Source organism: Hyphomicrobium sp. 99, from assembly GCF_000384335.2.
Taxonomy (GTDB): domain Bacteria; phylum Pseudomonadota; class Alphaproteobacteria; order Rhizobiales; family Hyphomicrobiaceae; genus Hyphomicrobium_B.
On the sequence record NZ_KQ031382.1, the window covers coordinates 1 to 57,671 of the forward strand.

The window sequence follows — 57,671 nt, forward strand, 5'->3', positions numbered from 1 at the left end:
TTCAAGATTTAATGCCCTGCGAGGGCGGCGAGGCCGTGTGGCCCGCCAACGAGGCTGTTTAAACAATATCCCGACTTCGGTGTCAACACCGGTTCCAAAATTTCTTAGAAGAAATTCATCCAGCCCGAAAAACGAGGGTTTTTCAGGAACTTAGAGTCAATGGCCTTTCTCACACCCGTGTGGAAAGCGTCTCGAACGCCTCCCTCCCGGCCTGACTCAACTGACTCACGGCGCGAATTTTCGACCGGGTCCGGTCGCCGGCGCCTCTAAGCACCGTCTCCCAGGCCCTGCCTTGACCATGCCCCGATTGTCTCACAAACGTATGTCGGGTGTACGTCGCCGCGCCATAATGGGTTTTTCGCCCGTTTCAGGGTCCGGCGGCTGGTCGTCTCAACGGGCGTTAACGGCGTGTTTGGCTACCTTCCGAGGGCACTCGCCCCGGAAACGGCGCGCTTCTCCGCTAAAAAGCTTGTAAGAGAGACCTCGCGGGGCTGTGGGGGACCTGCCGAGAGTGCTTCAGAGTCGAAAGAAGGTTTCGGCCGCGACCGAGGGGGCTTTTGCCCCCGACGACGACACGCGCCTTTTGCCCACCAATGCCTATGCGGGACGCGGCGGCAGTTTTTTCCAGCACATCTACGAAGCCGAAAGTCACGCCGAGCCGGCAGCCGGAGGCAGGTTTCGCTGGATTTTGAGCACCTGCCTGGCCGCCACCATCGGCGCCATGGCAATCCTCATCGTCGTCTATGGCTCCTCCGACGATGGCGATCGCTCGAACGACGGCCTGCTTCCGGCGCTGAAAAGCCTCGGCGAGGGGGTGATGGTCCCCCAAATCGCTCTGACGCCGAAAAATGCCGGCGGTCTCAAGTGGGTCACGCCCAAGTCCGATCGCTTGCAGCTTACGACTGGCGCCCTCTCGACCCGCTACATCATCCACGAATCCTCAAAGAGCCGCCGCGACAGTCGCGAGTATGTTCGCCAGAAGCCTTACGCCCGCATCGTCGCGCGCCTCGCCCCGGTCCCGGCCGACAAAAAGTCGGACATCCCGACATTCAACCCGTTCAAGCTCTACGGCAGCGGCCAGCCCTCCGAACTCGGAGAGGACGCAGACGACAACGCCGGAAGCGGGCTGTCTCGGTCGGACGTCTCGACGAAGGTCGTCGAGCTTCTGGGCGGCATCTTGCCTGAAGAGGACGGCCAGGAGCTCGACGCTCAGGAAGTCCAGGACATCGTCGAACGCGGCGCCGACCCCGGCCACTCTGGCGAAAACGTAGGCGACGGCTCCGGTCTTCCGCTCGATGGCGTCGCCGGATCAGGCCCGGCGCTACCGACGCAAGGCACCGACTCCTGGCAGCCGAAAGCGGCAACTGCCGACAATCTGAATACAACCGATATCTTCAAGTCGACCGAGGCGCCCGACGAACCATCCGACGACCTCGAAGGCGGCCAGGTCATCGTCGTCAAGGTCGGCCCGCAAGACACGCTCGCGAAAATCCTCGCAAAAGCTGGCGCCCCCGAGTGGGACGTCCACAGCATGATCGAGGCCGGCCACAGTATCTTCTCGGAAAACGCGCTCGTACCGGGTCAGGAAGTTCGCATAACGCTCATTCCATCTCTGTCCGATCCGCGGAAGATGGAGCCAGCGCGCTACTCTATTTTCTCCGACGGCCACGATCATCTCGTCACCGTCAGCCGCAGCGCCGCTGGCGAATTCGTGGGATCATCGCAACCGCCCTTCGACGCCGAGCTGCAGCAAATTGCCAATAGCGACGGCGACGATCCGCAGAATGTCAGCCTCTATGCGAGCGTCTATCTCGCTGGCCTGACGCAGAGCCTGCCGGCCGATACCATCTCGAAGGTTCTGAGCATCAACGCCTTCGATACCGACTTCCGACGCCGCGTACGCCCGGGCGATACGCTCGAGATGTTCTTCGACATGAAGGATGATCAATCGACCGACGGGAACCCCGGAGAACTTCTCTACACAGCGATCTCGAGCGGCGGCGCCGTCTATAAATTCTATCGCTTCCGCTCGGCCGACGGCGTCGTCGACTACTACGACGAAGACGGCAACAACTCGAAAAAGTTTCTCGTCCGCAAGCCCGTGCGCGGCGAGGATGTGCGCCTCACTTCAGGCTTCGGCGTGCGCTTCCATCCACTACTGAACACGCGAAAGATGCACACCGGCGTCGACTGGGCATGCGCACCGGGCACACCGATCATTGCCGCCGGCAACGGCACGATCGAGGAAGTCGGACACAAAGGCTATTACGGCAATTATATCCGTATCCGTCACGCCAACGGCTATCAGACCGCTTACGGCCACATGAGCCGCTTCGGGAACGTCACGCCGGGCATGAAAGTCCGTCAAGGCCAAGTCATCGGTTTCGTCGGATCGACCGGGTTGTCATCAGGCCCGCACGTGCACTTCGAAGTGCTCGTCAACAATCGCTTCGTCGATCCGATGTCGATTCAGGTGCCGCGCGAAAGAAAGCTCGACGGCAAGGACCTCGCCGAGTTCCAGAAGGAACGCGCCCGCATTGAAGATTTAATGCGCCGCGCACCCGTCATGACGGCGAACAAATAGCACCGCCTATTTGAACTTGATTTTTCTCAGCTCGATCGTCCGGCCGCCCATATGTGCCACGCGACGCGGTGAAGCTGACGTTTGTGCAGTTTCGAGAATAATCGCACGCGTAAAATCCTCGGAAACCATTTGTGAATGCTCTGATGGAAAGCTCGGGTCGCCATCAAATTTCGAATCGCGGAAGATGTTGGCAGGGTCTCAACACGCGTCCGCGGGGGACGAAATCACCGAGGGAACAGGAGCTATGAAAACCTTTGCAGGATGTGTGGTCGTCGCCGCAGGACTTATCCTCGCGCCGGCCGCAGCAAACGCATACGAGCGCGTCACCGACGCAGCATTGGGCGGATTGGCCGGAGCCGTCGTGTTCGGCCCCGTTGGTCTCGTTGCAGGCGGCGTGATCGGCTACACCGCCGGGCCGAACATCGCTTGCAAGATCGGAGCGAAACGCTGCTACCGACGCGCCCACTATCGCCGCGCCCGCAACTAATTAAACTCCTTAATCTCCGCGATCGGCGGCCGGCTCCACGGAGTGGAGTCGCCGATCGCAAACAAAAATTTCCTCACATCTTTTCGCCCTTCTTCGTGTCCTGCTTGAGGAAGGCAATAATCTTCGCGCGCTCGCCAGCGTCCGACAGCCCACTGAAAATCGCGCCCATGTTGTTGCCCGGCACGACGGCGTTCGGATTTGCGATCCACTGGTCAAGATTCTTCTCATTCCATGTGATGCCCGCACCCTTGAGCGAGTCGGAATAGGGGAAGCCAGGAACTGTTCCGGCTTTCCGGCCGACGACACCGTAAAGCGTCGGGCCCAATCGATTGTCGCCCTTATCGAACGAATGGCACTCGCGGCAATGGCCGTTGAAAGCGAGTTCGAGATCGTCGTTCGAGTTGCTTTGAGCGAGAAGGGTAGCGGTCGTGCCGAGACCGTAGAGAGTCGCTGCCGCAGCGACGAGCGCGATGCCGGCCTGAAGGGAGATTTTTTTCATGGGCCCCTGGGTGAGGATTGGAGAGTAAGTATCGAAAATTGATACGCAGCGAATGCTTTAAAAACTTCACAACGTTCGCCCCCGTTGCTCTCCGTCGCCTTACAAATGCGACAAGCTCCGCACGCGCGCGATCCCCACAATCGCCGGGAATAAGCAGACCGGCCGCCGAGTCTACCCTTTCGATCCGCCAATTTGCGGACCTCGCAGAAAGGGATACTCATGGACGATAATGAACACGACGACGGATTGAATCGCCGGCACGCGCTGGAATGCATGATCTGGGCGGGAACGGGCGTGCTTTGGACAGTCGCTGGCGGCGTTCCAAAATCTTTATCTTTGCTCGACCGCGCCGAAGCGGCAGAAGCCGCGCAGTCGGGCTTCACCTTCCTCCAGATTTCCGACAGTCACGTCGGCTTCAACAAAGCAGCAAACCCTCACGCGCTCGATACGCTCAAAGAAGCAGTGGGCCGGATCAACGTCTTGCCCGCCAAGCCGACATTCATGCTCCATACCGGCGACATCACGCACAGCGCCAAGCCGGCGGAATTCGACAATGCCGATCAGATCATCGGCAGCACGCGTCTCGATGTGCACTACGTTCCCGGCGAACACGACATCACCGACCCGATAACGCAGAAAGCCTATCTTGAACGCTACGGCAAAGGCACTCACGGCGGAGGCTGGTACAGCTTCAATCAAAACGGCGTGCACTTCATCGGCCTGAACAACGTCGTCAACCTCAAGCAATTCGGCCTGGGCTATCTCGGCCCCGAGCAACTCGAATGGTTGGAAGACGATCTGCGCCCGCTTTCATCCTCAACGCCGATTGTCGTTTTCGCGCATATTCCGCTCTGGTCGGTCTATCCGAATTGGGGATGGGGAACCGACGACGCCGCGGTAGCTCTCGGTTATCTGAAGCGCTTTGGATCGGTGACCGTTCTCAACGGCCACATCCATCAACTCATGCAAAAGATTGAAGGCAACATCACGTTCCACACCGCGCGCTCGACCGCCTTTCCGCAACCGGCGCCGGGCGCCGCGCCGTCTCCCGGACCCATGGTCGTACCGGCCGATAAACTTCGGAGCGTGTTGGGCATCACGAACGTCGCGTTCAAACGAAACGAGTCCCCGCTCGCCATCACCGACACCTCACTCGCGGACTGATCCGATGAAAATTGCATGCGCGTTAACTGCAGCCGCCGTCGTGCTTACTGCAATAGTCCTCGGACACGCACCAGCATTGGGAGCCGGAGACGCGTCGCACGGCGAAGAGCTTTATCAGGGCTGCCAAGATTGCCATTCGCTCGACACCAACGACATCGGCCCCAAACATCGCGGCGTCTTCGGCAGGAAGGCGGGCTCGGTTCCGGACTACAGCTATTCGCCGGCCGTCAAGAATTCGGGTATTACGTGGACGGACGATACGCTCGACCGGTGGCTCACCGATCCGCAAAAGTTCCTACCGGGCTCGCGAATGTTTTATCATCTCGACAGCGCCAAGGATCGCGCCGACGTCATCGAATATCTCAAGCAGCGTGCAAAATAGAAATTCAGAAGCGTAAAGGCTGACGTGCAGGCACACGAATGGACGAGCGGCAGCAATTTCGTGACGTGGTCTTGCCCCATCTCGACGATGCGCTGTCGCTCGCGCGCTGGCTGACCGGCAACGTGTCAGACGCTGAAGATGTCGTGCAGGATGCTTGCCTGCGAGCCTACCGCGCCATTGCCACGGCGAAAGGCATCAATGGCAGGGCGTGGCTTCTCGCCATCGTCCGCAACACGGCTTTCACGTGGCTCGCCAAGAACCGGCCGAAAACGTCCGTGACGACAAACGACGAAGCACTCTTCGAGCGGGCTGGTCTTGAAATGGTCGATCAACAGGCATCACCCGAGGCCATGCTGATCGACAAGATCGACGCCGAACAGCTGCATAGTGCGATTGCAGCGCTGCCCCGTCCCTATCGCGAAACGCTGATACTCCGAGAGATCGAAGAACTCAGCTATCAGGAAATCTCCAAAATTTTGTCGATCCCCATAGGAACCGTCATGTCCAGGCTTGCGCGCGCGCGAAACCTGCTCATTCAGCGCCTCGCCATAGCCGGCAAGGGAAAGGCAGGCGCAGCATGAACAAGCCATCGTCATGGTCCTCCCGCGAAGAATCCCTTCTTCTGCTGAACGCTTATCTGGACAACGAGCTGGATGCCGCGTCCATGTTGGATATCGAGCGCCGCATCTCCACCGACGCGACACTCAAGCTGGAACATGATCGCCTCGTTCAATTGCGTGCGGCGCTTGCATCTCAGTTGAAGACGCAAAAGACTTCGGAGGAATTTCGCCGACGCATCGAAGCGATGGCCGAACAAACGCCGCCGCCAGTAACGCAACGCGTCTCCTCGCCACCTCTCACGCGCAGCTACCCCTGGCGAGAAATGGCGGCCGCCGCGGTCCTCGCAGCGGCGATAGCGGCAGGAGGCACCTACGCAATCCTGCGTCCGAACTCCGCGTCGAACGAGATCGCGGCGATCGTCGCCGATCATCAGCGTGCGTTGCTGGCGGCGACGCCTTTCGACGTTGCCTCGAGTGACCGCCACACCGTCAAACCGTGGTTCGACAGCAAGCTCGCGCTTTCCCCCCAGGTCGTCGATCTGTCGAGCGCAGGATTTCCCCTCGCAGGCGGCCGCGTTGAAGTGATCGACGGAAAGCCTGTCCCAGTGCTCGTCTACAAACGTCGCGCGCATGTCATCAGCGTCGTAGCCGTGCCTCGCCTCGGACAGAAGGCAAGCACCGAACTTCCCACCCGAACGACGCGCGACGGATATTTCGTCATCCGGTGGCAAGGGCGAGACTTCGAATACTCGGTCGTCTCCGATCTCGCCGAAAACGAACTCGACGAATTCGTGAACCTCTGGCGCCAAGCCGCACGCATCGACTGAACTCCGCGCAACGCAATCGGCGGTCGGCTCCGCGCCAGCGGAGTCGCCGATTGCAAACAACACAACTCCCCACCGTCATCCCGGCGAAGGCCGGGATCCAGCCAAACCTAAACGTGCGAGATGAACAGTTTTCTGTATGCCAACATCTCCGTCGGCATGACGAAGATGTCGGCGCTTGATGTAGGAGATTGTGCTGCACCCGGATAAACCGGGAATAGTTTCTTTAATTCCGCTCAAGAAGCCCAATTCTTCGTTAGTTGCCTTGCGCAATATGTGACCTGACGCGATCGGCGAAAAACAGTAATCTGCATTCCGGGCGTGGGGTATCGAGAGGGCAGGAGCCTGCACGATGCCAGCAAGTTCAGTACGAAGACGAAACGTACTTCTTAACGCGCTCTTTGCCGCTTTGTCCTTTGCCGTAGCGGTTGGGCACGCAACGGCGGTCAAAGCCCAGGCCATCAGCCCGCAGGAAGCGCACGACATTGCCGTCAATGCCTACCTTTATTTTTATTCCCCCGTGACTATGGATTTGACCCGGAAGCAGCTCATTAACACAGCGCCGGGCAAAGGATCGATCGGTGGTCCGATGAATACCTTCGCTAATATAGACGCCTATCCGAGCGCCGACATGCGGACCGTCGTCCGCCCGAATTTCGATACGCTCTATTCGAGCGCCTGGCTCGATCTTACGAAAGAGCCTGTGGTTGTCTCGGTGCCCGATACGCACGGACGATACTACCTCTTACCGATGCTCGACATGTGGACGGATGTCTTTGCCTCACCCGGTTGGCGAACCACCGGAACGCAAGCCGGTAACTTCGTTATCGTGCCTCCGGGTTGGAGGCCCGATTTGAAAGAGAAACTTATCGACGAGTTCAAGCTGCCCAAAGACACCCAGCGTATCGACGCTCCGACGCCCTACGTCTGGATTATCGGCCGCACGAAGACTGATGGCCCGGCTGACTATGATGCGGTTCACGAGATCCAGTCTGGCTACAAGATCACGCCGCTGTCCGAGTGGGGAAAAACACCGGCGCCCATCGAAGCCAAGATTGATCCGAGCGTTGACGTGCAGACGCCGCCAAAAACCCTCGTCGATACGATGTCTGCGGGGAAATTCTTTGCTTACGCGGCTGAACTCTTGAAGCTGCATCCTCCGCACATAACAGATCAACCCATCATCGCGCAGATGCGTCGGATCGGCATCGAACCCGGCAAAAGCTTCGATGTCACCCAATTGGATCCCGCCGTTCAAAAGGCTCTTGAAACGGTTCCACAGGACGCTCAGCAGCTCCTCAAGTGGAAGCTCCCGACACTAGCGCGTGTGGCCAATGGCTGGTCGATGAACACCGATACGATGGGCGTCTACGGCAACTACTATCTGAAGCGAGCCCTGATTACCCAATATGGGCTCGGTGCTAACCTGCCCGAGGATGCGATTTATCCAGCAAACCTCGCAGACGACACGGGAAAGCCTCTCGACGGCGCCAGCAAATACACAATCCACTTTGACAAGGCCGCAATGCCACCGGTGGATGCCTTCTGGTCAATCACGCTCTATGACGAAGAGGGGTTCCAGGTTGCCAACCGTCTAAATCGTTTCGCCGTGAGTAGCTGGATGCCCTTCAAATTCAACGCGGATGGCTCACTCGATCTCTATTTTCAGAACCAGAGTCCCGGCGCCGATAACGAAGCGAACTGGCTGCCAGCACCAAAAGGGCCATTCAATCTAACCATGCGCCTCTATGCTCCGAAATCCGATGCGCTGACCGGCAAATGGAACCCGCCGCCGGTGACGCGTCGTGTAGGTATCACAGCACAGTGAGATCATAAGAACGCCCGGCCCTCACTCGCCGGGCGTTCCGCTTTTCAAAGGAAGGTCGGCTTCGGTCAGAATCGGACGCGACGCTCATCGCATCGCGTCCGAAACTGAATCAAGCCGCTGCCTTCGCGGGCCAGCCATTGATCGTCAAAGCACCATCGCGCACGGAGATATTCACCGTGTCGCCGTCCTTGACACCGCCCGCGAGGATCTGCTCGGCGAGCGGGTCCTGCACGTTCCGCTGAATGACGCGCTTTAACGGCCGCGCGCCGTACGCGGGATCGTAGCCGCGATTGGCGAGCCACTGCCGCGCCTGATCGTCGAGTTCGATCTTGATCTTGCGATCCGCGACGAGCTTCCGCAGACGGTCGATCTGAATGTCGACGATCTTCGCCATCTCGCTCCGCTGCAAACGGTGGAACAAAATGATGTCGTCGAGACGGTTCAAGAACTCGGGCCTGAACCGCGATCTGACCTCAGTCATCACCTCTTCGCGCACCGTCTCGGTATCCTCGCCTTCCTTCAGGTTGACGAGATATTCCGCGCCGATGTTCGACGTCAGCACGATCAGCGTGTTCTTGAAATCGACCGTGCGGCCCTGGCCATCCGTCAGGCGCCCGTCATCGAGAACCTGCAGCAGCACGTTGAACACATCCGGATGCGCCTTCTCGATCTCGTCGAAGAGAATGATCTGATACGGCCGCCGTCGCACGGCTTCCGTCAGCGCTCCACCTTCCTCGTAACCGACGTAGCCCGGAGGCGCGCCGATCAAACGGGCAACCGAATGCTTTTCCATGTACTCCGACATATCGATGCGGATGAGCGCCGTGTCGTCGTCGAAGAGATACCCGGCGAGCGCCTTCGTCAGCTCAGTCTTGCCGACGCCGGTGGGTCCGAGGAACATGAACGAGCCGATCGGCCGGTTCGGATCCTGCAGCCCGGCGCGCGCACGGCGAACCGCCGTCGAAACGGCGATAACCGCTTCCCGCTGACCGATGACGCGCTTCGAGAGAGCGTCCTCCATCTTGAGAAGCTTGTCGCGCTCGCCTTCGAGCATCTTGTCGACCGGCACGCCTGTCCAGCGCGACACGACCGCCGCGATCTGATCCGGCGTCACGGCCTCTTCGACGAGAGCGCCCTTGCCTTCCTGCTGTTCGACGTCCTGCAGCTTCTTCTCGAGTTCCGGAATCCGCCCATAGCGAAGCTCGCCCGCACGCGCGAGATCGCCCTTGCGCTGCGCCTGTTCGAGCGCGTTGCGCAGGTTGTCGAGCTCTTCCTTGATCTTCTGGGCCGACCCGAGCTTCTTCTTCTCGGCTTCCCAGCGCGCCGTCATCGCTTTCGATTGTTCTTCGAGATCCGCGATCTGCTTTTCGATGCGGCCAAGACGATCCTTCGAAGCGGCGTCGGTTTCCTTCTTCAAGGCCTCCCGCTCGATCATCAACTGCATGAGATCGCGATCGATCGCATCGAGTTCTTCGGGCTTGGAATCGACCTGCATCCGAAGACGCGACGACGCCTCGTCGACAAGGTCGATCGCCTTGTCGGGCAGGAAGCGATCGGTGATGTAGCGGTTCGACAGCGTTGCAGCCGCGACAAGCGCGCTATCGGTGATGCGCACGCCGTGATGCAGCTCGTACTTCTCCTTCAAGCCGCGCAGGATCGAAATCGTATCCTCGACGGTCGGCTCGGAGACGAAGATCGGCTGGAAGCGCCGTGCCAGCGCCGCATCCTTCTCGATGTGCTTGCGGTATTCTTCAAGCGTCGTCGCGCCGACGCAGTGCAACTCACCGCGCGCGAGCGCAGGCTTCAACAGGTTGCCCGCATCCATCGAGCCTTCCGTCTTGCCGGCGCCGACGATGGTGTGAAGCTCGTCGATGAAAAGAATGATGTTGCCACCCTCGGCCTCGACCTCGGAGAGCACGGCTTTCAGCCGCTCCTCGAACTCGCCGCGATATTTGGCGCCCGCGATCAGCGCGCCCATGTCGAGCGAGAGAAGCCGCTTGTTCTTCAAGCTCTCAGGCACGTCGCCCTTGACGATGCGCAGCGCCAAGCCTTCCGCGATCGCCGTCTTGCCGACGCCGGGTTCGCCAATGAGAACAGGATTGTTCTTCGTGCGCCGCGACAGCACCTGAATGGTGCGGCGGATCTCTTCGTCGCGGCCGATGACGGGATCGAGCTTGCCGGTCGCCGCCGCTTCGGTGAGGTCGCGCGAATAGCGCTTCAGCGCGTCATAGGCCTGTTCGGCCGACGCGGTATCGGCCGTGCGTCCCTTGCGGATGTCGTTGATGGCCCCGTTGATCTTGTCCGGGGTGACGCCCGCGTTGCGCAGGATCTTTCCGGCATCCGTCGACGTATCGAGCGCAAGTGCGAGCAGCAGCCGCTCGGCCGTCACGAACTTATCGCTGGCCTTATCGGCAAGCTTCTCAGCGGAATCGAATAGCCGCGCCGTCTCGGGCGCGACGTAGACCTGACCCGAACCGCCGGTCACCTTCGGCTTTTTGGCAAGATCCGCTTCGACCTCACGCAGGGCCTGGCGCGAGTCGCCACCCGCGCGCTGGATGAGCCCGCTCGCCAGACCCTCAGGGTCGTCGAGAAGAACTTTCAGAAGATGGGCGGGAGTAACCTGTTGATTGTTTTCGCGCAGTGCCAACGACTGGGCTGCTTGAACGAAGCCCTTGGCGCGGTCCGTGTACCGTTCAAAATTCATGTCGCGTCCTCCAGCACATTCCACCCGCCCCATGAGGCCCGGAAAGAATGCCATGCGATTTGATATTTATCATCCCGGCGCGGAAAAAGACCCAATGTAAGCATCCCCACCGCCCCGTATGCTGATTGCGATATAGGCGCGGGCGGCGCCCGAAAAAGGGGCTCTCGAAGCAAAAATCAGGGAAAATTCTCGGCATGACAAAGGTTGGTCCCGCAAGGATTGAAGCTCTTTATCGCTACCCGGTTAAAGGTTTGATGCCGGAACCACTCGAAAACGTTGTTTTGACGCCCTTGCAAACTTTGCCCTTCGATCGCGCATACGCCATCGAGAACGGACCCGGCCCCTTCGATCCCGCGAAGCCTCGCCACGTCTCGAAGATCCACTTCGTCATGCTGATGAAGAACGAGGAATTGGCAACGCTTCACGCCGAGTTCGACGACAAGACATCGACCCTCGTGATCGCCAAGGCCGGCGTCGAGATCGCCCGCGGTGATCTTCGCACCGAAGCGGGCCGCAACCGGATGGAAGACGCCATCGCCAAGGTCGTGACCTCGGGCCTTCGCGGCAGACCTCGGATTGTTTCGAGCCCCGGCCACAGCTTTTCCGACGTCGCAGCCAAATGCGTGCACGTCATCAATCGCCAAAGCATCGAGTCGCTGAGCACAATGCTGGGCGCCAATATCGACGCGCGCCGCTTTCGGCCCAATCTCGTGATCGACGGGCTCGAGCCATGGAGCGAACTCGGCCTGATCGGCAAAAGATTGCGCAGCAACGGCGGCACGGTGCTTGAAGTCTTCAAGCGCACCCAGCGCTGCGCCGCGACCAACGTCGATCCCGAAACCGGCGTACGCGATTTGAAAATCCCGTCATTTCTTTTGAAGACGCTCGGCCACTCCGATTTCGGCGTCTACGCCCGCGTCATCGATGGCGGCAGCATTGGAATCGGTGACACCTTCGAGATTACTGGCTGATCGACCATTGTCATACCGGCCGGAGCGCTAGCGCAGAGCTGGGACCCACAATGCGCCGGCGGCCGGCTCGCGGAACGCGAGTCGCCGGCGCCAAAGAAAAACTTGCGGGATCCAGCCAACGGGCAGCACGTGTTCTGCCAGCAGTCCGCTCCGAACGAACCGCATCCACCTGACCTGCTGAAACTTGTCTGGGTGCCGGCCTTCGCCGGCATGACGGGAAGTTGTAACACCCACCCCCGCCCAAAAAATTCGCCGGCCACGGAGACCGTAGCCGGCGAAAAAATGCGTACGCGATGATCGCGCTTATTCCTGGTCTTCGTTCGCAGCGGTCGGCGGAGCGACCGGAGCCTCAGCGGGCTCCTCACGGCGCGGACGGCGAACCGGACGGCGAAGGAATGCCGGTTGTTCCTGCTCGATGGAGGCCGGAGCAGCTACTGGCTGCGGCGCCGGACGCTCCGCCCGTTCGGGACGTTCTGCCCGTTCCGGACGTTCTGCTCGTTCGGGACGCTCTGCCCGCTCGGGACGTTCTGCGCGTTCCGGACGCTCGGCTCGCTCCGGGCGCTCTGCGCGTTCCGGACGTTCTGTACGCTCAGCAACAGGCGACGGCGCGCCGATGTTCGGTTGCGGGTAGCTGCTGCCGTTCGGCGCTTCGCGATCGCCGCCATGGGCATTGCCGTTGGGAGCCTGATAACGCTCGCGCCGACGGAAACCGCCTTCGCCCTGATTGCCATCGCCGCCATAAGGCCGCCGGTCGTCGCGGTAGCGGTTTTCGCCGCCACCCGGCCCGTTGCGCTCGTAACGATCACCGCGATCGCCACGGAAATCCTGACGGTCACCACCCCGATCGCCACGATCGAACCGCTGCTGGTCGCCCCGGTCGTTGCGATCATTACGGTCGTTGCGATTGTTATTGAAACGATCGTGCCGCGGCTGGCGGTTCTCGTACCGGTTCTGATTGTCGAAGTTGCGCGGCTGTTGCTGCTGCTGCGGGAAAGGCGGCTGCCCATCCGGCTGCGCGCCACCCTGGCCAAGCTGCGGCTGACCGCCGAACTCGTCGCCTTCCTCGTCGCCGAACTCATCACCGTCCGAACCTTCAGGCCCGGCAAGCGAATGCGTGCGCGCGGCACCGTTGCCCATCGGGTCAACGCCGCCCTGCTGCGCCATCTGCTCGCGATAGCTGAGGATGATGCGGTTATAATGCTCAGCATGCTGGAGATAATTCTCAGCCAGCACCGGATCGCCCGACGACAGCGCGTCACGCGCCAAGGTTATGTACTTCTCGGCGATATGCGAGGGCGTGCCGCGAATTTTCACGTCCGGCCCCGAGCTCTCGAAACTGCGCATCAGGGGATTTTGCGATTTGCGGTTATTATTATTGTTATTGTTGTTTCGACCGCGACCGCGACGGTTCTGTTGACCTTGCCTCATGGGCTCCCGTTCATGCCTGTTGATACGTTGCCACCGGCGCACGCTGATCGGTATGCGGCGCCATGGATCCTCCGATCCAATTCAATAAGTCGATTCTAAAGTCACCACTGCCCCACGGACCGCAGTCCCGGCTCTTGCCCCACTGCCTTGGGCAAAATCGCAGTAATCCCGTTCATCAACCCTGCAAATGATTCTAGAGCCGTCCTCAAAGGAGCTTTGTCAGCACACGCGCCGAGGAAAGAAGCCCGACACTCGCCACTCAACGGACTAACGGGTCCGACAAAGTTTGCGCTGATGATCTGAGATGGGAAGGCCGGGTTAATCGCCGCTTAAGCGGCACGTCTGCTCCGGGCGCATCCGATCAAACTCTTCAATGGCGATACTACTCCGGAAACGAGTTTCCGCAAATAGAAATGATCGGTTAGGTCAGAGATGTATCTCCATTGCAACAGCCCGGGCATGGCCACCGAGATCGAGACGCCGCGCCAAAGGCCGCGCGCCAACCGCCGCAAACAGCTCTTCTACGGCGTCCGCCTGGGTCGATCCCACCTCGACGACGAGCCTCAGAGGCCGCTGCAATTCCAATGTGTTACGGGCGATCTCGCGGTAAACGTCCAACCCGTCCGCCCCGCCAACCAAAGCCAGAAGCGGATCGAAATCCTTCACTTCCCGCTCGAGGCCGACAATCTCTTCCTCGCTTATATAGGGAGGGTTTGAGACGATAAGGTCGAACGGACCAGCGCATCCGGAGAGACCAGATGTCGCAACGAACTCAATTCTGTCGGCAACACCCAGTTTATCGGCATTGCCCCTGGCAACTTCAAGTGCGGCCAAACTGACATCGGTCGCGACCCCAGTCGCATCCGGAAGTTCGGAGAGCAGCGTTGAAATGAGAATGCCCGAACCCGTACCGATATCGGCAATTCTAAGCAGCCTCCCCGAAAGCCCGCTCGACTTTATCACGTCGAGCGCGAGATCGATGACGGCCTCGGTATCGGGTCTCGGATCGAGAACGTCCGGCGTAACGGTGAACATCCGCCCATAGAATTCGCGTCGCCCTAGAATTCGCGAAACAGGCTCATGCGCAAGCCGGCGATTGACGCCGTCGCTGACGATATCCGCCGCCGTTCCCAACGGCCGCGATGATCCCGAGAGCAGTTGCGCGCCATCCATCCCGAGTAAACCCTGCAGCAGAAAACGCGCGTCGCGCTGCGGGCTATCCAGGCCTTGCTCGGTGAACGCCCGCGTCATCGCCGCCAAAGCCTCGGCGACGGTCTGCTCTGGCCGAAGATGCACGTGAGGCAAATCGTTAACGCGCAATACCGGCATGTTACGCCGCGCTCAGTTCCGCGAGCATTGTCGCCTGATGATCGGTGATGAGCGCGTCGATCAATGGATCGAGACCGGCGCCCGTCATGACTTCGTCGAGATTGTAGAGCGTCAGGTTGATCCGGTGATCGGTCACCCGGCCCTGCGGAAAATTATAAGTCCTGATGCGCTGCGAGCGATCACCCGAGCCGACCTGCGATTTACGCGCGTCGGATCGTTCGTTCGCGGCCTTCTCGCGCTCCAGTTCATAGACACGCGCCTTGAGAACGTTCATCGCTAAGCGGCGATTCTGATGCTGCGATTTCTCCGCCGATACGACGACGATGCCTGTCGGCAAATGCGTGATGCGAACGGCGCTTTCCGTCTTGTTGACGTGCTGACCGCCGGCTCCGCCTGCCCGCATCGTATCGATGCGGATATCTTCGGGTTTGATATCGATGTCGATATCTTCTGCTTCCGGCATGATCGCGACCGTCGCGGCCGACGTATGAATGCGCCCACTCGCTTCGGTCGCCGGAACGCGCTGTACCCGGTGCACGCCGGATTCGAACTTGAGCCGCGCGAACACTCCCTGTCCCGTGATTGAAGCGATGATTTCCTTGTAGCCGCCGAGATCGTTTTCGGACGCCGAAATGACCTCCGTCTTCCAGCCCCTGAGATCGGCGTAGCGCGTGTACATGCGGAAGAGATCAGCCGCAAAGAGCGCGGCTTCGTCGCCGCCCGTCCCGGCACGCACTTCGAGGATCGCGCTTTTCTCGTCCGCCGCATCTTTCGGCAAAAGCGCAATGCGAAGCTGCTGCTCGAGCCCCGCGATGCGGTCGGCCAATTCCGCGCGTTCCGCATAGGCGAGATCGACCATGTCCTTGTCGGCGCCCGAATCGCGGATCAACTGCTCAAGATCTTTGTTCTCGGCCTCGGCTTTGCGCAGCGCGTCGATCTGCGCCACGACCGGGCTCAGCTCCGAATATTCTTTCGTGAGCCTCACGTAGTCGGCTTGCGACACGCCATGGTTGAGCTGATCCTGAATAGCGACCCAGCGCTCGGAAAGACGGTCAAGTTTATCGCGCGGCAGTGCTGACATGTGTCCGATGATTTTCGCCGGTGGGAGTAACCGGTGGTTTTGCCGAATGGATTGATTGCAGGCCGCGCAAGAACCGCGGAGCGCTCCGAGCGCGAACGTCGCGCAGCAGATGGCGCGTATCTAATACGAACCGCCGCTGATCTGCAATTTATCCCCCCGCCGCGACCGGGGGTCATCGACTTCGATATACCGCAGGCCGTCGCGAACGGGGCCGTAATGCTCTTGGAAATAGCTGCTGACCCAGCGCACCGCCGACCCGAACGGCCGGGCGACGGTGTCGAAAATCGATGAATGCATCAGGAGCAAGAGGAAGCCGAGCGGCAGCGACAGGGCGTAAAGTGCGCGCTGCGGCCGCTGCCGGACCTGATTGAGCGCCTCCTGCGGCAACCGCCTGGCTCCGTTCGCGAATGCGGACCCCGCGCGCATGAAGTTTCCGGCCGCCTGAATTCTCGCCGGCCGGGCGGGTTGCGATCGTGCCGGCAAGCTAGCCTGCGCAACGGCCTGTGAGGCGACGTGTGAGCCAACCTGAACGCCAGGCTCCGGGCGCGGCTGAAAAGGTTGCGCATACGCAGACGGCTGCGGCTGATACGAAACTAGCGGCTGCTGCTGTTGCAGGCGCTCCGTAATCGTCGGCTGCCGCGGTGCGGGCGTGAGGCTCGAAAAATACGAGATCAGGCTGCCGATGGCATTGAGCGCGGGCCGGCCGTTGACGCCAGCCATCGACGTATAGGTCATGACGATCGCGGACGTGTCGTGCCAATCCGGCAGATATTCGACCTGGCCCGTTTCCAGCGCTTCGATGACTTCGGGGCGAACCTGCAAATATTCCGCCGCCTGCGGCAGGGTCAGGTGCAGCGCGCGCCGCAGATCGATGAAGAATTGCCCGATGAGGGCCCCGCTTTCGGCGATTTGCTGATGTTGAGGAGAATCCACGCGCGCCGCAACCGGTCGCGCATACTCATAACCCCCGACCGGAACGGTCTCGACAAAGCCCCGACGCATACAACACCCGGCAACACACGCCGGCCCCCAAATGTTAAGTATACTCTTGGCTAAAAATCCTTGTTTGTCAAAGGCCGCGCGTAAAAATCCGTCGCCAATCCTTAACCGTCGATCGCGACCCGCTCCCTTTCAGCGAATTGCTGCAAGGACATGCGCACGTCTTTCGCACCCTCTTTCAAAAGTCCGTTGATAAAGGCAGTCGCCTTGCCGGCATCGAGCGACAACACCATCGACTTGATCGGACCGATCGAAGCCGGCGCCATCGACAGCGATTTGAAGCCCAGCGCGATGAGCGTCATCGCCTCGAGCGGGCTGCCCGCCATCTCGCCGCAGAGGGTCACCGGAACGCTGTATCGTTCCGCCGCCGTAACGAGCGTCCGCAGCGCCCTGAGCGGCGCCGGGGCCAGCACGTCGAAGCGGCTCGCCACGCGTGCGTTCGTACGGTCGGACGCAAACAGGAACTGCATGAGATCGTTCGATCCGACCGACACGAAATCGACCCGCGACAGAAACGCGTCGAGTTCGAACAGCAGCGCCGGAACCTCGAACATGGCGCCGACGAGCACGGCCTCTGGCAGCTGATGCCCATGCTCCGTCAGGAACGCCTTCTCCCGTTCGATGAGCGCCCGAATGGCTCCAAGCTCGTAGCTCGCGGACACCATGGGGATCATGACGCGTAGCTCTCGGCCCGCCGCCGCCTTGAGCAGCGCGCGGATCTGAAGCCGGAAAAGCTCGGGCCGGTCGAGCGCCATGCGGATCGCGCGCCAGCCCATTGCCGGATTCTCTTCCTTCGGCTGGCGAAGGTACGGAAGGACTTTGTCGCCGCCGACGTCGAGCGTGCGGAAAACGACGGGCTTGCCATTCGCTTCGTCGATCACGGAACGGTAAAGCTGCGTCTGCCGGTCGAGACGGGGAAACGCCTCCGACAGCATGAACTGCAGCTCGGTCCGATAGAGCCCGATGCCGTCGGCACCCGATTCATCGAGATGGGGCAGGTCGACCAGAAGACCGGCATTCATCATCAAGGCGATCGGAACGCCATCCTTGGTGATGGCCGGACGATCGCGCAGCGACTGATAACGCTTCTGCCGGCGCGCGCGGAACCGCACCTTGTCGGAATAGGCCGAGATCAGCTCGCCCGTGGGGCGGAGATGAACCTCGCCCGTGACCGCGTCGACAATCGCCGCGTCTCCAGCGGAAACTCTATCGACGATGCCCGTCGCCTGCCCGATCGCCGCGATTCCGAGCGCCTTGGCGACGACCGCGACATGGCTCTGGCTCGACCCGTCCTCGACGACGAGACCGCGCAGCCGGCTCCGGTCATAATCGAGAAGCTCGGCAGGCCCCATCGTGCGCGCGACGAGGATCGTATCGGGCGGAAGCCCGCCATCGTCCTCCGAACTCTTGAGGCGTCCCGCGAGGACGCGCAGCAGCCGGTCGGAGAGATCGTCGAGGTCGCGCTGCCGCTCGCGCCAATACGTGTCGTGCTGGCGCAGCATGCGCGTACGCATGGCATTTTGCACACGCTCGACGGCCGCCTCCGCCGTCAGTCCGCCTTCGACCGCTTCGCGCAAACGCCGATGCCAGCCCTTGTCATGAGCGAACATGCGGTAGGCTTCGAGCACGTCGCGATGCTCGCCGACATTCGACAGATGCTCGTGCTCGAACATCTCGTCGATGTTCTTTTGCAGCTTATCGAGAGCGAGTTCGAGACGCTCGAGTTCGATCGCGGGGTTTTCCGCCATCAGCTGCGTGACGACGATGCGCGGCTCGTGCAGCACCACGTGGCCGAGCGCGATACCCTCCGAAATCGGTTCGCCCTCGATCACACCCGGCTGCGAGCGCGACGCTTCGATGGCGGCGACCGTACCCGCCACCGCACCTGAAACGAGATTTTCCGCGATCACCATCGCGGTCGCCTGCAGAACCTCCACGTCCTCGTCGGAATATTCGCGAGGCGTCCGGTTTTGAATGACAAGCACGCCGAGAACCTGCCCCGAACGCGAAATCGGCACTGCGAGCAGCGAGTGGTAAATTTCTTCGCCCGTCTCCGGCCGGTAGGAGAACGCCGGATGGTTCGAAGCCTCCGGCTCGTTCACCGTCGTGCCGAGTTCCGACGCTCGCCCGACGAGACCCTCGCCGCGCTTCAACCGGGTTGTATGGACGGCATCGGGATTGAGGCCTTCCGACGCGAAAAGCTCGAGCGAGCCGTCCTGGCGCTTGAGATAGATCGAGCAGACCTCGGCAACCATGACGCCCGCGATCTGGCGCACGATGCGATCGAGTTTTTCCTGCCCCTCGCCCCCATCGGCCATGATCTCGCGCAAATGGCGCATGATCACCCTGAGCGAGGTTTCGCTCGGTAGGGGCCTCGGATCGTCGCGCCGCGCTATCATGACCTTGCCAACCGTCCCGCCGGCAGACCTGCCGCAGATTCATTCATATCCGCAAAGAGACGGGGCTTGGAAGGGCGCCCCGCCTAATCGTTGTCGAGCCCGTAGGCTGAATGCAACGCGCGAACCGCAAGCTCCGCATACGCCGCTTCGATCAATACACTGACTTTGATCTCGGACGTCGAGATCGCGTGAATATTGATGCCCTTTTCCGCGAGCGTCTTGAACATCTGCGATGCGACGCCGGCATGGCTGCGCATTCCGACGCCGATAACGGAAATCTTCACGACGTCAGCCGAGCTCTTGATGTCGAAATGCCCGATGTCCGCCTTGGCCTTCTTCAAGACGTCGAGTGCGCGCGGTAATTCGGCCGCCTGGACCGTAAACGTCATGTCCGTGTGCTTGCCGTCCGCACCGACGTTCTGGACGATCATGTCGACGTTGATGTTCGCATCCGCGAGCGGCCCGAAAATCCGCGCCGCGATGCCCGGCTTATCGTCCACCTTGAGCAGGGTAACCTTGGCCTCGTCCTTGGCGTAGGCGATGCCGCTCACGACTTGCTGTTCCACGATCTCATCCTCGTCGCATACGATAGTTCCGATGTCCTCGATATTGTCCGGGCTGAAAGCCTTCATGCCGTCAGGCGCAACAAAGCTCGAAAGAACACGCGTTTTGACCTTGTAGACCATTGCAAGCTCGACGGAGCGGGTTTGCAAAACCTTCGATCCGAGCGACGCCATCTCGAGCATTTCTTCATACGAGATCTTGGCGAGCCGCTTCGCTTTCGAAACGATGCGCGGGTCCGTCGTATAGACGCCGTCCACATCGGTATAAATGTCGCACACGTCCGCTTCGAGCGCGACGGCAATCGCAACGGCGCTGGTATCGGAGCCGCCACGGCCGAGCGTCGAGATGCGATTCTCGAGCGGCTCTATTCCCTGAAATCCGGTGACGACGGCGATTTCGCCGCCCTCGATCGATTTTTTGATGTGGTCGCCCGGAATGTCGGTGATGCGGGCCGAGCCGTGAGCCGCATTCGTTTTGACGGGAACCTGCCAGCCGCTCCAGGAGCGCGCCCTGAGCCCCATCGACTGGAGCGTGATCGCGAGAAGGCCCGCAGTCACCTGCTCACCCGTTGCAACGACGGCATCGTATTCCCTCGCATCGTAAAGGGGCGAGGCTTCCTTGACCCAGGCGACGAGCTGGTTCGTCACCCCAGCCATCGCCGATACGACGACGGCCACTTTATTGCCGGCGTCGACCTCACGCTTGACGTGCCGGGCAACGTTCTGAATGCGCTCGATATTGGCGACAGAGGTCCCGCCAAATTTCATGACTACCGTCGCCATCGGCGAAGTGCTTTCCCTGAGCAAACCCGCTCGGACCCTAACGGGGGCCAAACGCGTATTAAGATTTGGATTGAGTCCGGCGCTTCTTAGCGGCTCGCGCGCCCCCCTGCAACTGCCCACAACCGGCCGGCAACGGACAATCGCTTGACAAGTAGGCGGGCCGGCTGACGAGTAACGCCCAAGGACCGGAGAAGAGAATGATCGCACCGCAACAATCGGAACCACAATCTGGAGCTGGAGATCGGACGCTCGACAGCGAAGAAGTCGAGCGATTTTCCCGGCTCGCATCCGAATGGTGGAACCCTCAGGGCAAATTCCGCCCCCTTCACCAGATCGGTCCTCCGCGCCTCTCGTTCATCCGCGATTCGGCCGTAAAACAGTTCGGCCGCGACCCCAAAGCCCTGCGGCCCCTTTCGGGTCTGACCGCCATCGATATCGGCTGCGGCGGGGGACTTGTCGCTGAGCCGCTGGCGCGCATGGGCGCGACGGTGACGGCCATCGATCCCTCGGAACGCAATATCGCAATCGCAAAATCACACGCCGAGCCGCAGGACCTCGCGATCGATTATCGCGTTGCGCGCGTCGAAGACCTTGTCGCCGAAGGCCGCTCGTTCGACATCGTCGCATGCCTCGAGGTCGTCGAGCACGTCCCCGATCCCGCGAAGTTCGTTGCCGAATGCGCGTCCCTCGTTGCGCCCGGCGGCCTTGCCGTGTTCTCGACGCTAAACCGAACGCTCAAGGCCTGGGCGCTCGCCATTGTCGGCGCCGAGTACGTTCTCGGCTGGCTGCCGCGCGGCACCCATCAGTGGGACCGCTTCATTACGCCGGAAGAGCTTCGCCGTTACGCCGAGGCTGCCGGTTTGTCCGGCGCACACTTGGAAGGCATCACCTATAATCCGTTGCAGGACGTGTGGTCGCGAAATCCCGATACCGGCGTCAATTACCTGATGTCGGCACAAAGGGCGCGAACGGCCTGAACGGATGACGCACGGATCGAACGAGCAAAGGTACTGAGCACGACGGAGCTTTGAGGGGGACGACGGCCATGTTTCCGATCGGCGACGATGATTCCGAGGTAACAGATGTTCCGGTCGTGACGTACGGCCTGATAGCTGCCAACGTCCTTTTCTTTTTGGTCGAGCTCAACGGCGGCGACGCATTCGTCGAGAAGTGGGCATTTATCCCGAGCCACTTCAGTCAAAGCCCGGCAACGGAATGGCCGACGCTCTTCACCGCCATGTTCATGCACGGCGGCTGGATGCACCTCTTCGGCAATATGCTGTATCTTTATATCTTCGGCGATAATGTCGAAGATAATTTCGGCCACTTAAAATATCTCGTCTTCTATTTTATCGCAGGCATCGCCGCGACGTTCGCGCAGTATGTGTTCAATGAGGGCTCGAGCATCCCGAACGTCGGCGCGTCCGGTGCGATCGCAGGTGTGCTCGGCGCCTACATTTTGATGTTCCCAAGATCGCGCGTGGACGTCCTCGTCATTCGCCAAGTCATATCAATGCCGGCGCTGGTCGTCATCGGCTTCTGGATCGTCCTTCAGCTTTTCAGCGGTGTCGGCTCCATCTCCAACACCGGCGAGACGGCTGATGCCGGAGGCGTCGCGTACATGGCCCACGTCGGCGGCTTTGCAGCAGGTTTCGTCATCGCCTTGCTTTTCGGAAAGCGCGCCGGCCCATCGCAGACGGCGTGACGGCCGAGCTTGAATTCGACCTCAGAGATCGACCTGCAAGTCCTTCCACAACACCATGCGCTTGCGGAGATCGAGCTTGCGACCATCGACGGTAAATGCGCCATCGCCGTTGTGATGCAGCGTTCGCTGCTCCTTGCGCTTGCGGTCGATTGAGATCGCGAGGGCCTCAAGAATCCATAGATTGTATTTTTTTACGAAGCCCGTATCCGCCACGCGGCACTCGATGTTGGCGAGGCACTCTTTGATCAGCGACGGCGCGTGCTGCACCACCATGTGAAAGCCCATCGTCATGACATTCGCGCGGCCCTTTGCTCGACGTCGTGACGAGCACGATGGGACCCGCCTCCAAAAGCCGGTACGCCTTCGATGGGTCGGCTGCTCTCATCCCATGTCCTCAAGCACTTGCCTGCGCCCAAAACAGAACGAGCCGGAACATGGTTCCGGCTCGTTTGCAAAACCCTGAGAGACTTGGCCGTACTTGCCGGCGTGTCACTGGTTCTTCAGCATGGCCCGCCGCCGCAACGGCTTCAACACGAGGATCGCGAGAACGGCTGCGAGAATGTTCATCGCCGCTGCCGTATAGAAGACCGCGTGCCAGCTTCCCGTCGTCTTCGTCAGGATGCTGGAGAATGGAACGAGAAGAGCTGCCGTTCCCTTGGCCGTGTAGAGAAGTCCGGCATTCGTCGTCGCGAATTTCGAGCCGAACGTATCTCCGCAAGTCGCCGGGAAGAGGCTGTAGATTTCGCCCCACGCGAAGAACACGAGACCGGTCAAAAGCACGAACATGAATGGATCTTGCCCGTAGTGTCCGAGGGCAAGAATGCCGACGCCCTCGATACCGAAGGCGATGAACATCGTCGTCTCACGTCCGATCTTGTCGGAAACCCAGCCGAAGAACGGCCGCGTCAGACCATTCAGAATGCGATCGAGCGAGAGCGCAAACGTCAGCGCCGGCAGCGTGATGCCAATGAGCGAAACAGGAACGTCCGCGACCTTGAAATCCTTCGCGATGGGCGCGAGCTGCGCCGTGGCCATCAGGCCGCCGGCCGCCATCATCACGAACATCAGATACATGATCCAGAAGATCGGAGACTTGAGCATCTCGACCGGCGTGAACGAACGCCGCGATGTGACGAGCGAAGTCGGCTGGACGCTGTGCGCTTCTTTCGGCGGCGAGCGAAGCAGGAACGATGCAATGATGATGACCACCGACTGCAAGACGCCGAAATAGAGGAACGCCGCTTCGTATCCATCTGCGGCAATAACTTTTGAAATGGGAATGATCGTGAGGGCCGATCCCATTCCGAAGCCTGCCGCCGTAACGCCTGCGGCAAAGCCGCGCCGGTCAGGGAACCACTTGAGCGCGTTGCCGACGCACGTGCCGTAAACCGCGCCTGCGCCAACGCCGCCGATCGCCTGTGCGACATAGAGCATCGTGAGCGAGTCCGCGTATGAGTTCATCACCCATGCGATGCCGACCAGAATGCCGCCGAACAGCACGAGCGGCCGCGGCCCGAACTTGTCTTCGAGATAGCCTTCGAACGGAATTAGCCACGTTTCAGTCAGCACGAAAATGGTAAATGCCCATTGGATGGCGGCCATTTCCCAGCCGAATTTCGTGGCGATAGGATTGACGAATAGCGTCCAACCATATTGCAGGTTGGCGATCATCGTCATGCACAACACGCCAAGAATTAGCTGTAGCCAGCGCTTCGTATTCTGCGCGGCATAAATAGAAGCCGGAGCATTCGGCTCCGCTTGAACAGTCATCCTGCGACTTCCCCTCGGGCTTGTAATTTTTTTTCATTTCGCACTAAAAGCGCTCCACACATAAATCGTGAAAAATCACGCTCGACAAGTGGAGCGTTGACGCGATTTGCCAACAAAGTTTTTGCTGCACTGCCAAAAGACTGAGGGACGAAGCTCTATGAAAATTTGTGTCGTCGGGGCTGGCGGAATCGGCGGCCTGCTCGCCGCTCGCTTGGCGCAATCCGGCGAAGAGATCACCGTTATTGCCCGCGGTCCGCATCTCGCGGCGATCCGCGCAAACGGTCTGAAACTGATTGAAGAAGATGGCAGCGAGAATGTCTCGCGCATCGCCGCCACCGACAAGATCTCCGAGGTTTCGGAGCAGGACCTCATCATCCTGGGCATGAAGGCCCAACAGGTCGCAGCCGTCGTGCGCGATCTTCCCGCGATGTATGGTCGCGACACAGCCGTGCTCACGGCCCAAAACGGCATTCCCTGGTGGTACTTCCTGGGCGTCAGCGGCCCGCATGAAGGGCGGCGCCTCGAGACCGTCGATCCGGGTGGGATCATTGCCGACAATCTGCCCGCGGAGCGCGTCCTCGGCAGCGTCGTCTATCCGGCGGCCGAAATAACTGAGCCCGGCGTCATCAAGCATATCGAGGGCAATCGCTTCTCGATCGCCGAAATCGACAATTCCAAAACCGAACGCATCGTCCGCATTTCCGAAACGTTGCAGAAGGCCGGATTCAAGGCCCCGGTCGCCGGAGATATCCGCGCCGAGATCTGGACGAAGCTTTGGGGCAATCTGAGCTTCAACCCGATCAGCGCGCTGACGCATGCCACTCTTGAGGATATCTGCAGGTTTCAGCCGACCCGCGACGCCGCAGCGCGCCTCATGCGCGAAGCCCAATCCGTTGGCGAGGCTCTCGGAATCCGTTTCCGCATCCCGTTGGAGAAGCGCATCGCCGGCGCCGAAGCCGTCGGACCGCACAAAACGTCGATGCTTCAGGATATCGAAGCCGGGCGCGGCATCGAAGCCGATGCCCTGATCGGCTCGGTAATCGAACTTGGCCGCATCGCCAACGTACCCACCCCACAGATCGAGACGGTTTACGCCTGCGTGAAGCTGCTCGCGGCAACGCTGGCACGCGACGGCGGCCGCCTGAGAATTGAAAAAGCCTGACGACGCCTTCAAATGGCGAGGCACCGGAGACAGAATCAAAATGGCAACGAGTACGACCCTTCACGACCTTCTCAAAGCGGGCGAAGACCAGGCTCCCGCGATCAGAGCTTCGGGCGCCCAACCCCTCACCTATGCGGGCTTCCGCACGCTCGTCTTGCGGACGATCGCTCGCCTGAACGAATTCGGCATCGGCCGCGGCGACCGCGTCGCCATCGTTCTTCCGAACGGACCTGAAATGGCGACGGCGTTCATCGCCACGGCTTCGGCCGCGACCGCCGCGCCGCTCAATCCCGCATATCGCGCCGATGAGTTCGACTTCTACATGTCGGACATCAATACGAAGGCGCTCATTGTCGAAGAGGGCAGCACCTCGCCCGCAATCGCCGTCGCCGAAAAGCGCGGCATTACGATCATCACGCTGAAGTCCGATCCGGACCATGGCGCAGGCGCCTTCACGCTTTCGGCCGCTGCCCGGCACGAGCAGCCTGCTCTTTCCGGTCCCGCGACCCCCGACGATACGGCGTTGATCCTTCACACGTCCGGCACGACCTCGCGTCCGAAGATCGTTCCCCTGACGCACCGCAACGTCGCCGCCTCCGCGCGCAACATCGCAACGGCGCTGAACCTTTCGAGCGATGACCGCGCGTTGAACGTCGTTCCCCTCTTCCACATTCACGGATTGATCGCGGGCGTGCTCGCGCCGTTGTCCCGCGGTGGTTCGATCTTCTGCACGTCGGGCTTCAACGCGCTTAAGTTCTTCTCCGCGATGGAAGAGGCAGCTCCGACCTGGTACACGGCGGTGCCGACCATGCATCAGGCAATCGTCAGCCGCGCCCATCACAACCGCGAAATCATTGCGCGTCACAAGCTGCGCTTCATTCGCTCTTCGTCTTCGTCGCTGCCGCCGCAGGTCATCGCGGAACTCGAAGCAGCCTTTGGCGCACCTGTCGTCGAAGCGTACGGCATGACCGAAGCGGCCCATCAGATGGCGTCGAACCCGATCGGCGGCACGAGGAAGCCCGGCACGGTCGGCATCGCCGCCGGACCCGAGGTTGCGATCATGGACCAGGACGGCAATCTGCTGCCTCGGGGCGCGACGGGCGAGATTGTCATTCGCGGCGAGAACGTTACCGCCGGCTATGAGAATAATGAAAAGGCCAACAGCGAAGCCTTCACCAACGGCTGGTTCCGCACGGGCGACCAGGGCACGATCGATGCCGACGGCTACATCACGATCACCGGACGCCTGAAAGAGATCATCAATCGCGGTGGCGAAAAGGTATCTCCGCGCGAGGTCGACGAAGTCCTGATGGATCATCCCGCCGTGTTGCAGGTCGTGACCTTCGCGATGCCGCATGACAAGCTCGGCGAGGACGTCGCCGCCGCTGTTGTCTTGCGCGAAGGCAAGCAGGCGACGGAAAGAGAACTCCGCGACTTCGCGAGCGAGCATCTCGCGAACTTCAAGGTGCCGCGCAAGATCCTGCTCCTCGCGGAAATTCCGAAGGGCGCAACCGGCAAGCTGCAACGCATCGGCCTCGCGCAGAAGCTCGGTCTCGTCTGAAGATCAGAGCCAACTCCATAACAAAAAACGCCCGGCTAAAAGCCGGGCGTTTTTTTTGAACTTGGTCGCTGACAGAAAGTTTTAGCGTGACTCGAGCTGACGGCTCATCGCCAGCGCCAACAGCGTAACCACAGCACCAGAGAGCAGATATCCGCCGGCCGCCATAAGACCGAACTGGCTCGACAGATAAAGCGCGACGAACGGTGCAAACCCAGCGCCAACGAGCCACGCGAGGTCCGTCGTCAATGCCGATCCGGTGTAGCGATAGGCCTTCGAAAAATTCGACGCGACCGCGCCCGACGACTGCCCGAACGACAAGCCGAGCAAGATGAAGCCGGAGATCATGAAGATGGCTTCGCCGACGTCACCGCCGTTGAGAAGCTGAGGCGCGAAGCCGCTGAATGCAGCGATGGCAGCCGCCGTCGCCGAGAGCAGATTTCGACGGCCAACCCGATCGGCCACGTAGCCCGAAAGCACGATCGTCACGAGACCGACCACCGCGCCAATGAGCTCGATGACGAGGAAGCGCGACGGGCTCTGGTCGGTATAGAGGAACACCCAGGAAAGCGGGAACACGGTGACCATGTGAAAGAGCGCGAAGCTTGCGAGCGGCGCGAATGCACCGATGACGATATGCGCGCCCTCCGCCCGGATCGTCTCTCCGATGGGCTTCGGCTCGAGTTCGCGCTGCTCGAAGTGCTTGGTGTATTCCGGCGTCACGACCATGCGAAGACGGGCAAAGAGCGCAACGACGTTGATCGCGAAAGCGACGAAGAACGGATAGCGCCAGCCCCAGTCGAGGAAATCTTCCGACGAGAGGTTGGACGCAAAATAGGCGAACAGAGCAGCTGCGACCATCAAACCGAGCGGCGCGCCGAGCTGCGGAATCATGGCGTACCAGCCACGCCGGTTTTCAGGCGCATTCATCGCCAGCAATGCAGGAAGGCCGTCCCACTCGCCGCCGAGCGCCAAGCCCTGGCCGATGCGGAAGACAGCGAGAAGAAGAGCTGACGCCCAGCCGATCTGCTCGTAGCCGGGAAGAAAGGCGATCGCGACAGTCGAACTGCCAAGAAGGAAAAGGGTGATCGTGAGCTTCACGCCTTTACCCAGCGCGCGATCGATGCCCATGAACAGGACGGTGCCGATAGGCCGGGCGACGAAAGCGAGCGCAAAGATCGCGAACGAATAGAGCGTGCCGGTCAGCGCATCGAGATGCGGAAAGACGAGCTTCGGAAAGACGAGCACCGAAGCGATGGCGTAAACGAAGAAGTCGAAAAACTCCGAGGTCCGCCCGATGATGACCCCAATGGCGATCTCGCCGGGGTTAATTTCACCGTGCCGGGCATTTACGATTCTCGCGTCCCGTTCGAACGTGGCTGAGGCTCCACTCATCGGCCGATTTTGCTCCTTGAACCATGCCCGGCTTCGCGCGCAAAGCGTCCGCTAGCCTCTTCTGTAGCTTTTTGTCCCGGTCCTAACGGCGAGGGCATTGGGCAAATTGTCCAATGTCCCGGATGCCGCAGCATAAAAGCGCGATCTTCTTTCTTTGAACCGGTCGCCTCGTAAATGCAAAGCTGCGGCGTAAGAACACTCTATCGAAACTCACGCCAGCTTGCAGAGACACTCGCGAGTCGTCAGGCCGACATCAGCTTAGTGATCAGACGCACGCTTGCCCGCTCCGGGCAGTGTCGATCCCGGGATAGGCGAAGGACCAAGCTGATTGCCGGCAGGTCCGTCTTTCAAATAATCACGATGATGAGAGTTCGGCCGATCGATGGGGACGACTGGAGCGGTCCGGTAAGACTTCTCGGCTTCCTTCTGAATGCGAATGCTTTCGGGTTCCCAATCGGCGTAAGCGGGCGAGCCGAACTGAGCAATTCCGAGAACCACGATCGAGACCCCTATGAGGCCCCGCTTTTGGATCAATCCTGGCATCCTAAAGCTCCTCAGCTCTAGTTCTCGGAACAACCTCCCCGCCGCGGAAAATAACTTGAACGCCGTGCAATTAAAAAAGTCCGGCGATCAGCCGCGCGTTCTTCAAATTAACAAATGCCACAATAGAAGTGGCAGACGCGAACGTGGCTTAAAGATCAGAAATCTATTCACGAATGGTCAACCACTTTTTTACATTTTGCGCGCAAGACTCTGAAAAATAGCTCAAAGTTTCTCTCATACTCCGTTCAAGCAATTTGTATTATGATGCTCATGTCAAAAATCACAGATCCTTCGGACGGCAGGGATAGACCGCCTGCGCATAATCCGCTGATGCTGATGCTGTTGTGCGCCGTTCTTGTCGGCCTCGCAACGTGGACGATGTTACTCGTTCGCTGACGCCACCTCTGGAAAATGATCTCTTTGATCGAGCTGCGCGCGCTGCGCCTGCCCCCAAGCCATGGCGCGCGTCTGCCATGCTCGCCTTGCAGCATCATTCGAATTCCCCATGTAAATAACGGGATAGAAGCGAGCTGCATTCTCAGCGAAGAGGAGTTCGACAAATGAAAAAGGTCATCATTGCCGCGGCGGTGATCCTGGGATCGGTGGGATCGGCCTCCGCTCAGTCGAACACCGCGCCACCGGCTTCGGGAAATCCGGACTCGATGGTCCGCATGCCGCCGAGTTCGTCGAACGGCAGCGGGTCGGGCGCATCGGGAAATGTCGGGTCGCCAACGCCGAATTATCCCGGCCGCCTGCGTGACTACAATAGTCCCTCGACTGACTTCAGCCCGACGAACAGAACGTTTGGACTGCCGCGCCGCTAGCTGCCTCCCTTTGAACGGCCGATTTAAATTTTAGTTTGCTCATTCGCTCCACTTGAGCAAAATTGATCAGCTTGAGAACGGTGATGGCCCCGAGAAGAACCGTCTACCGCTTAGCCGTTCGTTAAGTCCGAGTACGCGACGCTCTTTCGCAATGGCGGCGACAGGTTCAAGATAGCCGCGACTTTTCCGAGGCGAAGGTACCGAGGCTAAAGCATGGATACCAGCGCGGCATCAACGACCGCTCTCGAGCTAGCGCGCTTTCAGTTCGCCTTCACGGTCTCTTTTCACATCATCTTTCCGGCGCTGACCATCGGGATCGCGAGCTATCTCGTCACGCTCGAAGGCCTGTGGTTGTGGAAACAGGAACCCAGATATCGCGATCTCTATTTTTTCTGGGCGAAGATATTTGCGATCAATTTCGCCATGGGCGTCGTCTCTGGCATCGTCATGGCCTACCAGTTCGGCACCAACTGGAGCTTCTTCTCGACATTCGCCGGCGGCGTTACCGGCCCGCTTCTGGCCTACGAGGTTCTGACCGCCTTCTTCCTCGAAGCAGGCTTCCTCGGCGTCATGCTGTTCGGCTGGAAAAAAGTCGGCCCTGGCCTCCATTTTTTCGCGACGATCATGGTCGCCGCAGGAACGCTGATCTCGGCGACCTGGATTCTCGCGTCCAACAGCTGGATGCAAACGCCCGCCGGCTTCACCGTGACGGACGGCCGGGTCGTGCCCACCGATTGGTTGCAGGTCATCTTCAACCCATCCTTCCCCTATCGGCTCCTGCACATGACGGTGGCCGCCTATCTGGCGACCGGTCTTTTCGTCGGCGCCGCAGCTGCCTGGCACATGCTCAGGGGTCGCTCGACACCAGCAATTCGCACGATGTTCGCGATGGCGATGGGGCTGATCGTGGTGTTGACGCCCATCCAAATTTTCATTGGCGATCAGCACGGACTGAACACGCTCGAACATCAACCAGCCAAGGTCGCGGCGCTCGAGGGCCATTGGGAGAACATCCCCGGCGAAAGCGTACCTCTCATTCTTTTCGGCTGGCCGGACATGGCGGCGGAGAAAACGCTCTACGCCGTCGAAATCCCCTATCTCGGCAGTCTTATCCTGACGCACCAGCTTCACGGCGTGATCCCGGGGCTGAAGGAATATTCACCCAATGACCGTCCGAATTCGACAATCATATTCTGGACGTTTCGGATCATGGTAGGCCTCGCCATCTTGATGCTCATCCTTGGCCTGTGGGGCCTATGGCTGCGATGGAAAGCCGACCTCTATTCTTCGAAGCCCTTCCTACTCTTCGCATTATGGATGGGACCGACGGGTCTGATCGCCATTTTGGCGGGCTGGATAACGACCGAGGTCGGACGCCAGCCCTGGGTCGTCTACAATGTTATGCGCACCGCGGAAGGCGTCTCGAACCATTCCGTGCTTGCACTGTCGATATCGCTTTGCCTGTTTGTCGTTTTGTATTTCGTCGTCTTCGGCGTGGGCCTTGCCTACATGCTCAAAATCGTCGCGAAGGGTCCCGACGAAGAAGGCGGCGCTCCCCACGACGGTGACAATCTTTACCACCGTCCCGCGCGCCCGATCTCCGCCGCGAGCGACGACATCGACGCTCCACCCGTGCCGACTGCGATAGGGAATTGACCGCCATGGGCATCGATCTCCCACTCATCTGGGCTCTGATCATCGGCTTCGGCCTGATGATGTACGTCATCATGGATGGCTTCGATCTGGGAGTGGGAATCCTATTCCCGTTCATTCCCGCTCGCGACGATCGAGATTTGATGGTGAATACCGTGGCCCCCATCTGGGACGGCAACGAGACGTGGCTCGTTCTCGGCGGAGCAGCCCTCCTCGCGGCGTTCCCGCTCGCCTATTCGGTTATTCTGAGCGCTCTCTACCTGCCGATCATCGTCATGCTCGCCGGACTGATCCTGCGCGGCGTTGCGTTCGAATTTCGTTTGAACGCCGAAGGTGCTCCGAGGCACACCTGGGACACGGCATTTGCCGTAGGCTCCTACATCGCAACATTTTGCCAGGGCCTTATCCTCGGGGCCTTCATCCAGGGTTTCGTCGTCACCAAAAACGCCTTTGCCGGAGGCGCGCTCGATTGGTTGACCCCCTTCAGCATATTCACGGGCTTTGCATTGCTCGTCGGCTACGCGCTTCTCGGCGCGACATGGCTCATCATCAAAACCGAAGGGCCCTTGCAGGAGCGCATGCGCGCGCTCGCGCACCCGATCACGCTCATCCTGTTCGTCGCCATCATCATCGTGAGCATCTGGACGCCCATCCAACATCCGGAGATCGCGGCGCGCTGGTTCTCGTTCCCGAACATCATCATCTTTTCGCCGGTCCCGATACTCGTTGCTGTGGCGACGCTCGCGCTTCTCTGGTCCGTGAACCGCGATTCGCACGCGCTGCCATTCTTACTGGCGCTGGCACTCGTATTTTTGGGTTATAGCGGTTTGGTCATCAGCCTGTGGCCGAACATCATCCCGCCGTCGATTTCCATCTGGGACGCGGCCTCACCGCCGCAGAGCATGGGCTTCGCGCTCGTCGGCGCGCTCTTCATCATTCCCTTCATCCTCATGTACACGGCATGGGCATACAGCGTGTTCCGCGGCAAGGTGAGAGCTGGAGAAGGCTATCATTGATGTCCGCCGATATCAGAAATGAGAGACCGTCGTGGGTACGGCGTATCGGCTGGCTCATGGTGCTGTGGGCTGGCGGAGTCGCGACGGTCGGCGTGGTCGCGATCGTGATCCGGATCCTCATGACCGCTGCGGGACTCAAGACCTGAGGATGCGCGACCGTTAGACTTGGCGGTCCGTGAGTGGCTGCGCCAGATGTGCGAAATCGCCCGCCACGCGTTGATAGATCTCGCGCTTGAACGACACGATCAGGTCCGGCACGGCCTCGAGCGGAACCCACTTCCAAGTGTCGAACTCGGCTTTCGCACCTTCCTTCGGCGAAATATCGATCTCGCAATCTTCTCCGAGGAAGCGCATCGCGAACCATTTCTGCCGCTGCCCGCGAAACCGGCCTTTGAGCGCGATGCCGAGCAAACTTTCGGGAAGCTCGTAGCTCAGCCACTGCGGATGCTCGCCGATAACCCGGACGCTCGTAACGCCGGTTTCTTCGCGAAGCTCACGGAGAGCGGCGATGCGAGGCGCTTCAAACTTCTCGATGCCGCCCTGCGGCATCTGCCAGATGTAATCCTGATGTTCGCCCGCCCATTTCGGACGACGACGCCCGACCCATACCAAGCCTTCGCGATTGAGCAGCATGATGCCGACGCACGTCCGCCACGGAAGCGCGTCATGGGTAAGCCGGGGAAGATCAGGCAACATCGTCATTCAGCCGGACCTGTGGATAACATTGGCGCTCAATCTGCGCCTTGATTCGCCTATCGTACAGAATTTCGTAGCAGTCTTATGACATTAGGCTGTCATATTGAGGACCAAACGCAACAAATCACATTTTTTGTGCAGTGAAGTTGCGCACATCACGGACGGTTTGGGTGTGCGAGCGGAGCGAACTCGGCAAGCACATCCCGATAGACCTCTCGCTTGAAGGGCACGATGAGGTCGAGAAGGTCATCGACCGGAGCCCAACGCCACTCCACGAACTCGGGTTCCCCTATTGCGGGCAGGATGTTGATTTCGCTGTTGGTGCCCGTGAATCGAAAAGCGAACCATTTCTGTTTCTGGCCGCGATATTTGCCGCCCCACGCCTGCCCGATGAGATTGTCGGGAAGGTCGTAGGTCAGCCATTTCGATAGCTCGCCGATCTGATCGGCAGAGACGATCGACGTTTCTTCGAAGAGTTCGCGCCGCGCAGCCTTCGCCGGCTCCTCGCCCGGATCGATACCGCCCTGCGGCATCTGCCACCACGTCCCGCGGCCCTCGGCATCACCCGGAATATCGGCGCGTCGGCCGACCCATACAAGACCTTCGCGATTGATGACCATCAGACCCACACACGGACGATACGGCAACGCATCCGCAACGGCTTTCTTCGACTGATCCGCCATAGCTCACCCCTTTATTGAACGATGCCCAATAACATGAAGGGCGCCAAATGGCGCCCTTCAAAAAACCAGGCTTGGGAAAGCCGCTTTTAGTTCGGCGTGACCTTCTTGTCGTCATCGGACGGAACCGGCGCCTTATTGTCCGAACCGGACTGAGGCGCGGGCGTTGCCGCCGGTGTCGAAGGCGTCGCGCTCGACGTCTCCGGACCCTTCGCGGTGCCGTGCAGGAAGTTGATTGCGTACTGCAACTGCGTGTCCTTATCGGCATCCTTGGCAACGTAGGACGGTGAGCCCGACGGTTCGCCGAGATCGTCTTCCTTCTCGGTGCCGTCAGGGTTCTTCAGATGGCCCCGAAGGCTCGCTTCGCCGCGCGGCTTCTCGGCTGCGATCTTGTCCTTCATGTCATCCGGCACGGCTTCGTCGACGTTGATATCCGGCTCGATGCCCTTGGCCTGGATCGACCGGTTCGACGGCGTGTAGTAACGGGCCGTCGTCAAGCGGATCGCGCCGTTCGCTCCGAGCGGAATGATCGTCTGAACGGAACCCTTGCCGAACGAGCGCGTGCCGATGATCGTCGCGCGCTTGTGGTCCTGCAGAGCTCCCGCCACGATTTCCGACGCCGATGCCGAACCGCCGTTGATCAAAACAACGACCTTCTTGCCGTCGGTGATATCGCCCGGACGAGCGTTCGCCCGCTGCGTTTCCTCATTGTTGCGACCCTTGGTGAGCACGATCGCGCCCTGCTCCAGGAAGTCATCCGACACCGCGATCGCCTGATCCAGGAGACCACCCGGATTGTTGCGCAGGTCGATGATGTAACCCTTGATGTTGGGCCCGATCTGCTTGTCGAGCGTTTCGACGGCCTTCACCAGGTTGGCGTGCGTCTGCTCGTTGAATGTCGTGACCTTCACGTAGCCGATATCGCCTTCCACATGCGACTTGACGGCGTTGATGCGGATCACGTCGCGCGTGACCTTCACGTCGAACGGTTCGTCCTTGCCCTTGCGAACGACAGTCAGCGTGATCGGCGTATTGACCGGACCGCGCATCTTTTCGACCGCCTGTTCGAGCGTCAGGCCGGAAATCGCTTCATTGTCGAGATGGGTGATGAGGTCGTTTGCCATCAGGCCGGCCTTGGCGGCGGGCGTGTCGTCGATGGGCGAGACGACCTTGATGACGCCGTTCTCCATCGTGACTTCGATGCCGAGACCGCCGAACTCGCCGCGCGTCTGAACCTGCATGTCCCGGAAGTTCTTCGGGCTCATATAGGACGAGTGCGGATCGAGAGATGCGAGCATGCCGTTGATGGCGGCTTCGATCAGCGCAGTATCGTCGGGCTTTTCGACGTAGTCGGAGCGAACGCGCTCGAGCACGTCGCCGAAGAGATCCAGTTGTTTATAGAGTTCGGAATTCTGCGACGCCGTCGCCGAGTACGTCTGCGTGACGTTCAGCAGCGTGGTCGCGCCGGCCAAACCTGTCATCAGCAGGAATGTCCAGAATGCATAGTCTGTCTTGCGCATTAGCCTTGTACCTTCTGCTGACCTGATGCCCACCAGGGATCGGGATCTATAGGACGCCCATCTTTACGAAGTTCAACATATAAAACAGGTCCGCTTACCGGAGCGGACGCGGAATTCTTTTGCCCACCACTCATTGTACCGACGGGCTCCGCGGTCAGCACGAACTGTCCCGGCTGGACGTCGATCTGAGACAAACCCGCGAGCAGAACATGATAGCCATCGCCAGCATTAATGATCAAGAGTTGCCCGTAGCTGCGGAATTCTCCGGCGTAGACAACCCAGCCATCACACGGTGACGTCACCTGGGCCGACGACCGCGTTTCTATGACCATACCCTTCGATTGACCACCGAATTGGGTCTTTTCCCCGAACGTCAGTGCGCGCCGCCCTTGGGCGGGTAACGGCAGTTTGCCACGAGCATCCGAAAACGGGATCGCGGGCTTGATTCGTCCCGGACTGCCGGGGATGAGCGATGCGCCGCCCGGCTCCAGCTCGACCATAGCGACCTTGCTGTTGCCCGCGCCGGCGTTCGGCGCGCCTTGCGCCGCTGGCGGCGGCGTGGCGGGGGCTTTCGCAGACAGCGTCGCCGGTATCACCCCCGCAGCGGGTGCTGGGTTGCTCGCGACTGCTGCAACGACACCCGTCGCTTTCGCCGTTTCCGCATCCTGCTCTGGCGGCGGAGGCGTAATGATCTGCGGTCCGCTCGGCTGAGCCCGGCCCTGAGCCGCATCCGCCTGACGCCGCGCCTTGATCTCGTCGTTGTAGGCCCCAAGCCCGGTCTGCTGCGTCACAGTCGTATCGAGGCGGCTAATCAGTTCCGATAGGTTGGTGACGCTCTTCGTTATGTCAGCGGTCGCGACGCGCACGGATTGAAGCTCCGACTGGCGATCGGCGAGCGTCGATTTCTTCACTTCCATGAGGCTCGCGAGACGCGTACGCGCTTCATTGAGGCGTTCCGTCTCGGCCTGGAGCCGCGCGCCTTCCGTGCGGATATTCCCCATCACTCGCTGTAAGTCCGAGAGCTGCGTTCCGAGAGTAACCGCCTTGTCGCGAAGGTCCGGAAAGGCCGACGACAGCAGCATCGCGCTGCGGACCATCTTCAAGGCATCCTCGCGCCGCGTCACGAGAACCGGCGGGGGATTGCGCCCCATACGCTGCAAAGCGGTCAGCAATCCCGAAATCTGGCCATGCCGTTGCGCAAGCGAACCCTTGACGACGCGCTCCTGCTCTTCGAGCTCCGATAAGCGGCCCTCGATCGACGTCATCTGCGCTTCGCTGCGCTGGATGAGCGCCGCTGTTTCGACGAGCCGACCGTTCAACCGCTCGCGCTCGGCGCTGAGCTGCGAAACGTCCGATTGGATCGTTAGTTCTTTGGCGGCGTTGGCATTAAGCTCGCGCTTTTTCTCTTCGAGTGCCTTCCGGGCCGCGTTCGGATCCGAAGGCAGCGCTTCCTGTGCAGCTAGATGAAAAGGAGCGAGGGTCACCGAGAGCATCAGAACGCCGGCCAGCCCACGGCAGGCCACGCTATTCGAGCGAGGCCGTCTAGTCCGCGACGACGGTAGGTTTTTTGACACGGTGCCTCAGCTCAAAGGGCGCATTTCGCAAATGTCTGCGGAGGCGGGATCGCCCGAACCGGACCAGCGGATGATGCGGTGGAAAAATTAAGGGATTTGCAGCGGAGCGCAAATTTCAAATGCGTAATGCTAACGGGGGCGACCGTCTTTCGGCGTGAGAGCGAAGCCGGTTTAACCACTTGAACATTGCCGGCCAGGGGTGGAAGGCGTAAGCAAAAACCAAGTTCTTGCTTCGGAAACAAGTAATGCAAACTTTTCTCTATCATGCCACTACAGTTGCTGTTTTTGCCGTTCTCATCGTGCTTCTTCTGGGTTTCTGGAACATGATGAGGGGTGGGAACCCCAACCGAAGCCAGAAGCTGATGCGTTGGCGCGTAGGCCTCCAGTTTCTCGCGATCCTCATTATTCTTGCCTACGTCTTTGTGACCCACTAAAGGCGGGCCGCCGCGACGGACCCGGCGCATTTACCCTGAACGAGCCAAACCAGGTTTCAAACCAATGGTCGTACTCAACCGCATTTATACAAAGACCGGCGACGCCGGGACGACCGCGTTAGGAACCGGCGAGCGCGTCCCAAAGACGTCTCCCCGGATCGCGGCATACGGCACGGTCGACGAAACCAATGCCGCCATCGGCGTGGCGCGTACCCAATTGGCAGGCGCACAGCCGGACGTGGATGCTATGCTTCTTCGCGTCCAGAACGATCTCTTTGATCTCGGCGCTGATCTCTGCGTGCCCGACAAAGGCCAGAAGCTGCCGTATGAGCCGCTTCGCATCGCCGATACGCAGGTTGCGCGGCTGGAAAACGAGATCGACCAGATGAATTCCGAACTCGAGCCTTTAAGGTCTTTTATCCTACCAGGAGGCAGCCCCGCGGGAGCCGCGCTTCACGTCGCACGGACGGTTTCGCGCAGGGCCGAACGGAAAATGGTCGAACTGGCAGCCCTTCCCGACGAACCGGTAAGCGCCCCCGCCCTCAAGTACATCAACCGGCTTTCGGACTTCCTTTTCGTCGCTAGCCGCTACGTCAACGATCGGGGCACAGGCGACGTCCTGTGGGTGCCCGGAAAGAACCGGTGACGGAAGGGGCAATAGCAATAACGCGAGAGACCGGCTAAGCCCCCGCCAGTAGACTGCAGCGGCCTCAAAACATCGGTCGCCGCGACGCACGCGCCGATTGACTTGCGAAAAACCCACCCGTAGCTTCGCCCTTCGCAGCTGCGAGAACTCTTCTCTGCCACCAGGCAGGCCGGTCCACTCGGTTTGCAAGGTCAGGCGGTTGGCGCGCTGCACGAACCTGCGTTCGTCCGAAGCGCGGGAAACAACAACAAGGGAGCGCCGGTCATTCTGGCGGATGAGATGAAGATCGTTGTCCCGGTCAAACGCGTCGTCGACTACAACGTCAAAATTCGCGTCAAACCGGACGGATCCGGCATCGACTTGGCAAACGTCAAGATGTCGATGAATCCCTTCGATGAAATCGCTATCGAAGAAGCCGTTCGCCTGAAGGAAAAGAGCGGCGCCAAGGAAGTCGTCGCCGTCTCGATCGGCTCGGCCAAAGCGCAGGAAACGCTCCGCACCGCGCTCGCTATCGGCGCCGATCGCGCCATCCTCATCGAGGTCGCGGAAGGCACGGTCGTCGAGCCGCTCGCCGTCGCAAAGCTTCTCAAAGCGCTCGTCGACGCCGAAAAACCCGATCTCGTCATTCTCGGCAAGCAAGCCATCGACGATGATAGCAACCAGACGGGCCAGATGCTCGCGAGCTTGCTCGACTGGCCGCAAGCCACGTTCGCTTCGAAGATCGTTCCGGAAACGGGTTCGCTCTCCGTCACCCGCGAGGTCGACGGCGGACTTGAAACGATCAAGATCAATCTGCCCGCAGTCGTCACGACCGACTTGCGCCTGAACGAACCGCGCTATCCCTCCCTGCCGAACATCATGAAGGCCAAGAAAAAGCCCCTCGATGTCAAGAAGCCGGAAGACTTCGGGATCGATATCGCGCCTCGTCTCAAAGTTCTGAAGACGAGCGAACCGGCAACACGTAAAGCCGGTGTGAAGGTTGGCAGCGTTGCCGAACTTGTTGAGAAACTGAAAAGCGAAGCGGGAGTTATCTAATGTCGACACTTCTCCTCGCGGAACTTTCAGATAAGACACTCTCTCCCGCAACGGCCAAAGCACTTTCCGCGGCGAAGGATCTTGGCGGAGACGTTCACATTCTGGTTGTTGGCTCCGACGTTGGTAGCGCCGCCGAGACCGCATCCAAGCTTGCTGGCGTTTCGAAGGTTCTCGTCGCGGATGCACCTCACCTAGCCAAGGGCCTCGCCGAGGAAGTCACGGCCGTAATCCTCTCGATTGCCAAGGATTATTCGGCGATCGTTGCGCCGGCGACGGCATCCGGTAAGAACATCCTGCCACGCGTCGCAGCCAAGCTCGACGTCATGCAGGTATCCGACATCACCAAGGTCGTTTCGCCCGACACGTTCGAGCGTCCGATCTATGCCGGCAACGCCATCCAGACCGTTCAATCGACGGATTCGACGAAGGTCATTACGGTTCGTACATCGGCATTTCCCGCCGCTGGCGAAGGCGGCTCGGCTGCGGTCGAAAAGGTCGCCGTGCCGGCAGCTGTTGGCATTTCGACGTTCGAGAAAGCCGAGCTTTCGAAGTCCGATCGCCCCGAGCTTACGTCCGCGAAGATCATCATCTCCGGTGGCCGCGGCATGGGCAACGGCGAGAACTTCACGAAGTACATCGCGCCCGTCGCTGACCGTCTGAGCGCTGCCATGGGCGCCTCGCGCGCGGCTGTCGACGCGGGCTTCGTTCCAAACGACTGGCAGGTCGGACAGACCGGCAAGGTCGTCGCCCCCGATCTCTACATCGCCGTCGGCATTTCAGGCGCTATTCAGCATCTCGCCGGCATGAAGGATTCCAAGGTTATCGTCGCGATCAACAAGGACGGCGAAGCGCCGATCTTCCAGGTCGCGGACTACGGGCTCGTCGCGGACTTGTTCCAAGCCCTGCCCGAACTTGACGCAGAACTGCAAAAAGCCGGACGCTGATCCGGCTTTTCACCCCGAAGGACACCTGTTCATGCCGCAAACTCAGAAGCTGATGGAAAAAGGCAAGGTCAGTGTGAAACCTGCCCGGACGATCAGCAAAGTCGGCATCATCGGCGCCGGCCAGATGGGCAGCGGCATCGCGCATGTCGTCGCGCTATCGGGCTACACCGTCGCGATCAACGACTTGAAACGGGAGTCCTTCGACAAAGGCATTGAAGCGGTCAACAAGAACATGGCCCGCCAGATCGCCAAGGGCCTGATCAAGGAAGAAGATCGCGATACGGCCCTTGAGCGCATCAGCTTCGCACCGTCGCTCGAAGACTTCGGCGACTGCGATCTCGTCATCGAGGCGGCAACCGAAGACGAAGCGCTGAAGCACAAAATCTTCGCCGCGCTCTGTCCGCACCTGAAGCCGACGGCGTTGCTGGCTTCCAATACCTCATCGATTTCGATTACCCGTCTCGCATCGACGACCGACCGGCCCGAAGACTTCATCGGCATGCACTTCATGAACCCCGTGCCGGTCATGGAGCTCGTCGAACTCATTCGCGGCATCGCTACGGGTGACGAGACATTCGCGACCGCCCGCGTCTTCGTCGAAAGCCTCGGCAAGACGACGGCCGTCTCGGAAGATTTTCCGGCCTTCATCGTCAATCGCATTCTGCTGCCGATGATCAACGAAGCCGTCTACACGCTCTATGAGGGCGTCGGCACGGTCGATGCGATCGATAAGGCGATGCGGCTCGGCGCTCATCATCCGATGGGGCCGTTGGAACTCGCCGACTTCATCGGTCTCGATACCTGCCTCAGCGTCATGCAGGTTCTCTACGAAGGCCTGTCGGACTCGAAATATCGCCCCTGTCCGCTGCTCGTGAAATACGTCGAAGCCGGTTGGCTCGGCCGCAAGACGAAGCGCGGTTTCTACGATTATCGCGGCGAGAAGCCGGTCCCCACGCGATAAGGCCGGCGCGGCAAACGTCCGCCAGACCATCTCGCCAATCTCCCCTACCCCAAAATGTTACTCAACGTACCCGCAATGTCGGCCCGCTCGGCGAGCGCCGTCAACGCCGGATAGACGACGAGCCAAGACATCGCGCCGACGAAGAGCGTGACGCCGATCGCGACCGGCCAGGACATTCCCCAAAACCGTTTATGGCTCGCCGAAACGAAGGCCAAAATCGCTGCGTAACTGGCGAGCATCAATCCTTGCGCGACGGCGGCCAAGCTAACGTTCGCCTGGGTCTTCATGACAACAAACGCGGAAGAGAACGCAATCACCGAGACAACGATCGCCAGAATAGACCCATAGCTGACGCTCAAAACGCAGAGCTTCACATACGACATCGGCGAGCGCGGCAGCGTGCCGAGAGCGCGGCAAATGTAATATTGGATGGGTGTGAGGATCGCCATCCCGACATACTGCACGCCTTCATTCGTGATGACCGCCGCACTGTTCGCGGTATTCGGAATATTGAAAAGCGCCGCAAAAGCCTTCGGCATGATCACGTAGGCGAGCGTCAGCTGCGCACCGACCATCGCCGTCAGGAAACCCCAATGCGATCGGTAAGCGGGATCATCCGTCAGCCGGATGATCGTATCGACAGGTCGGAGCAGAAAAGAAATCACGACCGAGACAAAGCCGTTGTCGCGATGTGAGCTGAGGAATTCCGACGTGATTGCGCTCCAGCCCTCATGGCCGTTATGAGCCGTCACGGCGACGCCGCAGCCGCTGCAGAATTTCCCCTGCAATGCCGTGCCGCAATTGGTGCAAAATTCGGAACTTGCCGCTTCCGTCCCCGCCATCGCCGCGAACCCCGTGCTGCCCCGAGCGCGATTCTTCTATCACGGCGGCACCTCGTCAGAAACTGGCTTGCCAAGCCGTTCGGGTTTATGCAGCCGTTTCACAATGTTCAGAACAAGAGACGAAGATGGCTGACATTTCACGCGTGGCGATGGTGACTGGCGCCGGATCGGGCATCGGGCGCGCTGTTGCCCTGAAGCTTCAGGCCGCAGGATTCGACGTCGCTCTTCTCGGGCGGCGCGTATCCGAGCTGGAGACAACGGCAGCGCACGCCGCAACAGGCGGAGGCCAATTCCTGATTACACCCGCCGATGTCACCGACGAAAATGCCGTCCACGCCGCTTTTGAAAAGACGCTTGCAACCTTCGGCCGCCTCGACCTCCTGTTCAACAATGCCGGGACGTTCACGCAGGGCGTACCACTGGAGGACCTGCCTGTCGAAGAATGGAAACGCGTCGTCGACGTCAATCTGACGGGACCGTTTCTCTGCGCGCGCGAGGCAATCCGCATCATGAAGGCGCAGACACCGAATGGCGGACGGATCATCAACAATGGTTCGATCTCGGCGCAGGTGCCGCGCCCCTTCTCGGCTGCCTACACGGCGACGAAGCACGCCATCACCGGCCTGACGAAATCCATCTCGCTCGATGGCCGCGCCGACAATATCGCCTGCTCGCAGATCGATATCGGCAATGCCGCGACCGACGTGACGGCCAAGATGGCGAGCGGCATTCTGCAAGCCGATGGCCGCGTGATGGTCGAACCCCGGATGGACGTCGCGCATGTCGCCGACGCCGTGCTCTACATCGCCAATCTTCCGCTTGATGCGAACGTGCAGTCGATGACGCTTATGGCGACGGCGATGCCGTTCATCGGCCGCGGCTGATGAAGATCCCGCAGTCCTCGCTCGCTTAGCCGCTCGAAGCTCGCGTCGACCACAAAAGCCACAGCGCGACGAGAAGCAGACCGGCCGCCAGCAGGCGTCTCACCGTCTGCATGCACTTCTCGTCCTGCAGCAAGGGACGCGCTCGCGAAGCCAGCGCGACGATCCCGCCATGAACGATCGTCGCGACGGCCACGTAAGCGAGCGTCAAAGCCGTCGTCTGCGGGAGCAAATCCTTGTCGGGGTCGATGAACTGCGGAAGCACCGCGATGTAAAACACCGCCGCCTTTGGGTTGAGGACGTTCGTCAGGAAGCCGCGAAAAAAATATCGGTCCGGAGTTACCTGTCCGGTGTCGCTTTCAGCCTCCGCTGGCTCTTCACCGCGCCATATGTCGTAGGCTAGCCAGAACATGTAGAGAGCGCCGGCCCAACGGAACAATTCGTAAAGTACCCGGGATTGAGAAACGAGCGCCGCGACGCCGAGCGCTGAAAGCAGCCCTATCAGAAGTAGACCGGAGGCGACGCCCGAGACCGCCGCAAATCCGGCGCGCCGGCCGTTCGCCAATGTCAGAACAGCGAGATACGTCATGTTCGGACCGGGCGTCAGCTCGATCATGAAAGACACCCAAACGAACGCGAGCGGCACACCGAAGACAATGAGCTCTGGGATATCGCCCGGCATCATGTCCGATCAGATTTCACGGGCGCCGAAACCTCGTCGACGAGGAATTTCGTGAGATCACGCGTCAAATAATGGACGTGGTCGGGAAGCTCGCGCCATTCCCGGATTTTCAACTGCGCGGGATGATCGATGTAGTCGGAATGAACGAGCACCGTCGTCATGCCGAGCGTCGACGCCGGCACGAGGTTATGCGGCATGTCTTCAAACATCGCCGCCTGCGCTGCAGGCACCGCGTGCAGTTTCAGCATCCGGTCGAAGGCTTCCCGCTCGGGCTTCGGCACGTACTCCATCGCCGCGATATCGCAGATGTCCTCGAAGAGATCGAGCACGCCGAGCTTCCGCGCGACGTTCTCCGCGTGAAGGCGCGAGCCGTTGGTGAAGATTAGCCGGCGGCCCGGAAGAGCGGCGATCGCGGCGGCGAGATCCGGCATCACCGGCACGACGGAAAGATCGATATCGTGCACGTATTCTAGAAACGGACCCGGCGGCAGCTTGTGCACTTTCATCAGCCCGGCGAGTGTCGTGCCGAACTGCCGGTAGTAGGCTTTCTGCAGATGGCGGGCGTGCTCGCGCGGAACACCGATTGTCTTGGCGATGAACTCGCTCATGCGCAGATCGACCTGCGCGAAGAGATTGCACGACGCCGGATAAAGCGTGTTGTCGAGATCGAAAATCCAGGTATCGACGTGACCGAAACCGCGCTTGGCGGCCGCCTTCACGAGCTTCGGCAAATCGGACGCTGAGGCGGAAGCCGCCATCAAGCCTTGCCCTTCTTGCGCTCCGCACGCCTCACCAACGTGCCGACGCCATGTTCGGTGAAGAGTTCGAGGAGCACGCAATGCGGCACGCGTCCGTCAATGACGACGACGCCCTCGACGCCCGCCTCGACGACCTCGATGCAGCCCTCGATCTTCGGGATCATGCCACCCGAGATCGCACCGCTCTTGATCATCGCGCGCGCAGCCTCGATCGTCAGGCTCGGAATGAGCTGCTTGTTCTCGTCGAGAACACCGGAAACGTCGGTCAGCAGCAGCAGCCGCTTCGCCTGCATGCGTGCCGCAAGTGCCGATGCGAATGTGTCGGCGTTGACGTTCAACGTCTCGCCGTCGCGACTGATGGCGACAGGCGCGATCACCGGAATGAGATCGGACTTCGAAATGACTTCGACGATGTGCGGATTGACCTCGAGCGGATCGCCGACATACCCGATGTCGACCTCCTTCAGCTCGTTCGACTGAGGATCCGGCATCTGCGTGATCTTCTTGGCAATCATCAAGTTGGCATCTTTGCCGGAGATGCCGACCGCCTTGCCGCCTTGCTGGTTGATGGCGGAAACGATCTCCTTGTTGATCTTTCCGCAAAGGACCATCTCGACGATCTCGATCGTCGCCTTGTCGGTCACGCGCAGGCCGTTGACGAAATCCGACTTGATCGCGAGCTTCGACAGCATGCTGCCGATTTGCGGACCGCCGCCATGCACCACGATCGGATTGATGCCCGATTGCTTCAGGTAGACGATGTCCTGCGCGAAGGCTTTGAAAAGCTGCTCGTCGCCCATCGCGTTGCCGCCGAATTTGATGACGACGGTCTTTTCATCATAAAGAATGAGGTGCGGAATGGCTTCCGCGAGGATCCGCGCTTGCTGATGCGCGCTGAGGGGCTTTTCGGCCGGCGCCGCGACAGCATTTTCCGAGATACTTTTGGTAGACGTCACGCGCTCCCCCTTTTGCCAGTCTGATCGCGCCGGCGGGGAGCCGGTCGCCTCGTCGCGGTCTTATAGCTTCTCGGCAAAATGCCTCAACGGATTTCCCGGCCTTTGCCACATCCGGGCGTTACTGACGCAGGCAGCGGCGGGCACCTGGGGACGAAAGTCATTCTGCCGTCCCAAGGGTCATAGCATTGCTATAACCTTGCCATGAGTATGTACTTTCGGCACGTTAATGCATTGAGTCCTGGCCAGTCCTGCCCGTCTTGGCCTTCAGTTCAGGAGACGTCGTGGGCGTGACGGCCACAGATATTGCGCAGATTCCGATGTCGTCCGATCTCGGCGCCACGCTGGCGCGGGGAGCCGATTTCGCAGGTTCGAGCGGCGCGGCGGAGGTTTCGCTCGAGCACTTGCTGGCCGCCCTCTGCGACGATCCCGACGCCAGCGCCGTGCTCGACGCGAGCCAAATCGATGGCGAGCGGCTGAAAGCCGACGTCGTCGCGCGCGTCGTGGCAAGCACGCAACCATCTCCGAACCCTCAAGATTCGCTGGGTGTCTCCAACGACGTCCGGCGCATACTCGAGGCCGCCGCCGCTGCCTCGCGCGGGAGCCGCCGCCGGGACATCAACGGCGCGATCGTGCTCGCAGCCATCGTTGGCGACGCGCGGAGCACGGCGGCCGAAATTCTCGAAGCTCACGGATTGACGTTCGATAACGCGATCCGTGCTCTGCAAGCAGCACTCGCCGCCCCGCGTGAAGCACCGGCGCCCGCTCAGCCCGCGCCACCCGTCGCCGATGACGTCCTCGCCCGCGCCCGCGAACGCGTTCAATCGCGCGCGACGCCCTCCTTGCGGGAAATCATGAAGGATATGCCGCGGCCCGCGCCGCCGGCTGCTCCGTATCCGGCCCCCTCGGCTGAAGAGCCCTCAGTGCCACTGCCTGAGGTCGTGTCCGCGCCCGAAGCCGAACCGGCTAGGCCGCAGCCATCCTTCAATACCGGTGAAGTCGCCGAACCTCAGTTCGGAGCCGATCCTCGTCCCGCGGCCGAAGCTCCCGCACCTTCGCCATCGTTGCCTGCATCGCTTGATCCGCGACTGCCAATCGGCGGCGAACGCGAAACGCCACAGCGCACCGAACCGAGCTTTGGTGGCGCGCCCAGCGCAAACTCCCAGCCGTCCGCTCCCGGACCTTCCCCTGTCGGACAAGGACGCAAGCCTTCCTGGTCTCAGCCAACTTGGTCGGGACAGCAGGCTCCGGCTCAACCCGCGATGCGGGACGACCAGTCCTTTCCCCTGCCCCATCCGCCAGGCGCTATATCGCCCGACGCGAGCCCCGCCGCTCCGCCTTCCGATATTTTCTCAGGGTTGCCGCCGCGTCCGCAGCCTTCAAGGGTTCAGCCGCCACCAATTCCGCCTGGCGCCCCCATGCCCGGAGGTCCGGCGGGCGCGCGGATGCGTGGGCCAATGCCTTCGAATATCCCGATGGGTCCAGGCGCACCGATGGGTGCTCCGATGGGCATGCCTGGCCAGCAGCGACCGAACCCCAATCTCGGTCACGACCCTGCATTCCGCTCAGGTCCGGCGATGGGCGCTCCGCCGCAGCAACGGCCGGGGCCGGAAGGCAAGCCGCGCCGCAAGGCGAAAGGCGGGAAAGCCCCGAATGTCGAAACCGGACAGCTCGCGGAAAACATTCCACGCGCGATGCGCGTCGGAAAAACTTCGCGCGCCGAAATCCGCATCGCCAAAGCCTCGATCAAGGCGCTGACGGAAGGCCTCGATGGCGATGGTAAGGTCTGGCAGCACTCGGTCGCCGTGACGAAGGCGATGTCGGTTCGCATTCGCGCGCCCGAAGGCGGCTTCTTCATCGAGTCCGCGTCGCCGGAGACGCAATGGATCGAAAGCAATCTCGGCTACGCGAGCGACGATTTCGCGAGCTGGCGCTTTCTGATCACGCCGCAAACGCGCGGCTGGTCGAGCTTGCAGATCATCGTCTCGGCGCGAACGATCGGCGACGGCGTCGCGGCAGAAACCGCGCTTCCCGATCAACTCGTCGAGGTGAAGGTTCGCACCAACTTCGCCCGCACGTTCGCACGGCTGTTCGGTTGGACGATCGCAGCAATCGTCGGCGGCGCGCTCGCAACCTTTGGCGAAGCCGGCATGGGGACGGCGACGGCCCTAATGCACAAAATCCTGCACTGAGGTCACTGACCGTGTGATTCCAGAAGCTGCGCGATCGTCCCGCGCAGCTCTTCGAACCCAAGCCCCTTTTCCGATGATGTCGCGATGATGGAAGGAAATGCCGCCGGGTGCTTCGCGAGCGCCTTCAGCGTGCGCTCCTTGACCTTCTCGAGTTCCGTCGGCTTGATCTTGTCGGCTTTGGTCAGGACGACCTGATAGGAGACGGCGGCTCCGTCGAGCAGATCCAGAATCTCATCGTCGGGCGGCTTCAGTCCGTGCCGCGCATCGATGAGAAGAAACACCCTGAGAAGCGTTCGCCGGCCTGCGAGATAGGCGCGAATGACCTTGTTCCAGGCCGCAACCTTCTCCTTCGGCGCTTCCGCAAATCCATAGCCCGGCATGTCGACGAGAAAGAGATCGGCTTCCGGATCCGTGAAGAAATTGAGTTCCTGCGTTCGCCCCGGCGTATTCGACGCCCGTGCCAGCCGAAGCTGGCCGACGAGCGCATTGATGAGGCTCGACTTGCCGACGTTGGAACGTCCGGCAAACGAAATCTCAGGCCTATCGTCGGGTGGCAGATGATCGAGATCGGGTGTGCCGCGCGCGAACGTCCAGGCGCGCGTAAAAAGACGCCGGCCTTTTTCTATCTGGTCAGCCGATAAGGTTTCAGCGTCTGTCATGACTTGATCCGATGAAGGGCGGCCCACGCAGAGCCGCCCCGGCACATTTATTTGCCTGGGCCGCTATTCGCCCCGAACAATCGTAAGAGCGGGGCAAACGTCCGCTTGAGATTACCGAACAGATGAATCTCGGCGCCGTTCTTTTTATTGATGAGCATCTGCTGGCAGATGGAGAGCGTATTGCTCCACGCCCAGTAGATCACGAGACCCGCCGGGAAGCTTGCCAGCAAGAACGTGAACATCACGGGCATCCACTGGAAGATCTGCTGCTGGATCGGGTCCGGCTGCGGCGGGTTGAGTTGCATCTGAACCCACATGGTGAGACCCATGATGAGCGGCCACGCACCGATATGCAGGAATTCCGGCGCGGTGAACGGCAGAAGCCCGAACAGATTGAAAATCGACGTCGGATCCGGCGCGGAAAGATCGTGGATCCAGCCGAAGAATGGCGCGTGACGCATGTCGATGGTGACGAACAGCACCTTGTAGAGCGCGAAGAACACCGGGATCTGCAGAAGGATCGGCCAACAGCCCGCAAGCGGGTTGATCTTCTCCTTGCGGTAGAGCTCGAAGATCTCTTTCTGCTGCCGCTGCGGATCGTCCTTATGAAGTTCTTTGATCCGCTGCATTTCCGGCTGCATCTTCTTCATGCGCGCCATGCTCTCGTACTGCTTGCTGGCAAGCGGATAGAAGGCCGCCTTCACGAGCACGGTCAGAACGAGAATGGTGATGCCGAAGTTGTGCACGATACCGTTGATGAACTCCATCAAACGGAAGAGCGGGCGCGTGATGAAGTAGAACCAGCCCCAATCGATCATCCGGTCGAAGCGCAGAATGTTGAGCGCACTCTCGTAGCCGTCGATCAAAGAAGCTTTCTTGGCGCCGGCGAAAAGATGCGACTCGGTTCCCTTCCGCATTCCGGGAGGAACCGAGATGGCGCCGCGCAGGTAGTCGGTCTGGAACGCGTCCTTGCCGCCGGGATCGCGGGCAGGAAGCGCCGAATAGGTCGCGCGATAGGGCGCCGTCTGATCCGGAACGAGCGACGTCGCCCAGTACTTGTCCGTAATACCGAGCCAGCCGCCGATGACATTGTCGAACGTCGTCGGAACGCCGCTCTTGACGGCGTCTGCAAACCTGAACTCCTGCAGGCCATGATCGCCAGAAACACCGACGAGGCCTTCATGCAGAACCGAAAAGACTTGTGACGGCGGATGCCCGCTGCGATGCACCCGCGCGTAAGGCATCAACGTGACGTCGGCGTTGGTCTTGTTCTCGAACTCGTCGACGACCTTGAACATATAGTCTTTGTCGACCGACAGGGTGCGATGGAAGATGACCCCCTGGCCATTGTCCCACACCAAGTTGACCGGAGTTTCGGGCGTTAGAGTTGATCCGCCAACGACGGTCCAATTGGTTTCGCGGTCCGGCACCTTGATCGCCGAACCAGCCTGCGGCACCCAGCCGAATTCCGCGAAATACGGGTCCGTCGATCCGGCAGGCGATAGTAGCGTGACCTTGGGGCTATTGGGATCGACCGTCTCGCGATACTTCGACAGCACGAGATCGTCGATGCGTCCGCTCTTCAGATCGACCGAACCTTCAAGCGAAGGCGTCGCGATTTGAACGCGAGGCGACTCCTTCAGGATCTCTTCACGCGAAAGCACTTTGACAGGCTGCGCTTGCCCGCTTGCGCCCGGGACCGTTGCCGACGGCGGAGCAACCGGCGCGTTGGCGACGTTGGGCGGCACTTCCGACGTCGAAGTGCCCTTGTTCTGAGCGTCGAGCTCTTTGTTGAATTCTTGCCGCGCCTGCTCGTGTTGAATTTGCGGGCGGGCGAAAAAGTACTGCCACCCCATAAGCACCAGGATCGACAGCACCACGGCGAAGATCAAATTGTTCTGGTCTTTGGGATCGTTGGGAGAGCTCATCAAATCCTCAGGGCGCGGTGCCGGTGGCAGGGGCCTCATTCAGGCCGAAGCGATGGCGGAAACTGGTCATAAAAGGAAGGGGACACCCAGTCACGCTGAACCTTTTTTATCAGCGCGGGCTGGCCGGCTACGGTGCAGCGCCGACATGGCATGGGTAACGTCGCCAAGAAGCAGTGCAAAAGGCCGGTCGAGAGCGGCATGGCGGGCCACGACGACATAGTCGCACGCCCCTAAATGTCTCTGCTTGAGATCCGCCGCGAAGGCTGCCTTCAGGCGCCGGCGAATACGGTTACGCGTAACAGCGTTACCTATCTTTTTTGTGATCGTGAACCCGAAACGCGGACCCTCGCCGGCGCGCGTCGTCACGCCGGGCCGTTCACGCATTTCGATCAGAAATGCCGGCGTCGATGATCGCCGGCCGCCGCGCACGGCCAGAAATTCGGAGCGCGCCTTGAGCGTGGGCAGGATCGGAATAACAGCCTCCAAAGCCGCGACAAAGCGACAGCGGGGCCTTGGCGCTAGACCTGACTAGGCCGAAAGACGCTTGCGGCCCTTCGAACGACGGCGTGCCAGAACTCTCTGACCACCGGTCGTCAGCATACGCTTGCGAAATCCGTGGCGGCGCTTGCGAACAAGGCGGCTCGGTTGATATGTGCGCTTCACGGAACTCTCCGTCCAAGTCTCTTGAGCCGCATCCAGAAATGGACGCCGGCATATTGCTTATTTATCCGAGACTTACCAATACACGTCGCCCGGGGCTCAAGACCCCAGCAGAGTGCAGATATCTCGGGAATTCGCGCCCTTATAGTCGGGCCTATTGGGCAAGTCAACGACGCGCAAGCGGACCGTTGCCGTCCCGGACACAAGAATTACGGCTCGGACGACTGAACACAAGACGATGCGATCATCTCAATTGCCGTTTCCGCGAGAAAATAGCCGGTCCTTGTGCTGTCACGGCAGGGGATAGCGGCGCATCTCCAGCATCAAAAGCGCCAGCGACATATTAAACTATGCCCATCAGGTCGTTGGAAAGAGACGCGCGCATTCCGCCGGGCGCGTCCACGCCCCAACCCAATTCCATTTTGGATCGCGCTTTATGCCCAAGGATACGGCCGAACAGACCCCTCAAAGCCAAAATATCGAAACCGACTTTTGCATCATCGGCGCAGGTGCCGGCGGATTGGCTCTCGCCACGGCCGCAGCTGCGTTCGGTCAGCGCGTGGTCTTGATCGAAAAACACAAGATGGGCGGTGACAACCTCAACTACGGAGGTATTCCGTCCAAAGCCCTGCTGGTTGCCGCCAAACGCGCCTACGCCATGCGCACGGCATCGCCCTTCGGCGTCCGTGGCGTCGAGCCCCTGATCGATCAGGCCGCGGTCAACCAATACATCGAAGATGTCACCGCGAAAATTTCCCCGAACGCCTCGGTCGAGCGTCTTACCGGCCTCGGTATCCGCGTCATCTCAGCGACGGCGAAATTCATCGACCGCTCGACGGTTGCAGCAGGCGATTATCGGATTTCCGCGCGCCGGTTCGTGATCGCCACCGGCTCCTCTCCTGTCATCCCGCCAATTCCGGGCCTGGCGGACGTTCCCTATTTCACGAATGAAACAATCTTCGCGAATAAGGCCCTCATTCCGCATCTCGTCATCATCGGCGCCGGAACGACCGGCCTGGAGATGGCGCAAGCCTACCGCCGCCTCGGCTCACGCGTGACCGTTCTCGATAACGCCCACGCGCTCGGAGACGAAGATCCCGAGCTTGCAGTCGTGCTCCTGACGCGGCTCTCGCGCGAAGGCATCGTCATCCGCGAAGGTGCGCGGATAAAGGGTGTGTCGGGAGGCAACGGAAAAATCGCCGTCGAACTTCAAACCGATGGCGCACCCGAAATCATCGAAGCGACCGCATTGCTCGTTGCCGCCGGACGCAAGGCCAACGTTGCCGACCTCGGACTCGACGCTGCAGGCGTTAAGGTTGCGCAAAATGCCATCAAAGTTAACGGCGGATTGAGAACGACCAATAGCCGGATCTACGCGATCGGTGACGCAACGGGCGCACCCCGATACGCACACATTGCCGGCGAGCACGCCGAAGTCGTGTTGCGCAGATCGCTCTTTCGCTGGCCGGCGAGGACCAAGGACCGGCTTGCCCCGCGCGTCGTCTTCACCGATCCGGAACTCGCAACTATCGGCCTCAGCGAAACCGAAGCACGCGTTAAGTTTGGCCGGATAAACGTCCTTCGCTGGCCCTACCACGAGAATGACCGCGCCGAGATCGAACACGAGACGGATGGGCACATTAAGATCACAACGTCGAAACGCGGGAAGATCTTGAGCGTCGGCATCGTCGGGGCCGGAGCCAGCGAGTTGATTCAGATGTGGTCGCTCGCCATATCCCAAGACCTCAACATAAAGGCGATGACGGAATGGATTTCGCCCTATCCGACGTTTTCGGAGATCAATAAAAAAGCTGCATTCCGTTACTTTGCAACAACGCCGAGTAACCCCTTTTTGCGCAAAGTCATCGCGTTACTGGCAAAGCTCGGTTAATGATCTCCGCCAATGGAGAAGTTCGATCCGGTGCAGCGCGTAATTACCAACGGCAGCAATCCAAAGACTGACGACCCGAAGGCGAAAACCTCTGTCGCCAGCGCGCCGTGGCACGCCGTAAAGCGCCTCTGGGAAAGCCGCGGCCTTCCCGCAAAGCTGATTATTTTAACGGCGGCGTTCGTGCTGCTCGCCGAAGCGCTGATCTTTCTTCCCTCCATTGCAAGTTATCGGGTGACCTGGCTGCAAGAGCGGCTGACGGCAGCCCAGCTTGCGGCGCTCACATCCGATGCATTTCCGGGTGGGCAGATCCCATCCGCCCTTCGCGCCGATCTCCTCCGCACCGCACAGGTACGGGCAATCGCATCGCGCAGCCAAGGCGAACGCCGCATGGTGTTCCCGCCCGAAGGCGATCTCAACATCGATTACGTCTATTATCTGCCGCCTGAGCCAGACAACTTCTGGGACAGCCTGACGACACGCCTCCAGCAGGCGAAGGATGCGGTGACGACGCTTCTCTCCAGCGATCGCACCATTCGCGTCGTCGGCCACAGCGGTCCCGATAACACCAATCTGATCGAGATCGTCATACCGGAAGCGCCCCTCAAGGCGGCGATGATCCGCTACGGCATGAACATTCTCTGGCTGTCCATCATTCTGTCGGTGCTGACCGCGGTCGTCGTCTATTTTGCGCTCAGCCGTCTCTTCGTAAAGCCGTTGACGCGTATCACGAGCAACATGCTGCACTTCGCGGAAAACCCCGAGGACCAGAGCCGCATTATGCCCGAGACCGGCCGCGGTGATGAGATCGGAGTGGCCGAACGCGAGCTTGCCAGCATGCAGCGACAGCTCGCGAGCCTGCTTGCCCAGAAGAACCGCCTCGCTCAACTCGGCATGGCCGTCTCCAAGATCAATCACGATCTGCGCAACATGCTCGCGAATGCGCAGCTGATATCGGACAGGCTCGTCGATCTCCCAGACCCGACCGTGCAGCGCTTTGTGCCAAAACTCATCGCCTCGCTCGACCGCGCCATTCAGTTCTGCAATTCATCTCTGCAATTCGGCGGCGTTTCCGAAGCTGCCCCCCGCCGCGAATTGATGCGGCTGAAGCCGTTGCTCGAAGAGGTCGCCGACAGTCAAGGCCTGCCGCGCGAAGGCTCTGTGGCGTTCGTCAACAATATGGACGCCTCTCTGCGTATCGACGCCGACCGCGAGCACCTCTTCCGCGCCTTGAGCAACCTCATACGCAACGCCGTGCAGGCGATCGAAAGTGTTGAAGGTAAAACTGACGGCGAAGTTCGCGTCGCCGCCCACCGCGAAGGGCGCAAGGTCATCATCGACGTGATGGATAACGGCTCCGGCATTCCGCAAAAGGCGCGGGAAAATCTTTTCAAGGCCTTCCAGGGGTCGACAAAGAAGGGCGGCACGGGCCTCGGGCTCGTGATCGCGGCTGAGCTTGTACAGGCCCACGGCGGCTCGCTGACACTTGTCGACAGCAAAAAGGGCGCGCATTTCCGCATCGAGCTGCCGGATCGCCCGGTCGATTGATACGCAATCCCTTAAGCGATCGACTCCCATCGTCTCACCATCCGCACGACATGGAATCTCGGGGCCCGCAGCGTGATCACGGGGGAGCGCGGCGAGACGTCCCTCTTACTCTTGTCCGAAGCACTTGCGCTCTGCTGCGCGACCCACTAGAGAGGGGTTTCTTCGCCGCCCGGCCACTCGCCGGACGGGGCCTTAGCCCCGATGCGAAGAACAAAGCGCCGGTAGCTCAGTTGGATAGAGCACCAGACTACGAATCTGGGGGTCGTGGGTTCGAATCCTTCCCGGCGCGCCAATGAAATCAAGGTCTTAAGATTTCTCGCCCTAACGCTAGCACCCAAATCCTGGCAGCGTCCCAGCATCTTCGCTTAGCTCACCCGAAAGAGTGCTCACCCAAAGCATCCAGCACGTTGCCCTAGCCCTCGCTTCGCTCGGGACGGCGCCCTATCCAACTGAGCTATCGACGCTCGACAAATGAAGAAGAGCGCGAACAGAAGGACGCAGCGCTTCGAGTTGTCTAACTCCCGAGGCGAGGGTTGACGTTAGCGGTTGCCCGTAGGGCGACGCCCATTCGCTTTAGCACTGCAATTGTCCGCATTCCGAACCTTACGACCCGATAGGCCAAATTCTCACTCTCGAAATAGCTCAACGCTTTAGAACGCAATCGACCCGCATTTAGAATGCGTCGGCGAATCGCGACGTCATAGTCAAATCTAGAAATGCGCTATTGTTTCCGAATTGCCGCTTCTGCAGATCCCATCTCGCCATTGCACCACCTTGCATTTCAGACCTGCTGCAGCCGGAAACCCGCAAGCCAAACTCGAGGGCGATGCTATTCGCAACTCTTTCGTTCCTATTGCGTGAATATTAGCTCAGCAATTAGAACCCACCATATTCCAGAATATAATGCCCATTGGGAAATGACTTTCTATCGAAATGCCAGCACATTCAGCTCTTCGCGTTCTTTTGCCATATCGTCAATTCATTGAGATGCATGCTTTGAGAGCCGCTCGCCTCTCAATATACTCGCAGCGCCGATAAGCGCTATCAGGAAAAGTCTCCAGCCAAGCGTCCTTCGTCCGCACCCCAAAAACCTAGAAATCCGAGACATTCGCACTAAAGCTTACAACTGGCATGAAGCAACGATTAGCATGATCCGACGATGCTCATTGACCAGAAGGGTGATCAACGCTCGATATCAGCCGGCATTGCTTTTCGTTTCCATAGGACCATGCACCTCACGGGCAATATTGCAATTTTGATTTTTGTCGAGGCGCGCTCCAACATCCAGATATAGAAAAACTAATTTATTTTGATTGGATCGGCCTCAATTCTTTATGCGGCGCAAATGAAATTCCAAAGATAAAAAATAAAGTTCAGCCTTAAAAGCGGAATATAGGCCTTAAAAACGCGATTGGAAAGCGAGGATAGTCGCGATGCCAAAGCAAGTCAGCGTGGCAATTATCGGCGGTGGGCCGGGTGGATTATTTGCAGCTTGGCACTTGGCTGAGAAGGCCGGTTCCAGCTGCCAAATCACAATTTACGAAGCAAGCGAGCGTCTAGGTGGCAAGATCTTTACCGGACAATTCTCGGGCATTGGACCGTACGAAGCTGGCGTTGCCGAGATCTATGATTATTCACGCATTGGACCCGATCCGCTACGCGATTTAATCGTCGATTATCTCGGTCTAAAGGTAAAATATCTGCAGGGCGGGCCATGCGTGATTGATGGCAAGATCATCCCGACCTCACACGATCTCGGGAGAGAATTTGGGAAGCGCACCCAAGATGAAGTGAACGCATTTCTGAAGCGTTGCGTCGATTTAATGAGCCCCGAAGACTATTACCTTTCCAATGCGCGAACGGATAACGAACATTGTTGGGCCGAGGTTTCTGCCGAATACGTTCTTGACACAGAGATCAAGGATGATGTGGCCCGACGGTATGTGCGTGCTTCAGCGCACAGCGACGTTGCCGCCCCTCCCCATTTAACGAATGGGCTCAATTTTCTGAAGAACGTCGTCGTCGATATCGACGGATATATGGATATATTCTCCGTCGTCGGTGGCAATGAACAGATCGTTACCGGGCTGATTGAAGAACTCGATGCGGAAACACGCCTCGGCGCCAACGTCGTCGCGGTTGAGCCTTTGCCCGACGGTACATACAAAATCGAATTACAAACCGGCGGCGCTCAAGAGACAGTCAATGCCGACCTCGTCATCGTCGCGCTGCCGCTCACATCCCTTTCGACGATCTATTGGCGATCTGAGCCGCTGCAACGGGCGATTGATAGACACATCGCATATTACGATCGTCCCGCACACTATGTCCGAGCCACGCTGTTATTCAAAAGACCCTTTTGGCGTGAACATCTTCCGACAGACTGGTGGTACCTCGACGCCTTCGATGGTAGCTGCGTCTACGATGAAGGCGCCCGAAATGATTTTTCTGGCTGCGGAGCCTTGGCCTTCTTGATTGCTGGCAATGCCGCGCTGGCACTTGCCAATTTGTCCGATGACCGCATCGAACGACTGTGCCTCGATGCTTTGCCGCCCGAACTCGCCGAAGGAAAAGACCTCATCATCGATCGACGGATCCATCGCTGGATGGCGTCCGTCAACGCCATACCGGGCGGCCTGCCGGTACGCCAACACGCAGATAGTCACCGACCGGATGCCAAAAATCTTCCCGGACTTGTCCTCGTTGGAGACTACATTTTTGACGCAACGCTGAACGGCGCCTTTGATTCTGCAGACGCCGCGACAGATATCGTTATGGCGGAAATTCTGATCCGCCGCCGCGCGGAGCTCAGTGCATCAGACAGGGAATTGGCTTCGATAGCTGAAACATTAGAGCAGCTGTGCCCCGTCTCGATTGTCGGCGGCATATTGAGAACGACCTGGGGCTTAGGCAGAAACTCCAAGATACTGCATGTCGGGGCTGGGTCAGGACAAACGGTCGCCGCGCTGAGGGCTCTCGGCTACGATGCAATTGGCGTGGAGTGCAACAAGCCTGCGATCGCACTAACTCCGTCAGAGGTTGGAGACTTTAACCTCTATTCCGAGTTTGATAACCTGCCATTCAAAGAGCTGGCCTTTGACGCTGTCATCGAGAGTGGACTTTGCCGCCTCCCTCAAAACAGAATTACAAAAGCGATTGAGGAAATCAGGCGCGTAACACGGCATGGCCTCGTTCTCGGTTCCGTTGCAACAGACTTGCCAATAGATTTGATCGAGCGGCACGACCTTCTCAACGGCGTGGAGACGCTCGGCTCTCGGTGGGACTGGTCTGAGAAACTTTGCGAAGCCGGTTTTAGTCACGCGCTCATGGACCCTGTGCTCCTCAACGAGGCGTGGAAGATCGCTGAAGCAGCTGGAGCTGGACCCGGACATTGGTACGAAGATGCGGAGAGCTTACTGCACTGCATCTATGAGCCAAAAAACGTGGGAGTTCCTAAAGAACTCCCGAGCCTGAGTGCACGCGATTACGTTTCAATCTCGGCCAAATAGTTCAAGGAGAGCCCGATGCTAGATGTTCCAGTGCGAAAAAGTGAAGGCATACTGGCGCGCGCATGGACAATCACCTTCGAAGAAGGAAGTGATCTGCCCGATGTTGGCTCTATTACCATCACGCAGCCGCGCAATCTGATTGCCGTGATGACCGAACTCGAAACGGATCAGATTCGCGCTTCGATGACATCGGTAACTCCAGGTGCCTTGACAATCGTTTGCCTGCCGCTTGGCGTCAATTACCCCAAAAACATTGAGCACGACGCGGAGGCTTGGATGCGCGACGCCGCCGGCCAAACGGTTAGAGCAGGCGTGCGCACAGTCAGGGTGTTCTGCGCACCAGATCGAGCTTTGATCTACGCGGCCTCTGATCATATTCAGTCCGTCATCGACGCCGTCGTTCGGTTCACCGTCGCTCAACGCGAAACGAATGAGCTCGAAAAAGCAATGAGCGCCGCATGGTCGTCGAT

At 59.9% G+C, this 57,671-nt stretch carries 50 protein-coding genes, 1 tRNA gene and 1 pseudogene (1 of these 52 running past the window's edge); 28 read left to right on the forward strand and 24 right to left on the reverse strand.

Annotation, left to right across the window (positions count from 1 at the left end; translation table 11 throughout):
- The first annotated feature begins 511 nt into the window (after positions 1-511).
- Together G359_RS00290 and G359_RS00295 are read left to right on the forward strand one after the other, a co-directional pair.
- Positions 512-2,584 (forward strand): M23 family metallopeptidase, encoded by a 2,073-nt coding sequence (locus tag G359_RS00290; protein ID WP_245279879.1) that lies wholly within the window; start codon positions 512-514, stop codon positions 2,582-2,584.
- A gap of 244 nt (positions 2,585-2,828) precedes the next feature.
- Positions 2,829-3,071, forward strand: a complete 243-nt coding sequence (locus G359_RS00295; RefSeq protein ID WP_045837466.1) for a hypothetical protein — start codon at positions 2,829-2,831, stop codon at positions 3,069-3,071.
- A gap of 73 nt (positions 3,072-3,144) precedes the next feature.
- Here G359_RS00295 and G359_RS00300 read toward each other — a convergent pair whose 3' ends face one another.
- Positions 3,145-3,570 carry a c-type cytochrome gene (locus tag G359_RS00300; RefSeq protein ID WP_045834508.1) on the reverse strand — a complete coding sequence of 142 codons (426 nt, stop codon included), beginning with the start codon at positions 3,568-3,570 and terminating at the stop codon, positions 3,145-3,147.
- A gap of 219 nt (positions 3,571-3,789) precedes the next feature.
- On the opposite strand from G359_RS00300, the gene G359_RS00305 reads away from it, so the two are divergent.
- The 5 genes from G359_RS00305 to G359_RS00325 all read left to right on the forward strand — a co-directional run bounded on the left by G359_RS00305 (position 3,790) and on the right by G359_RS00325 (position 8,328).
- Complete coding sequence (locus G359_RS00305; RefSeq protein ID WP_045834509.1) at positions 3,790-4,734, forward strand: metallophosphoesterase family protein; 945 nt, start codon at positions 3,790-3,792, stop codon at positions 4,732-4,734.
- A gap of 4 nt (positions 4,735-4,738) precedes the next feature.
- Entirely contained in the window at positions 4,739-5,116 is a 378-nt protein-coding gene (locus tag G359_RS00310; RefSeq protein ID WP_045834510.1) for a c-type cytochrome, read from the forward strand.
- Positions 5,117-5,154: 38 nt separating this feature from the next.
- The gene (locus G359_RS00315; protein WP_045834511.1) at positions 5,155-5,697 is read left to right on the forward strand and encodes a sigma-70 family RNA polymerase sigma factor; all 543 of its coding nucleotides are present in this window, start codon (positions 5,155-5,157) and stop codon (positions 5,695-5,697) included.
- On the forward strand, positions 5,694-6,503 hold the full coding sequence (locus G359_RS00320) for an anti-sigma factor family protein (protein ID WP_045834512.1): 810 nt from the start codon (positions 5,694-5,696) through the stop codon (positions 6,501-6,503). Before G359_RS00315 ends, G359_RS00320 begins: the two co-directional genes overlap by 4 nt.
- A gap of 349 nt (positions 6,504-6,852) precedes the next feature.
- Positions 6,853-8,328, forward strand: a complete 1,476-nt coding sequence (locus tag G359_RS00325; RefSeq protein ID WP_045834513.1) for a DUF1254 domain-containing protein — start codon at positions 6,853-6,855, stop codon at positions 8,326-8,328.
- 109 nt (positions 8,329-8,437) lie between these two features.
- On the opposite strand, the gene clpB is transcribed toward G359_RS00325, so the two are convergent.
- Positions 8,438-11,032, reverse strand: a complete 2,595-nt coding sequence (gene clpB / locus G359_RS00330) for an ATP-dependent chaperone ClpB (protein WP_045837467.1) — start codon at positions 11,030-11,032, stop codon at positions 8,438-8,440.
- Positions 11,033-11,226: 194 nt separating this feature from the next.
- Between clpB and G359_RS00335 the strand changes: the two genes are divergently transcribed.
- The gene (locus tag G359_RS00335; protein WP_045834514.1) at positions 11,227-12,003 is read left to right on the forward strand and encodes an MOSC domain-containing protein; all 777 of its coding nucleotides are present in this window, start codon (positions 11,227-11,229) and stop codon (positions 12,001-12,003) included.
- A gap of 303 nt (positions 12,004-12,306) precedes the next feature.
- Here the strand turns inward: G359_RS00335 and G359_RS00340 are convergent, their stop codons facing one another.
- The 6 genes from G359_RS00340 to G359_RS00365 form a co-directional block, all read right to left on the reverse strand.
- On the reverse strand, positions 12,307-13,431 hold the full coding sequence (locus G359_RS00340; protein ID WP_045834515.1) for a DUF4167 domain-containing protein: 1,125 nt from the start codon (positions 13,429-13,431) through the stop codon (positions 12,307-12,309).
- A gap of 426 nt (positions 13,432-13,857) precedes the next feature.
- The gene (gene prmC / locus G359_RS00345; protein ID WP_052699121.1) at positions 13,858-14,760 is read right to left on the reverse strand and encodes a peptide chain release factor N(5)-glutamine methyltransferase; all 903 of its coding nucleotides are present in this window, start codon (positions 14,758-14,760) and stop codon (positions 13,858-13,860) included.
- Position 14,761: 1 nt separating this feature from the next.
- Positions 14,762-15,841, reverse strand: coding sequence for a peptide chain release factor 1 (gene prfA, locus G359_RS00350; protein ID WP_045834516.1), 1,080 nt, complete (start codon positions 15,839-15,841; stop codon positions 14,762-14,764).
- A 120-nt stretch (positions 15,842-15,961) separates the two neighbouring features.
- Complete coding sequence (locus G359_RS20855; RefSeq protein ID WP_045834517.1) at positions 15,962-16,843, reverse strand: helix-turn-helix domain-containing protein; 882 nt, start codon at positions 16,841-16,843, stop codon at positions 15,962-15,964.
- Between the two features lie 101 nt (positions 16,844-16,944).
- Entirely contained in the window at positions 16,945-19,239 is a 2,295-nt protein-coding gene (ptsP, locus tag G359_RS00360; RefSeq protein ID WP_045834518.1) for a phosphoenolpyruvate--protein phosphotransferase, read from the reverse strand.
- Positions 19,240-19,322: 83 nt separating this feature from the next.
- Positions 19,323-20,585 (reverse strand): aspartate kinase, encoded by a 1,263-nt coding sequence (locus G359_RS00365; protein ID WP_045834519.1) that lies wholly within the window; start codon positions 20,583-20,585, stop codon positions 19,323-19,325.
- A 197-nt stretch (positions 20,586-20,782) separates the two neighbouring features.
- Here G359_RS00365 and ubiG point away from each other — a divergent pair, with 197 nt between their 5' ends.
- Both ubiG and G359_RS00375 read left to right on the forward strand, forming a co-directional pair.
- Positions 20,783-21,562, forward strand: coding sequence for a bifunctional 2-polyprenyl-6-hydroxyphenol methylase/3-demethylubiquinol 3-O-methyltransferase UbiG (ubiG, locus tag G359_RS00370; RefSeq protein ID WP_045834520.1), 780 nt, complete (start codon positions 20,783-20,785; stop codon positions 21,560-21,562).
- Between the two features lie 68 nt (positions 21,563-21,630).
- On the forward strand, positions 21,631-22,290 hold the full coding sequence (locus G359_RS00375) for a rhomboid family intramembrane serine protease (protein ID WP_045834521.1): 660 nt from the start codon (positions 21,631-21,633) through the stop codon (positions 22,288-22,290).
- Between the two features lie 21 nt (positions 22,291-22,311).
- Here G359_RS00375 and G359_RS00380 read toward each other — a convergent pair.
- Together G359_RS00380 and oxlT are read right to left on the reverse strand one after the other, a co-directional pair.
- Positions 22,312-22,675: pseudogene (locus tag G359_RS00380) on the reverse strand (hypothetical protein).
- Between the two features lie 104 nt (positions 22,676-22,779).
- A complete protein-coding gene (gene oxlT / locus G359_RS00385) occupies positions 22,780-24,060 on the reverse strand; it encodes an oxalate/formate MFS antiporter (protein WP_045834522.1) in 1,281 nt (426 codons plus the stop codon).
- 157 nt (positions 24,061-24,217) lie between these two features.
- Here oxlT and G359_RS00390 point away from each other — a divergent pair, with 157 nt between their 5' ends.
- Both G359_RS00390 and G359_RS00395 read left to right on the forward strand, forming a co-directional pair.
- Positions 24,218-25,222, forward strand: a complete 1,005-nt coding sequence (locus G359_RS00390) for a ketopantoate reductase family protein (RefSeq protein ID WP_045834523.1) — start codon at positions 24,218-24,220, stop codon at positions 25,220-25,222.
- A gap of 40 nt (positions 25,223-25,262) precedes the next feature.
- Positions 25,263-26,783 (forward strand): acyl--CoA ligase, encoded by a 1,521-nt coding sequence (locus G359_RS00395; RefSeq protein ID WP_045837469.1) that lies wholly within the window; start codon positions 25,263-25,265, stop codon positions 26,781-26,783.
- Positions 26,784-26,864: 81 nt separating this feature from the next.
- Here G359_RS00395 and G359_RS00400 read toward each other — a convergent pair whose 3' ends face one another.
- Together G359_RS00400 and G359_RS00405 are read right to left on the reverse strand one after the other, a co-directional pair.
- Positions 26,865-28,175 carry an MFS transporter gene (locus G359_RS00400; RefSeq protein ID WP_045834524.1) on the reverse strand — a complete coding sequence of 437 codons (1,311 nt, stop codon included), beginning with the start codon at positions 28,173-28,175 and terminating at the stop codon, positions 26,865-26,867.
- 258 nt (positions 28,176-28,433) lie between these two features.
- Positions 28,434-28,718 carry a hypothetical protein gene (locus G359_RS00405; RefSeq protein WP_045834525.1) on the reverse strand — a complete coding sequence of 95 codons (285 nt, stop codon included), beginning with the start codon at positions 28,716-28,718 and terminating at the stop codon, positions 28,434-28,436.
- A 560-nt stretch (positions 28,719-29,278) separates the two neighbouring features.
- Here G359_RS00405 and G359_RS00410 point away from each other — a divergent pair.
- The 4 genes from G359_RS00410 (at position 29,279) to G359_RS19840 (ending at position 32,357) form a co-directional block, all read left to right on the forward strand.
- Positions 29,279-29,542, forward strand: coding sequence for a hypothetical protein (locus G359_RS00410; RefSeq protein WP_045834526.1), 264 nt, complete (start codon positions 29,279-29,281; stop codon positions 29,540-29,542).
- A gap of 213 nt (positions 29,543-29,755) precedes the next feature.
- Positions 29,756-31,198, forward strand: a complete 1,443-nt coding sequence (locus tag G359_RS00415; protein WP_045834527.1) for a cytochrome ubiquinol oxidase subunit I — start codon at positions 29,756-29,758, stop codon at positions 31,196-31,198.
- A 5-nt stretch (positions 31,199-31,203) separates the two neighbouring features.
- Positions 31,204-32,211 (forward strand): cytochrome d ubiquinol oxidase subunit II, encoded by a 1,008-nt coding sequence (gene cydB / locus G359_RS00420; protein WP_045834528.1) that lies wholly within the window; start codon positions 31,204-31,206, stop codon positions 32,209-32,211.
- Positions 32,211-32,357, forward strand: a complete 147-nt coding sequence (locus tag G359_RS19840; RefSeq protein WP_082072743.1) for a DUF2474 domain-containing protein — start codon at positions 32,211-32,213, stop codon at positions 32,355-32,357. Before cydB ends, G359_RS19840 begins: the two co-directional genes overlap by 1 nt.
- 13 nt (positions 32,358-32,370) lie before the next feature.
- Here the strand turns inward: G359_RS19840 and G359_RS00425 are convergent, their stop codons facing one another.
- From G359_RS00425 to G359_RS00440, 4 genes are all read right to left on the reverse strand, one after another.
- Positions 32,371-32,904 carry an RNA pyrophosphohydrolase gene (locus G359_RS00425; RefSeq protein ID WP_045837470.1) on the reverse strand — a complete coding sequence of 178 codons (534 nt, stop codon included), beginning with the start codon at positions 32,902-32,904 and terminating at the stop codon, positions 32,371-32,373.
- A gap of 158 nt (positions 32,905-33,062) precedes the next feature.
- Positions 33,063-33,590 carry an RNA pyrophosphohydrolase gene (locus G359_RS00430; RefSeq protein ID WP_045834529.1) on the reverse strand — a complete coding sequence of 176 codons (528 nt, stop codon included), beginning with the start codon at positions 33,588-33,590 and terminating at the stop codon, positions 33,063-33,065.
- 86 nt (positions 33,591-33,676) lie between these two features.
- Entirely contained in the window at positions 33,677-35,107 is a 1,431-nt protein-coding gene (locus tag G359_RS00435) for a S41 family peptidase (protein ID WP_045834530.1), read from the reverse strand.
- Positions 35,107-36,600, reverse strand: a complete 1,494-nt coding sequence (locus G359_RS00440; protein ID WP_082072745.1) for a murein hydrolase activator EnvC family protein — start codon at positions 36,598-36,600, stop codon at positions 35,107-35,109. The genes G359_RS00435 and G359_RS00440 overlap by 1 nt, the downstream gene beginning before the upstream one ends.
- 326 nt (positions 36,601-36,926) lie before the next feature.
- Here G359_RS00440 and G359_RS00445 point away from each other — a divergent pair, with 326 nt between their 5' ends.
- The 5 genes from G359_RS00445 (at position 36,927) to G359_RS00465 (ending at position 40,701) form a co-directional block, all read left to right on the forward strand.
- On the forward strand, positions 36,927-37,115 hold the full coding sequence (locus G359_RS00445; protein ID WP_045834532.1) for a twin transmembrane helix small protein: 189 nt from the start codon (positions 36,927-36,929) through the stop codon (positions 37,113-37,115).
- Between the two features lie 64 nt (positions 37,116-37,179).
- A complete protein-coding gene (locus G359_RS00450) occupies positions 37,180-37,761 on the forward strand; it encodes a cob(I)yrinic acid a,c-diamide adenosyltransferase (protein WP_045834533.1) in 582 nt (193 codons plus the stop codon).
- A 279-nt stretch (positions 37,762-38,040) separates the two neighbouring features.
- Positions 38,041-38,796 (forward strand): electron transfer flavoprotein subunit beta/FixA family protein, encoded by a 756-nt coding sequence (locus G359_RS00455; RefSeq protein WP_045837471.1) that lies wholly within the window; start codon positions 38,041-38,043, stop codon positions 38,794-38,796.
- On the forward strand, positions 38,796-39,740 hold the full coding sequence (locus G359_RS00460; protein WP_045834534.1) for an electron transfer flavoprotein subunit alpha/FixB family protein: 945 nt from the start codon (positions 38,796-38,798) through the stop codon (positions 39,738-39,740). The genes G359_RS00455 and G359_RS00460 overlap by 1 nt, the downstream gene beginning before the upstream one ends.
- Before the next feature lie 31 nt (positions 39,741-39,771).
- On the forward strand, positions 39,772-40,701 hold the full coding sequence (locus G359_RS00465; protein WP_245279881.1) for a 3-hydroxybutyryl-CoA dehydrogenase: 930 nt from the start codon (positions 39,772-39,774) through the stop codon (positions 40,699-40,701).
- A gap of 44 nt (positions 40,702-40,745) precedes the next feature.
- Here G359_RS00465 and G359_RS00470 read toward each other — a convergent pair whose 3' ends face one another.
- On the reverse strand, positions 40,746-41,543 hold the full coding sequence (locus G359_RS00470; protein ID WP_045834535.1) for a zinc ribbon domain-containing protein: 798 nt from the start codon (positions 41,541-41,543) through the stop codon (positions 40,746-40,748).
- 125 nt (positions 41,544-41,668) lie between these two features.
- Between G359_RS00470 and G359_RS00475 the strand changes: the two genes are divergently transcribed.
- Positions 41,669-42,427 carry an SDR family oxidoreductase gene (locus G359_RS00475; RefSeq protein ID WP_045834536.1) on the forward strand — a complete coding sequence of 253 codons (759 nt, stop codon included), beginning with the start codon at positions 41,669-41,671 and terminating at the stop codon, positions 42,425-42,427.
- A gap of 25 nt (positions 42,428-42,452) precedes the next feature.
- Here G359_RS00475 and G359_RS00480 read toward each other — a convergent pair whose 3' ends face one another.
- Genes G359_RS00480 through argB form a run of 3 tightly spaced genes read right to left on the reverse strand, consistent with a single transcriptional unit; the run spans position 42,453 to position 44,820 of the window.
- Positions 42,453-43,109: a LysE family translocator gene (locus tag G359_RS00480; protein ID WP_245279882.1), complete on the reverse strand. Its 657-nt coding sequence runs from the start codon at positions 43,107-43,109 to the stop codon at positions 42,453-42,455.
- Entirely contained in the window at positions 43,106-43,864 is a 759-nt protein-coding gene (locus tag G359_RS00485; protein WP_045834537.1) for a pyrimidine 5'-nucleotidase, read from the reverse strand. Before G359_RS00485 ends, G359_RS00480 begins: the two co-directional genes overlap by 4 nt.
- Positions 43,864-44,820: an acetylglutamate kinase gene (argB, locus tag G359_RS00490; protein WP_082072746.1), complete on the reverse strand. Its 957-nt coding sequence runs from the start codon at positions 44,818-44,820 to the stop codon at positions 43,864-43,866. Before argB ends, G359_RS00485 begins: the two co-directional genes overlap by 1 nt.
- 287 nt (positions 44,821-45,107) lie before the next feature.
- Here argB and G359_RS00495 point away from each other — a divergent pair, with 287 nt between their 5' ends.
- Positions 45,108-47,009, forward strand: a complete 1,902-nt coding sequence (locus G359_RS00495; protein ID WP_245279883.1) for a Clp protease N-terminal domain-containing protein — start codon at positions 45,108-45,110, stop codon at positions 47,007-47,009.
- Positions 47,010-47,011: 2 nt separating this feature from the next.
- Here G359_RS00495 and yihA read toward each other — a convergent pair whose 3' ends face one another.
- The 4 genes from yihA to rpmH all read right to left on the reverse strand — a co-directional run bounded on the left by yihA (position 47,012) and on the right by rpmH (position 50,259).
- Positions 47,012-47,668, reverse strand: coding sequence for a ribosome biogenesis GTP-binding protein YihA/YsxC (gene yihA / locus G359_RS00500; RefSeq protein WP_045837476.1), 657 nt, complete (start codon positions 47,666-47,668; stop codon positions 47,012-47,014).
- Positions 47,669-47,715: 47 nt separating this feature from the next.
- Complete coding sequence (gene yidC, locus G359_RS00505; protein WP_045834538.1) at positions 47,716-49,596, reverse strand: membrane protein insertase YidC; 1,881 nt, start codon at positions 49,594-49,596, stop codon at positions 47,716-47,718.
- 90 nt (positions 49,597-49,686) lie between these two features.
- Entirely contained in the window at positions 49,687-50,082 is a 396-nt protein-coding gene (rnpA, locus tag G359_RS00510; protein ID WP_045834539.1) for a ribonuclease P protein component, read from the reverse strand.
- 42 nt (positions 50,083-50,124) lie between these two features.
- Positions 50,125-50,259, reverse strand: coding sequence for a 50S ribosomal protein L34 (gene rpmH, locus G359_RS00515; RefSeq protein WP_045834540.1), 135 nt, complete (start codon positions 50,257-50,259; stop codon positions 50,125-50,127).
- A gap of 433 nt (positions 50,260-50,692) precedes the next feature.
- Between rpmH and G359_RS00520 the strand changes: the two genes are divergently transcribed.
- The 5 genes from G359_RS00520 to G359_RS00540 all read left to right on the forward strand — a co-directional run.
- Complete coding sequence (locus tag G359_RS00520) at positions 50,693-52,147, forward strand: dihydrolipoyl dehydrogenase family protein (protein ID WP_045834541.1); 1,455 nt, start codon at positions 50,693-50,695, stop codon at positions 52,145-52,147.
- Between the two features lie 12 nt (positions 52,148-52,159).
- Positions 52,160-53,692 (forward strand): sensor histidine kinase, encoded by a 1,533-nt coding sequence (locus tag G359_RS00525; RefSeq protein ID WP_052699123.1) that lies wholly within the window; start codon positions 52,160-52,162, stop codon positions 53,690-53,692.
- 215 nt (positions 53,693-53,907) lie between these two features.
- Positions 53,908-53,984, forward strand: a tRNA-Arg gene (locus G359_RS00530).
- Positions 53,985-55,125: 1,141 nt separating this feature from the next.
- Complete coding sequence (locus tag G359_RS00535) at positions 55,126-57,201, forward strand: FAD-dependent oxidoreductase (protein WP_052699124.1); 2,076 nt, start codon at positions 55,126-55,128, stop codon at positions 57,199-57,201.
- Positions 57,202-57,216: 15 nt separating this feature from the next.
- A protein-coding gene (locus G359_RS00540) for a hypothetical protein (protein ID WP_045834542.1) crosses the window boundary here: on the forward strand, positions 57,217-57,671 show its 5' portion. Its footprint extends 382 nt past the window's final position; only the first 455 of its 837 coding nucleotides appear in the window; the start codon lies at positions 57,217-57,219; its stop codon lies beyond the right edge, outside the window.

What these genes read in the sequence shown, in the direction of transcription:
- G359_RS00305 (WP_045834509.1), top strand. Translation starts at nt 3,790, where the DNA reads ATGGACGATAATGAACACGACGACGGATTGAATCGCCGGCACGCGCTG.
- G359_RS00480 (WP_245279882.1), bottom strand. Translation starts at nt 43,109, where the DNA reads ATGATGCCGGGCGATATCCCAGAGCTCATTGTCTTCGGTGTGCCGCTC.
- G359_RS00405 (WP_045834525.1), bottom strand. Translation starts at nt 28,718, where the DNA reads ATGCCAGGATTGATCCAAAAGCGGGGCCTCATAGGGGTCTCGATCGTG.
- G359_RS00365 (WP_045834519.1), bottom strand. Translation starts at nt 20,585, where the DNA reads ATGGCGACGGTAGTCATGAAATTTGGCGGGACCTCTGTCGCCAATATC.
- yidC (WP_045834538.1), bottom strand. Translation starts at nt 49,596, where the DNA reads ATGAGCTCTCCCAACGATCCCAAAGACCAGAACAATTTGATCTTCGCC.
- G359_RS00485 (WP_045834537.1), bottom strand. Translation starts at nt 43,864, where the DNA reads ATGGCGGCTTCCGCCTCAGCGTCCGATTTGCCGAAGCTCGTGAAGGCG.
- G359_RS00315 (WP_045834511.1), top strand. Translation starts at nt 5,155, where the DNA reads ATGGACGAGCGGCAGCAATTTCGTGACGTGGTCTTGCCCCATCTCGAC.
- G359_RS00450 (WP_045834533.1), top strand. Translation starts at nt 37,180, where the DNA reads ATGGTCGTACTCAACCGCATTTATACAAAGACCGGCGACGCCGGGACG.
- G359_RS00465 (WP_245279881.1), top strand. Translation starts at nt 39,772, where the DNA reads ATGCCGCAAACTCAGAAGCTGATGGAAAAAGGCAAGGTCAGTGTGAAA.
- G359_RS00470 (WP_045834535.1), bottom strand. Translation starts at nt 41,543, where the DNA reads ATGGCGGGGACGGAAGCGGCAAGTTCCGAATTTTGCACCAATTGCGGC.
- G359_RS00325 (WP_045834513.1), top strand. Translation starts at nt 6,853, where the DNA reads ATGCCAGCAAGTTCAGTACGAAGACGAAACGTACTTCTTAACGCGCTC.
- G359_RS00440 (WP_082072745.1), bottom strand. Translation starts at nt 36,600, where the DNA reads ATGCTCTCGGTGACCCTCGCTCCTTTTCATCTAGCTGCACAGGAAGCG.
- G359_RS00430 (WP_045834529.1), bottom strand. Translation starts at nt 33,590, where the DNA reads ATGGCGGATCAGTCGAAGAAAGCCGTTGCGGATGCGTTGCCGTATCGT.
- G359_RS00455 (WP_045837471.1), top strand. Translation starts at nt 38,041, where the DNA reads ATGAAGATCGTTGTCCCGGTCAAACGCGTCGTCGACTACAACGTCAAA.
- yihA (WP_045837476.1), bottom strand. Translation starts at nt 47,668, where the DNA reads ATGACAGACGCTGAAACCTTATCGGCTGACCAGATAGAAAAAGGCCGG.
- ubiG (WP_045834520.1), top strand. Translation starts at nt 20,783, where the DNA reads ATGATCGCACCGCAACAATCGGAACCACAATCTGGAGCTGGAGATCGG.
- G359_RS00415 (WP_045834527.1), top strand. Translation starts at nt 29,756, where the DNA reads ATGGATACCAGCGCGGCATCAACGACCGCTCTCGAGCTAGCGCGCTTT.
- cydB (WP_045834528.1), top strand. Translation starts at nt 31,204, where the DNA reads ATGGGCATCGATCTCCCACTCATCTGGGCTCTGATCATCGGCTTCGGC.
- G359_RS00375 (WP_045834521.1), top strand. Translation starts at nt 21,631, where the DNA reads ATGTTTCCGATCGGCGACGATGATTCCGAGGTAACAGATGTTCCGGTC.
- G359_RS00340 (WP_045834515.1), bottom strand. Translation starts at nt 13,431, where the DNA reads ATGAGGCAAGGTCAACAGAACCGTCGCGGTCGCGGTCGAAACAACAAT.
- G359_RS00395 (WP_045837469.1), top strand. Translation starts at nt 25,263, where the DNA reads ATGGCAACGAGTACGACCCTTCACGACCTTCTCAAAGCGGGCGAAGAC.
- prfA (WP_045834516.1), bottom strand. Translation starts at nt 15,841, where the DNA reads ATGTCAGCACTGCCGCGCGATAAACTTGACCGTCTTTCCGAGCGCTGG.
- G359_RS19840 (WP_082072743.1), top strand. Translation starts at nt 32,211, where the DNA reads ATGTCCGCCGATATCAGAAATGAGAGACCGTCGTGGGTACGGCGTATC.
- prmC (WP_052699121.1), bottom strand. Translation starts at nt 14,760, where the DNA reads ATGCCGGTATTGCGCGTTAACGATTTGCCTCACGTGCATCTTCGGCCA.
- G359_RS00475 (WP_045834536.1), top strand. Translation starts at nt 41,669, where the DNA reads ATGGCTGACATTTCACGCGTGGCGATGGTGACTGGCGCCGGATCGGGC.
- G359_RS00535 (WP_052699124.1), top strand. Translation starts at nt 55,126, where the DNA reads ATGCCAAAGCAAGTCAGCGTGGCAATTATCGGCGGTGGGCCGGGTGGA.
- G359_RS00445 (WP_045834532.1), top strand. Translation starts at nt 36,927, where the DNA reads ATGCAAACTTTTCTCTATCATGCCACTACAGTTGCTGTTTTTGCCGTT.
- G359_RS00295 (WP_045837466.1), top strand. Translation starts at nt 2,829, where the DNA reads ATGAAAACCTTTGCAGGATGTGTGGTCGTCGCCGCAGGACTTATCCTC.
- G359_RS00400 (WP_045834524.1), bottom strand. Translation starts at nt 28,175, where the DNA reads ATGAGTGGAGCCTCAGCCACGTTCGAACGGGACGCGAGAATCGTAAAT.
- oxlT (WP_045834522.1), bottom strand. Translation starts at nt 24,060, where the DNA reads ATGACTGTTCAAGCGGAGCCGAATGCTCCGGCTTCTATTTATGCCGCG.
- G359_RS00390 (WP_045834523.1), top strand. Translation starts at nt 24,218, where the DNA reads ATGAAAATTTGTGTCGTCGGGGCTGGCGGAATCGGCGGCCTGCTCGCC.
- G359_RS00335 (WP_045834514.1), top strand. Translation starts at nt 11,227, where the DNA reads ATGACAAAGGTTGGTCCCGCAAGGATTGAAGCTCTTTATCGCTACCCG.
- G359_RS00435 (WP_045834530.1), bottom strand. Translation starts at nt 35,107, where the DNA reads ATGCGCAAGACAGACTATGCATTCTGGACATTCCTGCTGATGACAGGT.
- clpB (WP_045837467.1), bottom strand. Translation starts at nt 11,032, where the DNA reads ATGAATTTTGAACGGTACACGGACCGCGCCAAGGGCTTCGTTCAAGCA.
- G359_RS00300 (WP_045834508.1), bottom strand. Translation starts at nt 3,570, where the DNA reads ATGAAAAAAATCTCCCTTCAGGCCGGCATCGCGCTCGTCGCTGCGGCA.
- ptsP (WP_045834518.1), bottom strand. Translation starts at nt 19,239, where the DNA reads ATGATAGCGCGGCGCGACGATCCGAGGCCCCTACCGAGCGAAACCTCG.
- G359_RS00410 (WP_045834526.1), top strand. Translation starts at nt 29,279, where the DNA reads ATGAAAAAGGTCATCATTGCCGCGGCGGTGATCCTGGGATCGGTGGGA.
- G359_RS00320 (WP_045834512.1), top strand. Translation starts at nt 5,694, where the DNA reads ATGAACAAGCCATCGTCATGGTCCTCCCGCGAAGAATCCCTTCTTCTG.
- G359_RS00460 (WP_045834534.1), top strand. Translation starts at nt 38,796, where the DNA reads ATGTCGACACTTCTCCTCGCGGAACTTTCAGATAAGACACTCTCTCCC.
- G359_RS00310 (WP_045834510.1), top strand. Translation starts at nt 4,739, where the DNA reads ATGAAAATTGCATGCGCGTTAACTGCAGCCGCCGTCGTGCTTACTGCA.
- G359_RS00520 (WP_045834541.1), top strand. Translation starts at nt 50,693, where the DNA reads ATGCCCAAGGATACGGCCGAACAGACCCCTCAAAGCCAAAATATCGAA.
- G359_RS20855 (WP_045834517.1), bottom strand. Translation starts at nt 16,843, where the DNA reads ATGCGTCGGGGCTTTGTCGAGACCGTTCCGGTCGGGGGTTATGAGTAT.
- G359_RS00525 (WP_052699123.1), top strand. Translation starts at nt 52,160, where the DNA reads ATGGAGAAGTTCGATCCGGTGCAGCGCGTAATTACCAACGGCAGCAAT.